Source organism: Kordiimonas gwangyangensis DSM 19435 = JCM 12864 (assembly GCF_000375545.1).
Classification (GTDB): Bacteria; Pseudomonadota; Alphaproteobacteria; order Sphingomonadales; family Kordiimonadaceae; genus Kordiimonas; species Kordiimonas gwangyangensis.
Genome location: NZ_AQXF01000002.1, coordinates 1 through 57,671, shown reverse-complemented (window position 1 = coordinate 57,671; position 57,671 = coordinate 1). Strand labels below are relative to the sequence as shown.

Genomic DNA, 57,671 nt, shown 5'->3' with positions numbered 1-57,671 from the left:
TATGTTTCAAAATGTTGATAGCCGTTGCGCGCAGTGTGCACCAGTGCGCCCGATTGATCAACCAGCCGTATGCCGGGTGTGTCTGAAATGCGGCCAATCGCTGTCACAGCCACACCAGCTTCCTTTGCCGCCGCGCTGATTTCATCAGCCTTGGCCGCGTCTGCAGTAAAGACAATCTCATAGTCATCGCCACCGGAATAAATGAGTGGCGCGAGGTCTGGCGATGTTTCGAGTGCAGCTTTTGCTGCATCAGAAAGCGGCAGCTTGGTTTCCTCGATATCCGCGCCCAGATGGGATGCGGTGCAGATATGGCCAAGGTCCGCAAGCAGACCGTCCGACACATCCGCTGACGCGGTAGCCAACTCTCGCAGCCTCGTACCGAGCGCCATACGCGCGGTCGGATAGCGGTAGCGCGTGACAAGCTCATCGCTCACATTGGTCTCGCCCAAAAGGCATTTGAGGCCCAAAGCCCCGTCCCCAAGAGTGCCTGACACATAGACGGTATCACCCGCCCGAGCGCCGTTGCGCCGCAGCATCTGCCCCGTAGGCACATCACCGATCGCGGTGATACTCACCGTCACATGGCTGGGGCTCGAGGTAGTGTCACCACCCGCGAGCGTGATACCGCTCTCATCCTGCGCACGCTTGAGACCTGCCGCAAAGGACGCAAGCCAGATTTCATCCACACCTTTCGGCAGGCTGAGGCCAAGGAAATAGTATCGCGGGTTCGCACCCTTGGCGGCTAGGTCCGACAGGTTCACCGCCAGTGCCTTGTAGGCAATGCTGTCCGCCGGGTCATCCTCGAGGAAATGCACGCCGCCCACGATCATATCCTTGGTGACGATCAGGCTTTTGCCTGCGCTTGGTGTCAGACAGGCAGCATCATCGGCGAGCCCAAGGCCCTCAGGCCCGGCAAGCGGCATGAAATATTTGGCAATGATGTCAAATTCGCCAGCCATATCGTCCCCGGAATTGGGCTGCGCGCACGCAGCCCGGGTGAGACAAAGGCCTGCTCAGCGGTTAGCGGACGGCCTTCGCCACTTTGTCGAGCACGCCGTTCACAAACGACGCTTCGGTGCGCTCATAAAACGCGTGGGCAATATCAACATATTCGTTGATGACCACAGCGGTCGGCACGTCAGGGCGTGCAGTCAGCTCATAGGCACCGGCACGCAGTATAGCACGAATAATCGATTCAAGCCGCTCCAGCGACCAATCTTTTGCGAGACACGGAATAATGGCCTCGTCAAACTCGGCGTGACGGCCCCATGCGCCGGCCACGATATCGGAGAAAAGCGCGGTGTCGGCTTCCACATACTGGTCGCCTTCAATCTCAGCCCCAAGGCGGTGACGCAGGTATTCCTCAATCACCATAGGAACCTTCGGCTCGTCCGACATTTCAAGCTGATAGAGCGCCTGAACAGCACCAAGGCGTGCCGCACTGCGCGGGCCACCAACCGGTTTCTTTTTACCGCGTTCAGCCATTATTTCACTCCAAACTTGGATTTGAGAGCGATCATGGCAAGCGCAGCCTCTGCCGCACCGCCGCCCTTGTTCTTGTCGGACCGGTTTGCCCGCGCCCATGCCTGCTTGTCGTCCTCAACGGTCAGAATGCCGTTGCCGATGGCAAGGTCATGGTGCAGCGCAAGGTCTTGCAGGCCACGCGCGCTTTCGTTGCACACGGTATCATAGTGGCTGGTCTCACCGCGGATCACGCAGCCAAGCGCCACATAACCGTCGTAGGACACTTGGCTACCAGTATGCGCGAATTTAACTGCGGCCGGGATTTCAAGCGCGCCCGGCACCGCAACACGGTCCCAGGTTGCGCCAGCGGCCTCGATAGCCTCGATAGCGCCGCGCGCTTGCTCGTCCGCGAGGTCTTCATAAAAGCGCGCTTCCACAATCAAAAGATGGGGCGATGCCATGTGCAAAAATCCTTGTCTCTAAAAAAGCCGCGTTACACTGCGGCCGGAATTGGGCGCTGTTCTACGACATCAAGGCCATATCCATCAAGCCCAACAATGTGGCTTGGCGTATTTGAATAGAGAACCATGTGGCGCACACCAATGTCGCGCAGGATTTGCGCACCAATGCCATATTCCTTGAGCGCGCTTTCCTTCTTGTCTACCGGTGCTTTTTCGCCGTCCAGAAGCTGGCTCGGCCGCATCGCGGTCATACCCGGGAAAAGGACCACAACACCCTGCCCCTCAGCTTCAATCGCATCCATCGCACGCTGGAGCTGGCCGGTGCGCGGGTGTTTGAGACCAAGGATATCCTCAAACGGGTTGAGGGAGTGCATGCGCACAGCCGTCGGCTTCTCGCCGTCGATATCGCCCAGCACCAGCGCCACAGTCTCGCGGCGGTCAGCAGTCGCGCGGTAGACGATCACCTTCCATTCCTTGCCGCTTGTACGCGGGAAGCTGGTCTCAGACACACGCTCCACAAGCGCATCGTGCTTGAGGCGGTAGGCGATGAGGTCACGGATGGTCGCGACCTTGAGGCCGTGTTCCTTCGCAAACTCAACAAGGTCCGGCAGGCGGGCCATGGTGCCGTCTTCGTTCATGATCTCACAGATCACAGCAGACGGGTTGAGGCCTGCAAGTCGGGAGATATCCACGGATGCTTCAGTATGGCCCGCGCGCACCAGTACGCCACCATCCTGCGCAATAAGCGGGAATACGTGGCCGGGGCTTGCGAGGTCTTCCTTGCCCTTCGACGCGTCAATTGCCACTGCAATAGTGCGCGCGCGGTCGGCGGCGGAAATACCTGTCGTGACACCCTGCTTCGCTTCAATCGATACCGTAAACGCTGTCTGGTGCCGCGCTTGGTTGTTGCTGCTCATCAGCGGCAGCTCAAGTGCCTCAACACGTTTGCGCGTCATTGGCAGGCAAATCAGGCCGCGGCCGTGGCGCGCCATGAAGTTGATCGCCTCGGGCGTTGCCATTTGCGCCGGGATGATAAGGTCACCCTCGTTTTCGCGGTCTTCGTCATCCACAAGGATATACATGCGACCGTTGCGCGCATCCTCGATCACGTCTTCAATGGGGGAGAGAAAATCTTTTGGCACAGCTTACGTCCTGTCCTGCAGGCGCGCGACATAACGCGCCAGTATATCAAATTCCACATTCACGCGGTCACCGCGCTTTGAATTCCGGAAGCTCGTCACCGCCTGCGTGTGCGGGATGAGGTTGATGGAAAAGCGTGTCACGTCGCCCTCGTCTGCCACGTCATTGACCGTGAGCGAGGCGCCATCGATGGCAACACTGCCCTTTTTGGCAACATGGGCACCCATGGCATGCGGCACGGCGATTTCCATCACGACAGATTCGCCAAGCTCGTCAAAGCGCACAATCTCGCCGACACAGTCCACATGGCCGGTCACGATATGGCCGCCAAGCTCGTCACCGACCTTCAGCGACCGCTCAAGATTGATCTCACTGCCGACTTTCCAGTCACCAAGGCTCGTCACCTTCAGGGTTTCCGCCGACACGTCAGCCTGGAACCAGCCATCACCCTTATCGACAACCGTGAGGCACACGCCCGAGCATGCGATGGACGCGCCGATATCCACCCGGCTCATATCATAGCGGGTTTCAATCCTGACGCTCAGGTCGAAGCTGCCTGTTGTTGCCGCGATACGGCCAACATCTGTCACAATTCCGGTAAACATGGGCCTGAGTTACTCCGGCTTATCAAAGGATGCAAGTATATCCGCGCCTAGGCGGCGAATTGACACGCACGTTACATGGGGCGCATGCCCAAGGGCGGCAAGCCCCAAATTTCCAAGCGCGGCTTTTCCGTCGCTGCCAATCAGCTTTGGTGCCATGAAATGCTCGACCCTGTCCGCAAGGCCTGCCTTGAGGAACGAAGCATGCACCTGCCCTCCACCTTCCACCAGCACACGGGTAAGCCCGCGAGCACCCAGCGCTTTAGCCAGCGCGTGCATGTCGTTCAGGTTCTCAAGGACGATGACTTCAACGCCGCAGCCCTCAAGTGCTGCTTTGCGTGTATCGTTGCCTTTCTCACAAAGCACAAGCGTCGGGATCTGTTTGGCGGTTGCCACCAGCTTGTGCTCGGGCGTCACTTTCAGGTGGCGGTCCAATAGGATCCGAACCGGTGAACGGCCTTCAAGCCCCATGAGACGGCAATCAAGCATCGGGTCATCCGCGAGAAGCGTGCCTGTGCCAATCAGTATGGCATCATGCTGCGCACGCAGCAGATGGCCATACGCGCGCGCTTCTGGTCCAGTAATCCACTTACTTTCCCCACTCGCCAGCGCGATGCGACCATCCATCGATGACGCCATTTTGAGCGTGAAAAGTGGTCGCCCTTCGCGCACTTTAAGGAAAAAGCCTGCGTTGATGCGGTCTGCTTCCGCCTGCAGCAACCCGGTAAGGACCTCAATGCCTGCACTGCGCAGCATATCGAACCCTCGGCCTGAAACTCGCTCATCCGGGTCGCCTGTCGCGCACACCACACGGCTGATACCTGCTTTGATGAGAGCGTCGGCGCAAGGGCCGGTCTGGCCGGTATGGGAACAAGGTTCAAGCGTAACATAAGCTGTGGCACCGCGTGCTGCCTCACCCGCCTCGGCCAGCGCCATCACTTCGGCATGCGGCCTGCCGCCGGGCTGTGTGTTGCCGCGGCCAACGGTGATGCCGTCACGCACGATCACGCAGCCAACCGCGGGGTTCGGCGCTACACGGCCAAGACCGCGCCGGGCAAGGCCGAGCGCGGTCTTCATGAACTTGATATCTACTGAGGTGGTTGCCACGGCTGGCTCCCCGCTCAAGGTTCCTCGTGGAAAACCTCGTCCTCTTCAGTGCCGGTCATCTTGCCGAGGAATTTTTCAAAGTCAGACGCTTCGCGGAAGTTCCGGTACACCGAGGCGTAGCGCACGTAGGCGACCTGATCGAGGCTCTCAAGCCCTTCCATCACGAGGCGGCCAATTTGTTCGCTCTCAATCTCATTCTCGCCCATGGATTCAAGGCGGCGCACAATACCGTTGATCATGCGCTCAACCCTGTCCGGGTCCACCGGGCGCTTCCTGAGCGCGATATCGAGGGAGCGTTCGAGCTTGTTACGCTCAAACGGCACCTTGCGGCCGGTTTTCTTCACCACGGTCAGTTCGCGCAGTTGCACACGCTCGAACGTGGTGAAACGGGCCCCGCATGCTGCGCAAAAACGCCGTCTGCGGATCGCGGACTTGTCGTCCGTCGGCCGTGAATCCTTAACCTGTGTGTCTTCGTTTTGACAAAACGGACAACGCATGGCGCCCCATACTCCCCCTGATCAGTTTCTTTTCGCATGGGCCCCAATCCCCTGAGGCCCATACGCTCTCGCAGTCAGCTTAGCCCAATTCAGCGTAAATGGGGAAGCGTTCACAAAGGTCTGCCACTTTTTTGCGGACAGACGCTTCTGCTGCGTCGTTATCGTCGGGGTTTGCGGCGAGGCCGTCAAGCACCTCTGTGATCATATCGGCGATTGCGATGAATTCTGCTTCGGCAAAACCGCGGGTCGTCCCTGCCGGTGTACCCAGACGGATACCGGAGGTGATGAACGGTTTCTCGGGGTCAAACGGCACGCCGTTTTTATTGCAGGTCATCTGCGCGCGCTCAAGCGCCTCGTCAGCCGCCTTACCGGTCAGCTTTTTGGGGCGCAGGTCAACAAGCACAACGTGCGTGTCGGTCCCGCCGGAGACGATGTCAAAACCGTTTTCCTTGAGGCGATCTGCGAGGACTTTCGCATTCTTTACCACTTGCGCGGCATATTCCGTGAACTCAGGACGCAGTGCTTCACCGAACGCAACCGCTTTCGCGGCAATCACGTGCATGAGCGGACCACCCTGCAGGCCCGGGAACACTGCCGAGTTGATCTTTTTCGCGATATCTTCACGGTTGGTGAGGATCATGCCGCCGCGCGGACCACGGAGGGTTTTGTGCGTCGTTGTGGTTACAACGTCTGCATGCTCGAGCGGGTTCGGGTGCTGGCCACCAGCCACGAGGCCAGCGAAGTGCGCCATATCAACCATCAGAAGCGCGCCAACACTATCCGCGATCTCACGGAAGCGTTTGAAATCGATCACGCGCGGGTAAGCGGAGCCACCAGCGATGATGATGGTCGGCTTGTGCTCAGCCGCCATTTCAGCAACCTGGTCATAGTCGATCAGCGCGTCTTCGCGGCGCACACCGTACTGTACAGCGTTGAACCATTTGCCCGAAAGCGCAGGCGCTGCACCGTGGGTCAGGTGGCCACCAGCATCAAGCGACATGCCCATGATGGTGTCGCCCGGCTTGGTGAGCGCGAGCATGACAGCGCCGTTTGCTTGCGCGCCGGAGTGCGGCTGCACGTTCACGAAACCCGCATTAAAGAGCTTTTTCGCGCGCTCGATCGCCAGATCTTCGGCGATGTCCACATGGTGGCAACCCTGATAGTACCGGCGACCGGAGTAACCTTCGGCATATTTGTTGGTAAGCACAGAACCCTGTGCTTCAAGCACAGCGCGGCTGACGATGTTTTCAGAAGCAATGAGTTCGATCTGGTCTTGCTGACGCTTCAGCTCGCCATCGAGGGAGGCAAGAAGTTCCGGATCGGTTTCAGAGAGATGACTGGTAAAAAAGCCTGCTTGGGTGAAAGTCATGATGGTGTTCCCTGAGCAAATAGGTGGGCATGAATACTAAAGTGCGTGGTGAACCAGTGCCTGATTACTCTCAAGCGCCGAGTTTGTCGACCCGCCTTTGGTGGCGTCCGCCCTCAAAAGGCGTGTTTAGGAAATTGTCCAGGCAATCCTTGGCGGTCTCGATACCGATAAGGCGCGCGCCAAGAGCCAGAACATTGGCATCATTGTGCTGGCGCGACAGACGTGCCGCGAGGCCGGTCTCCACAAGTGCTGCGCGAACCGCCGGGTTGCGGTTGGCCGCGATCGAGATACCGATGCCGGAGCCGCAAACGACAACGCCACGTTTAGCCTTGCCACCTGCAATTGCTTCCCCCATGGCCTTGCCATAATCCGGGTAATCAACAGAGTCAGGGCCATCACAACCGAGGTCAAGCACGTCAAATCCGCGCGACCTCAGGTCCTCCTTGATGCTTTCCTTGAGATCATAGCCTGCGTGGTCGCTGGCGATGGCAATAGTTTCTGCGCCCATGGTGAATGTTCCGCTCGCTGGGGGTTGGGGACATTGGCAATGTGCCGTGCCGAAAAAGCTGCGCCTGATTAGCACAGTTCCAAGTCGAACCCAAGCTTACAGTTTCAAGAAGGCCGAAACTGAACTAGCAAAACAAGAACATAATTAATTGTTAGTTAATCTTATTTATTAACGAATTATTAACAACTAAAATGTGGCACGATAACTATTTGCTGTTGAATTCCCACATGAAATGCTGCAATAAACGTCGCAGTTTAACTTCCCAGCGGAAAGTCGATTTCATGTCCGATAATAGACCGGAAACAAACGGCAACGACCTAATGCTCGGCCTCGCAGCCGAAATTGTAACGGCATATGTCGCCAACAACACGGTGGCATCCACTCAATTGCCGGAAGTTATTAAAACCGTTTATTCAACGCTGAACGCACTTGGAGCAAATGGTGCTGTTGTTGAAGAGTCGCTTAGCCCGGCTGTTCCAGTGAAAAAGTCCTTCACCGACGACTATATCATCTGCCTTGAAGACGGTAAGAAACTGAAAATGCTGAAGCGCTACCTGCGTACACGCTATGATATGAGCCCGGACGAATACCGCGATAAATGGGGCCTGCCCGCCGACTACCCTATGGTTGCGCCCTCATATGCTGCAAAACGCTCGGCATTCGCGAAAAAGATCGGCCTCGGCAAAAAGCGCTAAGCCGCTTCGCTCTCTAGCAATTCTTTTGGATTGAAAATCAGACTGTGAAACCGCGTCCCTTGGGTGCGGTTTTTTCGTCTTGTTTGGCCATGACGTATTTGAGCTTGCGCACAGCGATGGCTTCAAGCTCTTTTTGCGGCGCACGCGGGTCACCAACGATACTGACTTCAAAGCCAGTATCCTCGCACACGGCACAAACCTTCACCGAATTACCGATGGGAATAAACTCTATCAGGACTCGTCTGGGAACAGGCATTGTGCCCCCTTCCCTTTCCTAGCCAACCTTGCGCTTGAGGCTCATGCGCGACCACACGTCCGAGAGCGCCTCAACAAGACCGTCCATGACCTTGTCATCGTGGAACGGGCCCGGCGTGAAACGCAGACGCTCGGTGCCGCGCGGTACGGTCGGGTAATTGATCGGCTGAACATAGATGCCGTACTCGTTCAGAAGGAGGTCAGACACTTCCTTGCAGAGTACAGGATCACCCACAAATACCGGTACAATATGGCTTTCACTGTCCATGACCGGAATATTGGCAGCCCGCAGCCGAGCCTTGAGTTTGGCTGCGCGTTCCTGATGCGCTTCGCGTTCGCTATTGCTGCCCTTGAGGTGGCGAATGCTCGCGAGCGCGCCTGCCGCCAGCACGGGGCTGAGGGCTGTGGTGAAGATAAAGCCGGACGCGTAGCTGCGCACAACGTCAACGAGCGCTTTCGAGGAGGCGATATAACCGCCCATCACACCAAAGGCTTTGCCAAGCGTGCCTTCAATGATGGTCAGGCGGTGCGCAACATCGTCACGCTCCGACACGCCGCCGCCACGTTTGCCGTAAAGGCCAACCGCGTGCACTTCATCAAGGTAGGTCATGGCGCCGTATTTGTCGGCGAGGTCACAGATCGCAGCAATCGGCGCAATGTCACCATCCATGGAATAGACGGATTCAAACGCGATGATCTTTGGCGCTTTCGGGTCAGCAGCTTTCAGCAATTCCTCAAGGTGCACGAGATCATTGTGGCGGAAGATATGCTTTTGCGCGCCCGAATTGCGGATGCCCTGGATCATCGATGCATGGTTCATCGAGTCCGAGAAAATGATACAGCCCGGCAGCAGCTTCGCCACGGTCGACAGGGTCGCCTCGTTCGAGATGTAGCCGGATGTAAAGAGAAGTGCACTTTCCTTACCGTGAAGGTCAGCCAACTCCTGCTCAAGCAGTACGTGGTAGTGGTTGTTGCCCGCGATGTTGCGTGTGCCGCCTGCACCCGCGCCCGTTTCATCAAGCGCGGCGTGCATGGCTTCGAGCACCTTGGGGTGCTGGCCCATACCGAGATAATCGTTCGAGCACCAGACGGTGATGGCGCGGGCGTTGTCGCCGGCGTCATGCCTCAGAGCCCGTGGGAAGTTCCCACGCTCACGAGAGATATCTGCAAAAACCCTGTAGCGGCCTTCAGCCTTAACAGCTGCAATCGCATCGGCAAAAATCTTTTCGTAGTCCATCAGGCAATCCGTCTTCTGTGCAACACTCGGAGTCTACCGGTGCGAGCCTTGTAACGCAATCATCTAGCGCGCGTCCAGCGGTGAAAATGTCGCACACAGAAATCGATTCCGCCTATGACTTAAGTCAAGTGTGCCCGCTTTTAAAGACCGAAGTGCAGTTTGTCGGACCAGTAGCGCTCAAGGTTACGCAGATTTTTGCGCAGGTTCTTGAGTTCGTCGTGGCTTACGAGGTCGTCCTGCATAAGCTCTTCAAGGTGCTGCACATAAAGCTCGTCAATCATCTTCCTGATTTCATACCCCTGATCGGTTAAGGAAATCCGAACGGCGCGGCGATCATAGTCGGAGCGTTCGTGGCGCAGGTAACCCATCTCAACGAGCTTCTTCAGGTTATAGGAAACGTTTGAGCCTTGGTAATAACCACGGGTCTTGAGTTCACCTGCCGTCATCTCATGTTCACCAATGTTATGGAGAAGCAGGGCCTGCACAGGGTTCAGGTCATTGCGACCGATATGCTCAAGGTGGTTCTTGAGCACGTCGAGCAAGCGGCGGTGCAAGCGCTCCACCAGCGACAGTATGTCAAGAAACAGAAATTTTGGATCGTTAAAGTCGTAGCCGCTCATGTTCTTTCGCCTGATTTAAGTTAGATTTTCATCGAATCTTCGGGAAAACACTCTGCTCGTTACTGCTTAACGCAATGTTAATGATAAAATTAGAGCTAAATTTACACCATACGGCCTGATTTTTCTCGAAAAATTTCCAACGTCAGAGCGCATTGTCGCAGCCCGGATATCGAGAGGTGACAGCGCAGGCACAAGCCAATAAAGTAGCGGCGTAATTTTGAGCGGCCACGCCGCCCGTGTGAGACAGAAGGACCAGATATGTCAGCCAGTTTCCCGAACACCCGCCTCCGCCGCCCGCGCGCCCATGATTGGTCCCGCCGTATGGTGCGCGAAAATGCGGTCACCCCGAATGACCTGATCTGGCCGATCTTCATCCGTGACGGCAAGGGCGAGGTTGAAGCCGTGGCGTCCATGCCCGGCGTGAACCGCCTGTCGGTTGACAAGGCCGTGGAAGCGGCGAAGGAAGCCCGCGCACTCGGCATCCCTTGTATTGCCCTCTTCCCCAACACACCGGCCGGCCTGCGGGATGACCGCGGCGATGAAGCCCTGAACCCCGATAACCTCATCAACACCGCCATGCGCGCCATCAAGGATGCCGTGCCGGAAGTTGGCCTGCTCGCCGATGTCGCACTCGACCCCTACACGAGCCACGGGCAGGACGGGCTGGTGGAGGATGGCCGTATCCTCAATGATGAAACGGTTGGTGTATTGGTGCAGCAGGCTGTTGTGCAGGCTAAAGCGGGCGCGGATATCATCGCGCCCTCCGATATGATGGATGGCCGCATTGGCGCGATCCGCACAGAACTTGATAAAGCTGGCTTCGCGCATGTGCAGGTCATGGCCTACAGCGCCAAATATGCCTCCGGCTTTTATGGCCCGTTCCGCGACGCTGTGGGTTCAACCGGCGTGCTGAAGGGCAACAAAAAGACCTACCAGATGGACCCGGCAAACAGGCTTGAGGCCATTCGCGAGGTGGAGCTGGATATTCATGAAGGTGCAGATAGCGTGATGATCAAACCGGGCATGCCCTACCTTGATATCATCCGCGAGGTGAAAGACCGCTTTGGTGTGCCGACCTATGCCTATCAGGTGTCCGGCGAGTATGCGATGCTGACCGCTGCCGCACAAAACGGCTGGCTGGACCGTAACACGGTGATCATGGAAGCGCTTCTGTCGTTCAAACGCGCTGGCGCCGATGGTGTGCTCACCTACTTCGCACCCGAGGCCGCAAAACTGCTACAAGGCTAAAGCCTAATTCGTTGGCACCGCAGCACCTTCTGTGGCGCCGTCACCCTCTTCCGGCACCGGAAATTCCACCATCATATAGCCAAGATTGGTGCGGGCTGTAGCGACCTGCCAACGAACACCAAAACCGTCTGGCTCATAAAAGACAGGCAGGATGTCACTGCTGTTCGGGCGCGCACGGCAGGTGCGGCTGATGTCCCTCAACACACCGTCGCCAAAACCGCGGAAGCTTTGGTCTTTGAGAGAGGTGTCGTCGACCCACTCCAGCTCCGCATCCTCGCGGCACGTGGCGCGCAGGCCGATCCACATCTTTTCCTGCCGCATTTTCGGGAATTTCATGATGAGGAAATAGTGCGTCTCGATATCGCGCACGATGGCAAGGCGACCTTCACGGCCCTGATAGCGGTAGCCCTTCACCATGCGGCGTGCGTGCGCCCATGTGTGAGGTGGTTTGCCGACAAAGTCGAAAATCTGGTAATAGCTGCCGTTGGCCTCATTCAGATAAACATCACCAATCGGGCGCGCGATGGCCGTCCCGGTCTCATCAATCCCCTGGAACATCATCGTGAGCGCAACCATCATGCTTGCGAGAACCGACATAAAGCCTCCATCATCCAACTATGCTTACCAGCGTACCGTGGGAAGATTAAAAACGAAAGACCCTGTACGGAAGCTGAACGCGCGAAAATGCGTCACGCGTTCACTCCAATGTGACTTCAGTCGTCTTGTCGGTCTCTCGGTGGGCGCGCCAGTGACTTGACCACGCCGCGCAGGGTAAAGACTTCCTGCCGCGAGAAACCGGCGTTCTGGATCAGGTTCCTGAGAGTACGGCGCATGGTGGCGCGGCGATCTTCCGAACGGAAGAAACCGCGTTTATCCAGCTCGCCCTCCAAGTGCTCCATCAGGCCCAAAAGTTCGTCCTTCGATGCCGTGCCTTCCGGGTGCGAAGGTTGGTAGGCTGGTGTGCCATCCGCCAAGTGATGGAACTCATACGCCGTCAGGATCACCGCCTGTGCGAGGTTGAGGCTGCCAAAACCCGGATTGACCGGCACAGTCAGGATGGTATCCGCCAGCACCACATCATCATTGGTGAGGCCCGAGCGTTCGGGGCCAAAAAGGATACCTGTCGTCTGCCCCTTACCAATCACCGCATGCATCTGCTGCGCGGCTTCGCGCGGGGTAACCACCGGTTTCGGCATGTCGCGGTCACGCACAGTGGAGGCGTAAACGTGGCTAAGGTCAGCCACGGCTTCCTCGACCGTGTCGAACACACGCGCGTTCTCAAGCACGATGTCCGCGCCAGAGGCCGCGGGGCCCGCCGCCGGGTTAGGCCAGCCGTCACGTGGCGCCACGAGGCGCATGTCTGTGAGGCCGAAGTTCAGCATGGCACGCGCGGCCTTGCCGATATTTTCGCCAAGCTGCGGACGAACGAGGATGATGGCGGGCTGTTTGCTTTGCTCGCTCATCAGTCTGCCTTCCGCCATGTGGTCACGCCTGCGCTGTCCTCAAGCACAACGCCGAGGGCCGCAAGCTCGTCACGGATACGGTCAGAGGCGGCAAAATCCTTGTTCTTGCGCGCTTCAAGGCGCTCAGAGATCTTTGCTTCAATCTCAGCGACCGAGATGCCTTCGGGCGCATCACCCTGGAACCATGCCGTTGCGCCCATTTGTAAGAAGCCCATGAACTGGGCACCAGCCTTGAGTTTCGGGGCATCTTCCGGTGTCGCAAACGCATCAAGCGCCGCAATCGCCTTTGGCGTATTGAGGTCGTCCTTCAGCGCATCAACCACGCTTTCCGGAACGTCCGCTGATGCTACAACGCCGTCGGTCAGGCGGTACCAGCGGTCAAGCCGGCGCTTCTGCTCACGCATGCTCTCGATCGAGAAATCGACCGGCTGGCGGTAGTGCGCGGCCAAGAGGCTCATGCGGATGGCTTCGCCCGGATGTTCGGCAATCAGGTCATGCACGGTGTGGAAATTGCCCAAGGACTTGGACATTTTCTCACCGTCCACCGTCAGGTAGCCGTTGTGCATCCAGTAATTCACAAAGGTTTTGCCGTGGGTGCATTCGCTTTGCGCGATCTCATTCTCATGGTGCGGGAAGATCAGGTCCTGCCCGCCTGCGTGAATGTCGATCGTCTCACCGAGATGCTTCTCTATCATGCAGGAACATTCAAGGTGCCAGCCCGGGCGGCCCCGGCCCCAGGGGCTGCCCCAGCCCACCTGCTCTTCTGTAGAAGGCTTCCACAGCACAAAATCCGCCGGGTCCCGCTTGAAGGGCGCAACTTCGACCCGCGCACCCGCCACCAGTTCATCCCGGCTGTGGCGCGACAGGCGGCCATAGTTTTCCATCGACGGCACGTTGAACATCACATGGCCTTCCGCCGCATAGGCGTGGCCGCGTTCAATGAGCGTCTGCATCATGCGGATCATCTCGGGGATGTGTTCGGTTGCCTTCGGCTGGATTGTGGGCGTAAGTGCACCAAGCGTGCCCATATCCTCGACATAGACCTTGGCGTAGCGGTTGGAGATGGTCTTGATCGACACACCCTCTTCCGCAGCGCGGTTCATGATCTTGTCGTCAATGTCGGTGAAATTGCGCGCGTAGGTGACGTGTTCTTCGCCATAGGTCAGGCGCAGCAGGCGGAAGAGTGTATCGAACACCACCACCGGGCGCGCGTTACCGATATGCGCATAGTCCCACACGGTGGGACCACACACATACATGCGCACATTCTTCTCGTCTATCGGTACAAACTTCTGCTTTTCGCGCGCAATCGTGTTGTAGAGATAGATGTCACTCATGCGGCCCCCCATCAGGCTTTCTTGCCCTCAAGGCGCGCGATGACTTTCTCGCGGCCAATAAGTGGCAGAAGCGCGGCCATATCCGGGCCATGTTCCTGCCCCGTCAGCACCTGGCGGAGCGGCATGAAAAGCCCACGGCCCTTGACGCCCGTTGCTTCCTTGATCGCGTTTGTCCAAACGCCCCAGCTTTCGCTCGTCAGCTCGCCCTCCGGCAGCAGGTCGCGCACTTTGGCGATATGCGCTGCGTCCTCAATGATCGGCGTGACCGGGCCATTCACTATGGCCAGCCATTCCTTGATGTCGGAAAGTTTGGAGATGTTGGGCTGCACCGTGGTCCAGAAAGCCTCATCGATGCCGTCAAGCTTGTCCTTGATGGCGTCATAGGGCGTCATGTGCAGGATCTTGGCGTTCAGCATCTCAAGGTCAGCGGGGTCGAGCTTCGCGGTCGAACGGCCAAATTTGCCGAAGTCGAAACCGTCAATCAGCGGCTGCGGCGCAACAAAGGGTTCAATCGGCTCGGATGTGCCGACACGTGCGAGCAGGCTCACGATCGCCATCGGCTCGATCTTCGCGATATCGCGGTATTCCTCGATCGACATGGCGCCGTGGCGCTTCGACAGGCCTTCGCCGCCCTTGCCGGTCAGCAGTGCAAAGTGCGCCATCTCGGGCGCCTTGCCACCGAGGGCTTCAAAAATCTGCACCTGTACGGCCGAGTTCGTCACATGGTCTTCACCGCGCACGATGTGGGTGATGCCATAGTCAACATCGTCCACCACGCTCGGCAGCGTATAGAGGTAAGAACCATCTTCGCGGATCAGGATCGGGTCAGAAAGCGCCTCGAGGTCGATGGAGACATCACCGCGGATGAGATCAGTCCAGTCAACACGCGCCGGGGTCTCCAGCTTGAAGCGCCAGTGTGGTTGGCGGCCTTCAGCCTCGAACTTGGCTTTTTCTTCGTCCGTCAGCTTGAGCGCTGCGCGGTCATAAACCGGCGGCAGGCCACGACCCATCTGGATCTTGCGTTTCATATCCAGTTCTTCCGCGCTCTCGTAGCACGGGTAGAGGCGGCCTTCGGCTTTCAGCTTCTCGACCACTTCGTCGTAGCGCTTGAAGCGCTCGCTCTGGCGGAAGGTTTCATCCCACTCGAGGCCAAGCCATTTGAGGTCGCGCTTGATCGCTTCTTCGTTCTCGACCGTCGACCGCTCTCGGTCGGTGTCATCGATACGCAGAACAAAGGTGCCGCCCTGCTGCCGCGCAAACAGCCAGTTCACGAGGGCTGCGCGAATATTCCCCACATGCAGTTTGCCAGTGGGCGACGGGGCGAAACGAACCTTAACAGTCATGATTTTATCCAGTTAGCTTAGCTAAGTAATTACTATATATTGTGTTTTCGCGCACTGCGGAAACCATTTGTGATAGGATAGCGCCTATCACGGCCAAAATTCTTACGGGTGATCTTCACACCCGGCGCAGCCTGCCGACGCTTGTATTCGGCGATGTATAACAGGTGCTCGATGCGTGCAACATCGGAAAATTCATGCCCGCGCGCCACCACTTCAGCGACCGACATCTCTTCATCCACCAGGCAGCGCAGCATGTCATCCAGCTTGTCATAGGGCGGAAGGCTGTCTTCGTCCTTTTGCTCCTCGCGCAGTTCGGCGGTTGGCGGCTTGGTGATGATATTCTCGGGGATCACCTCGCCCGACGGGCCAGCTGCGCCCAAAGGCACATTCTCGTTCCGCCAGCGCGACAGCGCAAAGACATCCATCTTGTAAACATCCTTGAGCACATTATAGCCACCGCACATGTCACCGTAGAGCGTTGCATACCCAACCGACACTTCGGACTTGTTGCCCGTCGTCAGCACCATCGCGCCAAACTTGTTGGAGATGGACATGAGGATAAGCCCGCGCAGGCGCGACTGGATGTTTTCTTCCGTCGTGTCCGGCGTGGTGCCTTCAAAAATTGGCCCCAGCATCTCACCAAACGCGTCTACACCCGGCTTGATGGTGATGGTGTCATAGCGGCAGCCAAGCGCCTTGGCGCACTTCTCAGCGTCGCTCACGCTTTCGCCGGAGGTGTATTTGGACGGCATCATGATGCAGTGCACTTTATCCGCGCCCAGCACATCCACCGCCACCGCGGCCGAGAGCGCGCTGTCAATCCCGCCTGAAAGCCCCAGCACCACACCGGGGAAACGGTTTTTGGTGATATAGTCTTTCAGCCCCAGCATCATGGCCTGATACATGGTTTCCATGCGGTCCGGCTGGTAGCCCTGATATGTGGTTTCGCACACGAGGTGATCGCCCTCGCGGCGCCACACGGTCATCAGCTCCTGCTCGGCCCACGCATCCATCTGCACCGGCACGCTGCCGTCCGCCGCCATCACAAACGACGAGCCGTCGAACACCAGTTCATCCTGACCGCAAATCTCATTGCAGAAGACAAGCGGCAGGCCGGTTTCATCCACCCGGTTGCGGGCATGGACCTGCCTCTCTGGGTGCTTGTCGGCCTCAAACGGGCTACAGGTCGGCACGAGGATGATCTCGGCGCCCTGCTCCTTGAAGGCCTTGGCAACGGATGGGAACCACATGTCCTCGCAAATCAGCGCGCCAAGCTTGAAGCCGCGGAACTCGATAATCTCAGGCTTGGTGCCGGAGATGAACACACGTTTCTCATCGAACACGCCGTAGTTCGGCAGCTCCTGCTTATAGCGGATGGCTTTAATCGCGCCGCCTTCGAGGAGGAAAATCGCGTTATGGAGTGCTTTGCCCTCATACCAAGGCGCACCGATAATCAGCCCCGGTTTGCCCTCGCCCGCGGTGACACCCGCAAGTTCCTCCACCGCTTCCCTTGCCATACGCACAAAAAACGGTTTCAGCACCAGATCCTCAAGCGGATAGCCGGTCAGCGACAGCTCAGGCGTCAACACAAGGTCAGCGCCCGCGTCTGTTGCGCGGCCATACGCCGCACGGATACGCTCGGCGTTCGCCTCGATTGCCCCCACGGTCGCATTCAGCTGCGCGATATATATGGATAAAGTCTCGCTCATGCCGCGCTTTTACCCTCAAAGCCATGTGCCGACAAGATAAGAAAACAGAAAGGCCGCCATCCGGGCCAAGCCCGCCAACACGTCAGACACGTTCACATTCTCCTGACCCCACAACATTCCGATTGAGAAAGCCGGACGAGCTGTTAAAGCTCAGTTCCGGCTTTTTCATTTGAGGAATATATTCATGCCGGACCTTTCCACACTGCTGCTGTTTTCCGCTGCCTGTCTCGCGCTCACCGTCACGCCGGGGCCTGACATGCTGCTTATTGCGTCGCGTTCAGCCGCGCAGGGCCGCAAGGCGGGCTTCCTGACCTACGCAGGTATCGCAGCGGGCTGTTACTGCCACGCGCTTGCGGTAGCACTCGGCCTCGCGCAGCTTTTCACCCTGGTGCCCGTAGCGTACGATATCGTACGCTTCGCGGGGGCCGCTTACCTCATTTACCTCGCAGTACAGACCGTGCGCAGCGCGCCCCAGCCAGGCGGCACAGCAGCGCCTGCCGCCATGCGCAAACGGCGTGTGTTCCGCGACGGCTTCATCACCAATGTGCTCAACCCCAAGGTGGCGCTTTTCATGCTCGCCCTCTTCCCGCAGTTCCTGAATATCGAGGCCGGGGGCGTGTTCGCGCAGACCATGCTGCTTGTGACCATCCTTAACGTGATCGGGCTTTTTGTGAACGGCGTGGTGATTGTGGCGAGCGGTTATTTCCATCGCCGCTTCCGCAGTGAAGGCACCGGCGCCCGGTGGCCGAAATACCTGCTCGCAAGCGTGTTCGCGGGGCTTGCCCTCCGCCTCGCCACCGACACACGCGACTAATCCCTTGAAAGTCTTCAGTCCGGCAGCGGGATATGCCAGGTGCCGGACTGGATGTCGCCACCAAGCTCATTCACCACGATGCGGTCGATGAGCTTCACACCGCGTTCCGCCATCAGGGTGAAACTGTCCTCGCCCACACCGTCCGGCGTATGGTCCGGGAAAGCCCGCCTTGTGCGGCTGATCCAGTAAGCATCCGTGAGCGGGCCTTTGCCGAACGCTTCTTCAACGCCTTTGCGGCCAAGCATGAAACCGATCAGCCCACCCCATGTGGCCGTGGGGTTATCACTGTCCCACCCGGCGAGCGTCCCGATCTGGATCGTGCGCTTGAGGTCCCCCTCACCAAAAAACAGGCTGATGAGGCTGGCGGCAAAATTGATGCCTGCGTCAAATCCCTGTTTGTAGACATAACCGTCCGTGCCATGCGCCTGATAGCGGTTATACACCGCATCGCGCGTTTCTTCCCAATCATCGGCGCTCGCGGCGGCGAGGTAGGATGCCAGTACAAAGTCATACATGGCGGCAGGTGTGCTGCCATCCGGCAGTTCCATGCGTGCCTTCTCCGCCAGCCATTCGGTTTGTTCTTTCATGCTGAGCCCCGTATCCACGCGGGAAGCAAGCGCATGCATGGTGACATAAAAATGTGCGATGGCCGCCGCGTCGCCGTGCGCGCTCACGCTGATCGGCAGGTCGGCAAAGTGCCGCGCCACATCAGGGCGCGCAGGCGCAAACAGGCCAAAAATCTCGGTCGTCAGTTGCGCGTCAATCATGTCGGAGACCTCGTTATTCTCCGGCTTGCTGGTGTCGGGCGGCAGCATGCCTGCCTGCATCAGTTCATGCGCGCGCTCATTGGCGACCCAAAGGTAATTCTCGCGCTTGAAGGTGTTGGGCGACAGCGGCGCATCCGCGTTGGTGTAGATATGCGTCAGCCAGCCGTCGCGGATCTCTTCAGCTGTCAACAGGCCCCGGCCCGCCTTTTCCATCAGATACTGGTACATATATTCAATGTCCGTATCATCGTCCGAGCCCCAGGCACGGTCAGCGTCCGTCAGCAGGAAAAAGTCGATCGTGCCCGCATGGAAGGGGAACTTGCCCCAAATGGCGGGCTCAGCCTGTTTGCCCCAGTCGGCATCGGTGAAAAAGGGTGGCTCCACCCGCACCATCTCGGTCGTCAGCCCGGTCCAGTTCGCGATGGACTGGCCGAGCCAGAAACCGGCCAGCTTGTCAGCATACGCCTCGCGGGAGATAAAGAAGATATCGTCGTCCGCCATAACCGGCGCGCTGAGTGCGGTGCCAGTGAGCGCAGCCCCAAGGGCTAGTACCTGACACAGCAACCCAACCCGGACTTGCAATAACTCCATAGCTCTTCCTCTCACGAAAGCATCACAGATTATTTGACAGCGCTGTCATAAAACTATAATGACCGGCCCTCTTTTCGCAACCAAATCTGGTATGTGCGCGAGCGAGAGCCCAACAAATTTGGGATACAGTTCAGAGAGGCCTAGCTTTAACGGTAATTTTCTGGATCGATTGTAACGTCCACGTACATGGACTCTCGAAATTCGCCCCGGACAATATCGAAAGGACGGCGAACATTCGCCTTGCCTAAAATGAAATCCGTCTGCAACGGAGTATAATAGGTACAATCATCAAAGTAGTAGTGAGTGACCTGGCTATATCGGGTCTCACCCTTGTTGTGGTGCATGGACCCACCATGCAAGAGATTTGCGGCCCAAATCAGCGCAGTCCCCTTCTTGCAGGTCAGTAGTTCGCGCCGCCAGCCGAAGCTGGCGACCAGCCAAGCCCAATATTGCTCAAGTTCACAGTAAAGCTCATATGGGTGCTGCTGGGCTGAGGCCTTCATGCCAAGTTCAGCATAATCCACATATGAGTGATTCTGGGAGCCAGGATAATACTCGAGTGGTCCGTTGCTCTCGGTTATATCTTCAAGCGCAACCCAAACACCGCACATAAAATTTCGAGGAAAAGAGTTAAAATGCACCGCATCGCTATGGATATGTTGCTCGCTCCCGTGGCTGAAATTGAGAGTCTGGAAGGGGAATGCAACCCGTCCATATATCTTGGAGAGCAAGTCAAGCACCTTCTGGTTTGTAGCGATACGCTTAGCGGCGCTAGAGAGCCTGAAGCCATTTAACACCTTATTATGGGGAGGCTTGTATAGGCCCTCAAGGTCCGCAATTACCGCGGAAGCCAATTCATCCACCGTATCGTCCGGAAAATCCAATACGGCGTAACCATCACGCGCCAACGAGGTTGCTACCTCCGTTTCCAGCGGTGACCAGCCATTTTTGACGGCTATGGCTTCGACATCCCCCATCATAAAAAGCGGCATGTTACGATAAAAAATATCGTTTTTCATAAAACACTCTTCAGTATCCATAAATTACAAATAGCTAGCGCCTACCCCAAGGGCCACAGTCTGCATCGGCAGTACCTGCATAAAGTGCCGTCGGAATCACTACATTAAATCTGCTAAGTGCTTTTTCCCCCGCATGCAACCAAAATTAGAACAAGCTGCAACGGTTTGTCCCAAGGGTGTGGCGCGTGGCAAGAATTTTCGCCCTGTGGTTATTTATTCTTGAGTTGATGCAAGAGGATAGAGTTCCCGTCTGGGTCAAGGCACACCGCCATGCGGCATGCTGGGCTGTGGGTCATATCGCTCATGAACTCAACCCCGTTGGATTTGAGGTGCGCCAAGAGCGCGTCAAGGTCGTTCACTTCAAAGGCAATGGTGCCGCCCGCCGTGGCATGGGGTGTGTTCTCGGTGAAGTTCGCGATCGCGAAACAGCCGCCACCCGGCAGGTCATATTCGATCCACGCCATTTCCTTGCCGATCTTCTCGGTACCGTGGGTATCAAGGCCCAGAAGCCCTTCATAAAAGGCGCGGGCGCGCGGAACGTCGGTCACCGGGTACACGGTGAAGGCCACTTTTTCCAGCATGGCATATCCTCCCTTGATATATGTTGGGGGCATGCTGGCACATGTGGAGGTCAGGTCAATAATAACAATGGGTTAGTAATTGCGTGCGCTACCTTGCGGGTCGCGGTTTCCATTCCCTCAGGCTTCGCCCTTGCGTTCGCGTTTGCTTTGGTACATCAGCCGGTCGGCATTCTCAACGAGGGTCTCCACGCAACTGCCATCGTCAGGGAACACCGCAGCACCGATGGAAACACCAAGCGGCAGCTCCTGCCCCTCGAACCGGAAAGGCTGTTCAATGACCTCCGCGAGGCGGCTGGCGTGCCGCTCCGTACAGTCGCGCGCCTGCACATCATTCAGAATGACGCCGAACTCGTCGCCGCCCAGCCTTGCGGTCGTGTCTGACTGGCGGGAAACCTGTTTGATGCGCGTAGCGGTCTCGCGGATGGCGGCATCCCCTGCCCGGTGGCCGCAGGCGTCGTTGATGGGTTTGAGGCCGTCCAGATCAAGGATCAACACGCCAACCTTGCTCTCCCGCCGTTTGCTGAGCGCCACACCCTGCCGCAGCCGGTCATAAAACAGCGCACGGTTGGCAAGCCCGGTCAGCGCATCATGGGTCGCGCGGTGATAAAGGTCGTTGTTTTCAAGCCGGGCGGACTGCGACACACTGGCTGCAATCAGTTCGGCCATCAGGCCAAGCACCGTGGCATCGCGGCGTGCGAAGGCATCCACCTGTTCCGACATGACCTTGAGCACACCGACAGGCGAGCCCCGGTGCACCAGCGGCACGACGACCATGGAGCGCAGGCCCACCTTGCGGCAGGCATCACGGTCGACCCGGTTATCAGTCTCACTGTCAGTGCAGGTCAGTACCTCACCGGTCTCCACACTCATGCCGGACATGCTGGTCGCGCGGTCCAGACGGAGCCCAAGCTGATGCGACGCCATACCGGCAACAGCGCGGTAAACCATCTGGTCATCCTCGGCGAGTTCGAGCACCGCGCCACCCGCGCGGGTCATCGCCTGCGCCTGTTCGGTGACAAAGTCCATCACCGCGCTCAGGTCATAGCCCAGCGACGCAATTTCGGACTGCACCTTGATGATGCTCATCAATGTATCGGGATCCAGCGATTGCCCCATCGCACGATCAATCATGACGAACCGCCCCCAGTTCTCGAGAAACTCGTTAGCCTTCAAGGATAGCCGAGAGTGCAGCGATGCTCCATATAGAGCATAACGATAGTATTTTCGTGCTTGGGTGGTTTACGGGCGGGCTGGTTAGGAGCCTGAGGCGGCTTGGAAATAGCGATCCATGGCGCCGAGGATGGTTTTATTCCGCGCGTCAAAACGCGATGTGTCTATTATCAAGTCAACGTCGTCGCGCCATGCATCCAATACACTCCCCCATTCCTCCACTTTGCTCCAGATAGAGCGGGAGCTGCGGGTTGTTTTGTGCGGTTTACGATTTTTGAAGGTCACCAAAATGAAATGACCGCCCGTGTATTCCCTACCCCGGTATCTCGCAATCCCTGTCCATGGGTGAAATTCGTGATCCCAATGCAGACCATCAGCATCTAACATCAACTTCGAACGTTTCGCGTCACGAACAAGAATGGTGACACACACCCAACCCAAAAAAATTGCACCCGGCAACAGGATAAACGGGATGTTTCCTTTATCGGCAAACTCGCTCTCGCTGGCTAGAAAGCATATCAGCGAAAATACGCCGATTACCAAAGCCAACGCGAACGAACGCCATCGCGACACCTTAAACACTGTCATACCAGCCAATTCCCCAATCAAGCTGGCAAAATAGTAGGTTGGCACCGTACTCATGGCTACAAAAAAGGCGACCGAAGGGCCGCCTTTTTGACTGGTATCTGGTGTCGCTTACGCGGCCGCGGTCTCGCTCATGGCGAGGCGTTCTTCCTTGAGCGCTTCGGCGAGCTGGAAGGCAAGCTCGATCGACTGGCTTGCATTCAGGCGCGGGTCGCAGTGGGTGTGGTAGCGGCTTGAAAGCCCCTCTTCCGTGATCGCCACGGCGCCGCCGATGCACTCGGTCACATTCTGGCCTGTCAGTTCAAGGTGAATGCCGCCCGCGTAGGTGCCCTCGGCCCGGTGGCAGGCGAATACCTGTTTCACTTCCTTCAGCACCCGGTCGAACGGGCGGGTTTTAAGGCCGCTTGCGGACGTTTGTGTGTTGCCGTGCATCGGGTCGCACGACCATACCACCTTGCGGCCTTCAGCCTTGATGGCACGCAAGAGGCGCGGCAAGTGTTCTTCCACCTTGTCAGCACCAAAGCGGGTGATGAGCGTGAGGCGGCCAGCCTCGTTTTTGGGGTTCAGCTTGTCGATGAGCTTGAGGAGGCCGTCAACTTCCGTCGTCGGGCCAACCTTGGCGGCGACGGGGTTGCCGATGCCGCTCAGGAACTCAAGGTGCGCGCCGTCAAGCTGGCGGGTACGGTCGCCAACCCACAGGAGGTGGGCGGAGGTGTCGTACCAGTCACCAGACGTGCTGTCGACGCGGGTGAGCGACTGCTCGTAGCCCAGAAGCAGCGCTTCGTGGCTGGTGAAGAAATCCGTGCCTTGCAGTTGATGAACGCTGTCTGGGTCGATGCCACACGCCTGCATGAACGAAAGCGCTTCGCCGATACGGTCCGCCAGTTCCTGGTATTTCTCGCCCGCGCCGCTTTTGGCCACGAAATCGAGATTCCAGCGGTGCACGGACATCAGGTTGGCATAGCCACCCTGCGCAAAGGCACGCAACAGGTTCAGGGTCGCGGCGGACTGGCTGTAGGCCCTGAGCATACGCGCGGGGTCCGGGATACGGCTCGCCTCGTCAAAGTTGGGGCCGTTGATGATATCACCGCGGTAGCTTGGCAGCTCAACACCGTCCACCGTCTCGGTGTCCGAAGAACGGGGCTTGGCGAACTGGCCGGCGAGGCGACCAACCTTCACAACCGGGCACGATGCCGCAAACGTCAGCACCACAGCCATCTGCAGCAGCACACGGAAAGTGTCGCGGATGTTGTTGGGGTGAAACTCGGCAAAGCTTTCGGCGCAGTCACCACCCTGCAGCAGGAACGCGCGACCCTCGGCCACTTCCGCCAGCTGAGCTTTCAGGTTGCGGGCCTCGCCCGCAAAAACCAGTGGCGGATAGCTTGCAAGCTCATGCTCAACACGCGCAAGCGCGTCTTTGTCAGGATAGTCGGGGACCTGTACAATAGGCCGCGATTTCCAGCTGTCTGGCCGCCAGTCACTCATCACTTTACCTCAACATTTGCCCGTCTCATTTTGGGCTGTCACCACAAACGCGATCAAAAGTTTCAAAAGAAACTCTTTTCACGCACAATTCTTACCTTATAGACCACGACATTTTATTTCAATCAAGCGCTTTTGCGCCCGGAAACCCTCAGTCGTGGCGATTTGCCGCGTTATAGCAGGCAAGATTAACACTTGCGCACGCCCATTTCTAATCTATAGCTACAGGCACTCTATTTTAGCGCTGAAACAGTGTGGGTTTTGTGACGGCGTACCGGTGTGAATATGGGGTCTGGAAACAGCCAATTGAGGCGACCGAACATCGTGCGCACCATCCGCACAGGTTCCGCACATATCCCGCACACTTTCCGCACAGATTGTGCCCAAATCCCGCACAAATCATGCACAGCGTGCAAGGCGCGGCAGTCGCCGCTTTTGAGACGAGAAGTATAGCATATTATGGCCCGTTTTACAGTCAGCAAAATCCTTTTCGATCTGGACGGCACTCTTGTTGACAGCGCCTTCGACCTTCATGCCGCCACGAACCATGTGCTGACCCATGTGGGGCGGGAAACCGTGACGATAGAACAGGTTAGGCATATGGTCGGCTTCGGCGCCAAACGCCTGATCGAGCTCGGGCTTGAGGCCACCGGCGGTCGCGATGATTATGATGCCGCTGACTTGCTGCCGGTATTCCTCGACTATTACCGCGCCCATATTGCCGACGGCACCGTGGTGTTCAGTGGCGGTGTTGAAATGCTCAAAGCCTTGAAAGCAAAAGGCTTTTCGCTGGCGGTCTGCACCAACAAGCCCATTGCACTCACCCACCCGCTCTTGCAAGCGCTTGATATCGCTCAGTTTTTTGATGCGGTAACCGGCGGTGACAGCTTCGCGTTCAAGAAACCAGACCCCCGCCACCTGACGGCAACCGCAGCTCTCCTGCCCGGCGACGGCCCGTTCCTGATGGTCGGTGACAGCATCAATGACATCGCCGCCGCCCAAAGTGCCGGCGCGCCCTCAGTCGCTGTTGATTTTGGTTATACAGATATCCCACCGGCGGAGCTTGGCGCGGACGTGCTGATCAGTGCGCTTGACCAACTTCCTTCGCTTGTCGCTTACGCCTGAATGTCTTTATAATCAGATGCTTGGCTAGCATCCCTAAAGGCATGCGCAAATAGTGGCTGCGCAGGTACAACAGGAATCCGGCAAGCGGTTTTAGCGCCCCGCCCCGTACCCAAAGCCGGACGGTCTGCCTTAAGCTCCAGCTCATGCCCATGACCCCCATGGAGCGCAGAACGGCATGTGCTTTCGGCTCACCAAAATAATGGCTGACAGCCCACAAAGCCCCAGCCACGGGCCTCAACGCATTCACCTCCGCCGCGCGCGCCACAAGCCCCGCTTCCTCATCCGCGCTCAGGTCATCGAACAAATAATAAAGTTCCATGAAGCTGCGCGCTGGGGTCTCAAACGCGCCATCCGCAAAGATGTGAATGGCGGAGTGGATGAAACGGTCCGTGGCATCAAACGTACGCAAACTATTGTTTTCAATAGGTTTAGCGCGGGCAGCCATCAGCTCATGCCGGGGCTGCAGGCGTGCGGTGCGCGGTAAAAGCCGGTGGTGCACATCAATCAGGGTCCGGCGTTTTTTATGCCGCATGGGCGGCAACTCGTGCATCCACTGGCGGTAATAGTCCTGGTCATAATCGCTTGCGGTTGCCGCTTCGCCCTGCCAGCCCGCCTTCTTGAGAAGCGTCTCCACCTCAGCAAGCTCTTGTTCTTCCACCAGAATATCAATATCGCTGACCCTGCGCCCCTGCCCGGCCCTGAGGCCCAGCGCCATATATGCCGCGCCTTTGAGGAGGATCGGCTGCACGCCGCTGCCCAGAAGTGCGCGGCTGATGCGTTCGGCTTCAAACGTTAGCATGCGCTGGTCATGCGCGGTGCGGATGCGGGCATTCTCAAGGATATCCGCCAGTTTTCCGCTGGCCTCGCCCTTGTGTGCTGCCGCCACTTGCCCAAGGATATGCCCACGGCCAGCCCAGTATAGGAACGCTGACAGCGTTTTCCCGTCCTTCGGCAGCGGCCTGAGGCCCACAGCAATCTGCATGAATGCCTTCATCATGGCGCGGCCTCTGCGAACAATTCTTCCACCAGCGCAACGCTGTCTGCCGTATTGCCATAGCTGATCTCAAAGCACTTGAGACCCTGCATCATCGTCATGGTGCTATCGAACGCAGCGCCTGCAACGACCTGATAGTTGGGTGACCCGGCAATGAGGCGCATAGCGGCGTCCGCTGGCTCGACGGCTCTCTTCTCCGGCTTTTCATCCTTATCATATTTCGGGAAAATCAATAGCTTAGGGACAGTTTCTTCATGCATAAGATTAATATCTGATGCGCGCGCCCGGCGGTAGGCAATGGTGCCTTTTGGCGTGCCCTCAAGCACCGTGCTCATCGCGTCCTGCCCCGCCATTTGCCGCACCACATCCACCGACGCGTTCTTGAGCGATACCGGCCGTGGGTATGGCATCAGCGCATTCCTGTCCCGCCGCAGCACAGCAAACTCGTCCGATAACAGCCGGTAGCCCGCCTCCATCATCGCGGCTGTCAGGGTACTTTTGCCACCGCCCGAGTGGGCGGCAATCATCACCGCATTGCCATCCTTCGCCACAACGCCCGCGTGGAACATGATGAAACGGAAACACTGAAGCGCGGCAGACAGGTTCATGCCCATCTCAAGCGCAAGCGGCCCCATATGGTCCGGAAGCGGCAGCGTGGGGAAATGAAAGCCTGGGTCAGGCAGCACCTGCCGCCTGATGAAGCGCCGCAGCAGGTTGGGCGCTCCCACATTGAGGTAATAGTCCGCAAGCTCACCCCCACCAATGGAAACCGGGCAGTCGCTATAAATATCAAGGAAATAGTCAACGACTGAGCGGTTGCTGGTCTTGAGCGCGGTGACAAAGGGTCCGAGATGCAGGCGCATCTCACCGCTCTTGAGTGCCCGGACCGCCTCCCCGCGCGATAGAGTACCTAGCGCCGCGGTCATTCATCAGCTCCTTGTGGCAACACGAGCCCCGCATCGTCCAGTTCCTGAAATATGCGCTTCACAACGCCTGAGGGGCATTCTTCGCGGCTAAGCCCCATGAGGCCGGGAAAGTCTTCGACAAGCGCAGCGACCGTGCGCGGCGTTTCCATGAAATATTCGAGCATCGCCACAGACACCGCATTAAAAACATGAGTATCGCCCGAGCGCTTGCAGTAGAGGTAGGTTACCTCTCCCATTTCCTGGATAGAAAAATGGCTTCGGTCTGCAAACCAAAGCCACTCACGTTCATCTCTATCGGGCATAAGGGCCTTGCCGCCGCTTTTACACGGTCTCCAGATACATCAGGATCGAATGCAGGCAGGAAATACCGGGGAACCCGCCGTCGTTACCGTAATAATCCAGATATTTGGAGCCAAGTACAAGATAAAGACCTTCGGCACCGGAAATTTGCCAGTTACCGTTCTGGTTCATATAGTTCAGTGGCGTGATCGTGGTGTTGGCTGTGATCTGGTAATAGTTGTAGCCGCAATCGGTCCAGGGATTACCATTGCCGTTACCATTGCCGTCATCATCGTCCCAATCGTCGTCGTCCCAACCGCCGTTTCCGCCGTGGTTCCGATCGTTTCCGTTACCACCGTAGCTATGACCACGGTTACCGGGCTCGCCGCTTTGGCCGTCTTCTTCAAACCATGGCGTTTCACGCGGCGGATCAGCCGGGCAGCTGTCCTGATCATTGTTATCACCGGTCTCATCGTAGAGATCGTTACCCCATCCACAGTCATTGCCATTGCTGCTGCCCGAGTTGCTCGAGCAAGCATCGGGGATAAAGTCGTCTGGCGCTGTGCCTGACGGGAAGACAAAATCAGCATTATCCTTGAATGACTGAATGTCCGATGTCTTGAGTTTGCCGGCACCATTTTGCTGTATGGTGCTTTCGCCGACCCAAACACGGCCTTCATGGTCCACAAGGATGTTGACGGCGGAGGTGAGAATGAACTCACAATCAAGCGCGGAGTGAATGGTCTGGTTGGCCGACGCTTTGAGCGTCAGGATCATGGGCATACCAGCGGCACCCATTTTCAGAAGCTGCCGACGACGCTCCAGAAAGTCTTTGCCCTGCCTACTCTTGTCTTGCACTTGTTAAGGCCTCCAGTACCTAATTCAACGCGACCCCAGTGCCTATTATCAGGTTTGCGCCGTTAAATATAGCTTAACAACGCACCATAGGGATCGTCTAGAAACATTTTAGTGTAAATTTGACGAAATGAAAGGAAATGCTGGAAAAATGCACGGAAACAAATCTGTCACAAATTTGCAATGCTTGTAATTTAAAGGGTGTGGGTTGTTAATCCATGCTCGGCATGCTGTAAGAAAGCGGCCTTGCGATCACCCCGAGAAACTGGTCGGCACATGCGTGAACCTTTTAAAGAATATCAGGGCCTATTGAATGAGAGATCGACGGCGGCAGCTGTCATCTTCACCCTCGCCCTTATGTGGTCTGTCGGACAGGTTACTTTCATCGGCTCGCTTTTTGTAGGCGCGGTTGCCGGTGCGTTCCTGTTGCAGCTGGAGATCAAACGTCGCATGGAGCGGCTTGAGAACCGCCGCTCAGCGATCCGGGAGAAACGCAAGTCCAAGTCAGGTAGCTCGGTGCTTCTGGGCGCCAATGCGCTGGACCGCCTGCCCTCACCGCTCCTGCTTGTGGATGGTGACAAAAAGATCGCCTTTGCCAATGAATCCGCGCGCGAGCTTCTCGGCAGCGATATAGTTGGCAATGATGCCTTCCTCTATCTGCGCCAATCTAACTTTGTCGCCGCGCTCGATAACATCATCAGCGGCAAATATGGCGACTTTGGTGTTATTCGTTACACCACCAGCAAGGACCGCAGCTTCGATGTGACCGTTGCACCGGTGCTTGCCGGCAAAATGAACGACGGCGTTCGTGCGATCGTCTATTTTTATGAAGTTACAAGTTTGTTACGGACTGAGCGCATGCGGGCTGATTTTGTGGCAAATGCGAGCCACGAACTGCGGACACCACTGACGTCTGTTCTCGGGTTTATTGAAACATTACGCGGTCCCGCAGTCGGCGATATGGACGCACACGCCCGATTCCTCGGCATTATGCAGACGGAAGCCGAGCGCATGGTGCGCCTGATTGATGACCTGCTTTCGCTCTCGCGCATTGAGATGACACGCTATATGGCGCCAAATGCCACAGCGGATGTGAACAAGCTGGTGATGAGTGTCATCAACACCCTCAAGGCTGTCGCCGCCGAACGTGGCATTGAACTGAAATATGTTCAAACGGACGGCGTTCAGGACGTGGTGGCGGACAGTGACCAGATTACGCAGGTTCTGCTGAATCTGCTGACCAACGCCGCCAAATATGCCGACCCGAATACCACCGTGACCGTAACCGCGGAACTTGGCCGCACCGGCAAGCATGTGATTCTCTCGATTTCGGACGAAGGACCGGGCATCGCGCAGGAACACCTGGCGCGACTGACAGAACGCTTCTACCGCGTCGATACAGCACGGTCCCGCAAGATGGGCGGCACCGGCCTTGGCCTCGCAATTGTCAAGCATATCCTGCTTCGCCACAACAGCCCGCTCGACATCAAGAGCCAGCTGGGCACCGGCACGACCTTCAGCTTCAAGCTGCCAATTCCGCAAAAAAAATCGCAGGAAACCTAGTGTCATTTTCCTGTAACATAACGCGCGTAGGGCTACGCGTGCTGGCATAAAACCGCAACATTTCGCAGTTAGAGTTGCAGCCAGGGTAAATGGAAAGAATGCGTCACTTTCAAGTGGCCTGGAGACTATGTCATGAAAAAATTCGCCATCGCGGCTGCCGTTGCAGGTGCTGCACTTATCGCAACCTCGGGCGCTCAAGCCCAGTCGCGTGACCAGATCCGGATCGTTGGTTCCTCGACCGTCTTCCCCTTCTCCACAGCAGTGGCTGAAGAATTCGGTCGTTCGTCGAGCTTCAAGACCCCGATCGTCGAATCGACCGGTTCCGGCGGCGGCCTGAAACTCTTCTGCTCCGGCATCGGTACCAACCACCCAGACATCACCAATGCTTCGCGTCGTATCAAGAAATCCGAAGTCGAGCTTTGCGCGCAGAACGGCGTAACCGGCATCGTTGAAGTCAAGATCGGTTACGACGGCATCGTGCTCGCTGCTGACAAAAGCGCACCTGACATGCAGCTTACGCTCCGCGACCTCTACCTCGCGCTTGCAGCCAAAGTACCGGCACCGGGCACCGAAGGTGGCGCAGGCAACATGATCGACAACCCGAACAAGACCTGGGCTGACGTCAATCCTGAGCTGCCGAATCGCCCGATCATCGTTCTCGGCCCACCGCCGACCTCCGGCACACGCGACGCCTTCAACGAACTCGCGATCGAAGTTGGCTGTGAGACTTTCTCTGGCATGAAAGCCCTCGCGAAAAGCGACAAGAACCTGCACAAGGTACTGTGCCGTGGCCTTCGTGAAGACAGCGCTTTTGTTGAAGCTGGCGAGAACGACAACCTGATCGTTCAAAAGCTTCAAGCAAACCACGAAGCTGTTGGCGTGTTCGGTTTCAGCTTCCTTGACCAGAATGCTGATGCAATCAAGGCGTTCCCGGTAGCCGCTGAAGGTGGTGAGCCGATGGAGCCGACCTTCGAAGCCATCTCTGACGGTTCCTACCCGATCTCCCGTTCGCTTTACTTCTATGTGAAAAAAGCGCACATCGACGTGGTACCGGGTATCCGTGAATATCTCGCTGAGTTCACCAGCGACAAGGCCTGGGGCGACTTCGGTTACCTCGCTGACCGTGGCCTGATCCCGCTTGGTGAAGAAGAGCGCGTGAAATTCCACGACGACGCTACAAAGCTGAACAACCTGTCGCTCGACTAAGGTTGATCCTATAAAAGACGCGGGTGGGCTGCCGATTGCCCACCCGCTTCTTGCACAAATAGTATATGAGTAAGGGGCAAGGGGGCTTCCCCTCAACGACACTCCGGAAGGCAAATTGGGATGACGAGTGCCGCGATTTTTCTAACCTTGGTTCTCTTGGCGTTTATCGCCTTCGTGACAGTACGTCAGCGCTCGCTTGCGTCTGTCTCGGGGGATACGTCGAAGCTGCACAGCCTGCCGCGTCACTATGGCTATTATGCCGCGGTTTGTGCACTCATCCCTGGTCTTTTGATCTTCTTTGTCTGGGTGATTACCGGCAAGAATATCATCGAAGGCCTTGTCATCTCCGGGCTACCTGATGGCCTCAGCGCCCAGTATCAGGAACAGGCTTCGCTTGTGCTGAACCGTATCCGCCTCGCGGTTGAAAACCCGGCTTCGAGCGAAAAGCACCCTGATATCCTCGCCGCTGCCCAGCAGTTCCATGCGCTTTATGTGCGCGGCATCTGGGCCACCTTCGTGCTTGCGGTTGCAAGCGGTGTGGGCGGCCTTGTGTTCGCGAACTACAAGACCAACCCCGATTTCCGTGCCCGCAACTCGTTTGAGCGCGTACTGACGATCCTCCTGATCCTCAGCTCCGTGATCGCGATTATCACGACCGTGGGCATCGTCGCCTCCCTGCTGTTTGAGAGCCTTCGCTTCTTCCAGCAAGTATCGGTCGTCGACTTTGTCTTTGGCCTGCACTGGAGTCCGCAAACGGCCCTGCGCGCCGACCAGGTTGCCTCGGCTGGCGCATTCGGTGCGGTACCGCTTTTCACCGGCACCTTGCTGATCAGCCTTCTCGCCATGATGGTGGCGGGCCCGATCGGCCTTATGTCGGCCGTCTACCTTACGCAGTATGCCAGCGCCCGCACCCGCAAGATCGCGAAGCCGGTGCTTGAAGTGCTCGCTGGCGTGCCTACCGTGGTGTACGGCTTCTTTGCCGCCCTCACCGTGGCACCTTTCTTCCGCGACCTCGGTGAAGCGATCGGCGTTGAAATTGCGAGCGAAAGTGCGCTGGCTGCAGGTTTTGTCATGGGTATCATGATCATTCCGTTTGTGTCCTCGCTGTCTGATGACGCAATCACAGCAGTGCCAAAGTCACTCAAGGACGGCTCATTGGCGCTTGGTGCCACCCGGTCCGAGACAATCACCAACGTGATCCTGCCGGCGGCCCTGCCCGGCATTGTGGGTGCTTTCCTCCTCGCGATCAGCCGCGCAGTGGGTGAGACCATGATCGTGGTGATGGCCGCTGGCATGCAGCCGAACCTTACGGCCAACCCGTTTGAGGCTGTGACGACCGTAACCGTACAAATTGTTGCCCTACTCACCGGTGACCAGGAGTTCGACAGCGCCAAAACCCTTTCGGCCTTTGCACTTGGGCTTGCGCTCTTCCTTTCCACCATGGTGCTTAACGTTTTCGCGCTGCGCATCGTGCGCAAATACCGCGAAGTGTATGATTGATAAGGCAGGTTCCGATGTCCAATACCCGCGATTTTGAACCGACGGACTGGAAGTCGCCCGAAATGCAGGCGCGCACGCGCAAGCGCTATCGGCGTGACCGCACCTTCCGGGCCATGGGTTTCTCGGCTGTTATTCTTGCCGGCCTCTTCCTTGTGCTGCTCATTGGCCGCATCTTCCAGGACGGCGCCATGGGTTTCATGCAAACGAGCATCGACCTTGATGTGACCTTCAGCGAGGAACTGCTTGGTGACCCACGTGCGATGGATGCCGAAGCCTTCGAGGAACAAGTACGCCAGGCCAATATGTCCCGCCTGCTCGATGCTGCGCTCACCGCCCAGTTCCCGGAGGTGACAAGCCGCCGCGACCGCCGTGCGCTCATTCGCATCATCAGTGGTGGTGCGCGTGAACAGCTTCGCAACATGGTGCTGGAGACGCCTGCGATTGTGGGCACCACCAAAACCGTGCGCCTGCTGGCAGCGGACGATATTGACCAGCTGCGCAAAGGCAAGATTGACGCGAACGAGCCTGAGGCCAACCGCAAGGTGAAGGACCAGGAACTCGGCTGGTACAACAAGCTTGTGGAAGAAGACCGCGTATCGCTCAACTTCCATACCCGCTTCTTCACCAGTGGCGACAGCCGCGACCCTGAGCTTGCGGGTATCTGGGGTGCGACCGTAGGTTCTGCGATCACCCTGGTGGTGACGCTCTTGATCGCCTTCCCAGTCGGTGTGTTGACCGCGATCTATCTTGAAGAGTTTGCACCGCAAAACCGGCTGACAGACATCATCGAGATCAACATCAACAACCTCGCGGCTGTGCCGTCCATTGTGTTTGGTCTCTTGGGTCTTGCCGTGTTCCTTGGTGTCATGCACCTGCCGCGCTCGGCTCCGCTTGTCGGCGGTCTCACGCTGGCCTTGATGACGCTTCCGACGATCATTATCGCCGCGCGCGCCTCAATCAAGGCGGTCCCGCCCTCAATCCGTGATGCGGCGCGTGGCCTTGGTGCCTCACCGATGCAGGTGGTGTTCCACCATGTGGTACCGCTTGCTATGCCCGGTATCCTGACCGGCACCATCATCGGTATGGCGCAAGCGCTGGGTGAAACCGCGCCCCTGCTGATGATCGGCATGGTGGCCTTTATCGTTGATATTCCGGGCGGCTTCACCGATGCTGCTACCGCACTGCCGGTGCAGATTTTCCTCTGGGCCGACAGCCCGGAACGCGCCTTTGTCGAGAAAACGTCAGCGGCCATCATGGTCCTGTTGACCTTCCTCATCGCAATGAACGGGCTGGCCATCTGGCTACGTCAGAAATTTGAACGGCAGTGGTAAAATGCTTGATATGTCTACAAAAGTGGATCCCATGACTGAAATTCGCACGCCGAAGATGGCAGCCAAGGACGTGAACGTCTTTTACGGTGACAACCATGCCGTAAAAGGCATCTCGCTTGACCTCTACCGCGACGAAGTGACCGCGCTTATCGGCCCGTCGGGCTGTGGCAAGTCAACCTTCCTGCGCTGCCTTAACCGCATGAACGACACGGTCGCAACGTGCCGGGTTGAAGGCAATATCACGCTCGATGGCGACGATATCTACGACCCCAAGATCGACGTGGTGCAACTGCGCGCACGGGTGGGCATGGTGTTCCAGAAACCGAACCCCTTCCCCAAGTCGATCTATGACAATATCGCCTATGGCCCGCGCATTCACGGCCTTGCCCGTGAACGTGCCGACCTTGATGAGATTGTTGCGACCTCGCTTGAGAAAGCGGGTCTCTGGAACGAGGTGAAGGACCGCCTTGATAGCCCGGGCACCGCGCTTTCCGGCGGGCAGCAACAACGCCTCTGTATCGCGCGCGCCATCGCCGTAAACCCGGAAGTGATCCTGATGGATGAGCCCTGCTCCGCCCTCGACCCCATCGCGACCGCAAAGGTAGAAGCGCTCATTGATGAGCTCAAGGGCCGCTATGCTATCATCATCGTGACGCACAGCATGCAGCAGGCCGCCCGCATTTCCCAGAAAACGGCCTTCTTCCATATGGGTGACCTCGTGGAACACGGCGACACGACCCAGATTTTCACCGCGCCGAAAGAAGAACGCACGCGGGATTATATCACTGGCCGCTTTGGTTAGGACGATAAGACATGAACGACCATATTGTAAAAGCCTACGACAACGAGCTTAAAGACCTCCGCAGCATTGTAAGCCGCATGGGCGGCCTTGCCGAAGAGCAGCTCGTTGCCGCGATGAAAGCCCTCAAGGAACTTGATGCAGACGGCGCATGGCATGTGCGTTCGAGCGACCGTGCCCTCGACCAGCTTGAGCTCGAGGCCGAGCGTGCAGCGATTGTTGTGTTCGCGCGCCGCGCGCCGGTTGCGGATGACCTCCGTGAAGTGGTTGCCGCCCTCAAGATGACCGGCATCATCGAACGCATCGGCGACTACGCCAAAAACATTGCCAAGCGCACCCTGGCCGTGCATGAGGCCGCGCCTGTTGTCATGCCGCTTCTTCTCGAGCAGATGGCAGACGAAGCGCGCCGCATGATCCAGGATGTTATGGACGCCTATGTTCACCGCGATGCCGACAGTGCGATGGAGGTGTGGGAGCGCGATGAAGCGCTTGATAACCTTCATAACGCTGCCTACCGGCAAATTCTCGCGCGCATGATGGAAAATCCAAACCAGATCGGTGCGCTCACTCACTTCCTGATGATCGCGAAAAACCTGGAACGCATCGGCGACCAGGCCACAAATATCGCAGAACAGGTTTATTACACGATCACCGGCATCATGCTTGAAGACGCACGCCGGCCCAAACGGGACTTCACAAGCACTGAGCTTGTTGAAGAGTGATCAGGTTCCCACGACTGGAGGCAGTTAAGTGAAGACCCGTGTTTTACTGATTGAAGACGACGAAAGCATCACCGAACTGGTGCGCTACAACCTTGAACGCTCCGACTATTCGGTGGAAGCTGTCGCGGACGGCGAAGAAGGCCTTTACCGCGCCACGCAGGAAACGCCGGATATCATCCTCCTTGACTGGATGCTGCCGAACCTTTCCGGGCTTGAGATTTGCCGCCAACTGCGCCGCAACAACGAGACTGCCAATGTGCCGATCATCATGCTCACCGCCCGCGCGGACGAGCCTGACCGTATCCGTGGCCTTGAGACCGGCGCTGACGATTATATCGTGAAGCCCTTCTCGCCGAAGGAACTGATTGCCCGCATCCAAGCGGTTCTGCGCCGCGTGCGCCCTGCCCTTGCAGGACAACAGCTACGCTTTGAGGACATCACGCTGGATAACGTGTCCCACCGTGTAACACGCGGCGAGAAGCTCGTGCACCTCGGGCCGACCGAATACCGCCTGCTGCGCCACTTCATGGAAAACCCCGGCCGCGTTTTCTCGCGCGAGCAACTGCTCGATAGCGTTTGGGGCCATGACGTCTATGTGGAGCCGCGCACCGTGGACGTGCATATCCGCCGCCTGCGCAAAGCCATGAGCTTCGACGACACAACGGATTATATCCGCACCGTGCGGTCGGCCGGTTACGCGCTCGACAGCCGCGGCTAGGCGTTACGCGGCAGTCAGCTTGAGCTGATCAATGCTGCGATCAAGCATCAGAAGGGACCACAGCGTTGTCTGGTGGTCCCTTTTTTCGTTCATATGCTCGTCAATCATCTGCAAGAGCGCCTTGCGGCTGAAAAGGCCGGTGTCCAGAAGGCGCTCTGAAGACGCAAGCTTCTGCACTTCGCCCGCAAGCTCGTTGCGCAGCCAATCCGCAGCCGGGATATCGAAACCCTTTTTGGGCCGGTCGATAATGCTATCGGGCAGGAAACCACGCACGGCGTCCTTGAACACCGCCTTGCCCACGCCATCCCGGATACGGGTTTCGGGGTCGAGACGCAGGCCCCATTCGACAAACTTGTGGTCAAGGATCGGCACACGCACTTCAAGGCCGTGCGCCATGCTTGCCCGGTCAACCTTGGTCAGGATGTCACCGGGTAAATAAGTTTTGAAGTCAAGATACTGGATAACCGACAGCGGATGCGCGCCAGCCACTTCGCTTGCGAGTTTGCAGAAGCGTTCCTGCGGGTGATAACCCGCAAGGCGGCTGCGCATCTTCTGGCTATACATACGGTAGCGAGTACTGTCCGGGCTTTTGCTGACGGTCTGGAAATAGGCTTCCGCTGATGAGCGCGCGAGCGCCTCAAACGTTGATTTGGCGCGCAGGAAACGCGGCGCGCGGTCAAGCTTGGGGTAAACGGCCGCAAGGGCTGCAAACACCGGGCGCCTGATACCAAGCGGGATACGGCTCCTGAGCTGTTCCTCCAGCATATGGAAGCGGTGACGGCGGTAGCCTGCGAACAGTTCATCACCACCATCGCCCGAGAGTGCCACCTTCACCTTCTCACGCGCAAGCGCACACACGCGGTAGGTTGGCAGTGCAGATATATCGGCGAACGGTTCGTCATACACACCGGCCATAACGTCAAGCAGGCTGCCATCCCGTGCCGAGACAAGGCGCATACGGTGGTGGGTGCTGAAATGGTCCGACACCAGCTCCGCATGCCCGCTTTCATCGAACATGGGATCATCCGACCCGATGGAACAGGTCTCAATCGGCTCAGGGTTATTACGCGCCATCAGGCCGACAATGGTGCTGCTATCGAGGCCACCTGACAGGAACGCGCCCAAGGGCACATCAGCCACCATGCGCAGCTTGACCGCCTCCTCAAGCCGCTCCAACAGCTCTTCCGGATGTTCTTCACCCACGGCGGGAGTGACTACATCAAGCCGCCAGTAGGGCTGCTGCCGCTGCTGGCCGGTATTCTTGTTGACCGTTAGGGTATAGCCGGGTGAGAGCTGCTCTACCCCATCAAGGATGCATTTGGGGTCAGGCACGTAACCGAGCGCGAGGTAATCCTCAAGCGCGTCAAGGCGCATCTTGCGGCTGATGCCCGGATAGACCATCAAGGCCTTCAGCTCTGAGCCGAAGATGAAACTGCCGTCGCCAAGGTTCGCGAAATAGAGCGGCTTGATACCAAGGCGGTCTCGCGCGAGGAACAGTTCGCCTTTACGGGTATCCCAGATAGCGAAGGCAAACATGCCGCGCAGGCGCGTCACGCAGTCCTGCCCCCATTCGAGGTAGGACGCCAGCAGCACCTCGGTATCGCAATTGGTCTTGAAGCCGTGACCGAGGCTTTCAAGTTCGCGCCTGAGCTGCTGGAAATTATAGATTTCACCGTTGTAGACGATCACCACGCGCTCGTCGGGGCTGTACATGGGCTGATGCCCGCCTGCGACATCGATGATTGACAGGCGGCGATGCCCAAGCCCCACACCTGCGCCGACAAAAAAGCCATCGGCATCGGGGCCACGGTGCGCAATGGCATCCGTCATCTGGCGCAATACGGATTGGTCAACACTACCACCGCTTGTGACCATTAACCCCGCTATTCCGCACATACAGTTTCACCCTTCGCTGCCGTCAGTTCGCTCCATAGAAAACGTTCTGGCGGGAAAGTCGACAGAAATTTTCGCAAGGATGCCCGGGAGCTCTCAATCTCTTCATTCATGTCACTGACAAGTACCAAGGCCGCTGCGACAGGACTTTCTCCAGACAAGCGTGCCAGTCCGAGCTTCATCTTTGCGTCCCGGCCACTGTCCGCAAAAGTTCCGCCAACATAGTGGGTGCGCCAAAGTAGTGCACGCTCTTCACCTCGCCAGATGATCATCTCTTCAAAATGAATACCGTCCACTTCCTGGTCAGAAACGACGGCTCCGGAAAGTACAAACCAGCCTTCACCGAGGCCACGGTATATAGGCTGCACGACACGGTGGTTTTGCCGGTCAGGGGCAAACAGGCCAGCCACGACACTGAAACGTTCGGCGCCATGTCTGTACATAAAGCTTTTGTCCGCATCGGCTCCTTCAAAGCCATAGGCAAGCTGTGCATGTGTAGAAGGGAGAAGTCGGTAACCGCACCCCTCACATAGCGGTGCGGCTTCTTCTTCTACTGAACATTGCTGCTGTTTTGGCAGCGGTGCATGCATCCAAATGGCAGCAAGCGCGGGCAGAATGATAAGGCTGTGCCAAATACGAGCGGAAGCGACCGGCGGCTGAGGCTCAGGCCGCACCGGCAATTCGTCATGTTTGTCCGAAAAGCGGTAAGCGATAGCGATGAGGATAAAAAGCACGATGCTGAGAAACACCCAGCCGTAAACAACATGGTCGATGCTTTTGGCAAAATCCTGATCCGTCGCCTCCGCGATCAGAAGCGTGGTATAAACGCGAATTATGTTGGCAAAAACAGGCACCAAAACAGATGCCAGAAGCATGGCCGCCCGGCGCCACCAGCTTTCGAACGCCAGATAACACAGCAAAATACCGGTAACCGCACTCGTGAACAGGAACTTTAACCCGGCACAAGCTTCTGCAATTTCATACAGCCCGTTCGAGAGCTGGATAAGCTCGCCATCTGCTTGGAAGCTGACCCCTGTCGCCGAGAGTAGAGAAACTACCATCTCCGCCGTGATCCGCTGCAACGGTATGACAAGCCCGCCCCCAAAGGGAATAACAAGAAACAAAAATGCGAGCGGGAAAAAGTTTCGCTTCGTTGCCTGCCAGCCAAAACAGGCAAGAAACACTGCCTGAACCCCCAATAACAATGCAAGATGCTGCACAATGGCAGCTTCCATCGCACGGCCCATCATCCAAAGGACCGTTATGGGGACAAGCGCCGCAGCGCCCCACACGGAGGGCGCGCCCATACGCTGGTCATCTTCAAAATTACGCCAGACCAGCCATGCTGATGCAAATGGCACAATAAGGGCATGTGAATAGGTATCCACGTTCCACACAACATCAAACAGGTGTTGAACTGTCGGCCACCAAGCCACAATCAGAACGGCAGCCATCAGACAAAACAGGCCGCTACGTTTTTGAACTTCTGTCACACCTGCCCCCTATGGCCTTGAACTGCAACAAGTATCTCGTCCAACCGCTTCAGGCACGTCGGCCAGCTATGTTCGCGCTCGATAAAGGCACGCGCCGCACTCCCCATCGTGTTCCGCGCGCCTTCATGCTGCATAAGATGCAGAATTGTCTCGGCGAAGGCACGCGGGTCTGATTGAACGGCAAGGTCAGTACCAACTGCAGCTGGAATACCCTCCTGCGCGGCCGGTGTCGCCACCACGGGCTTTGCCATGGCCATGCCCTCCAACACTTTATTTTGGATCCCCCGCGCTGTCTGTAAGGGCGCAACCACAACACTGGCTTTGGCAATTTCCGCCGCCATATCATCCACATAGCCAAGCACCGACACACTGCTTGGCTGCGCCAACGCATCCACTTCCGCTGTACGTGGGCCACCGGCAATGACAAACTCAGCCATCGGCGCTTTGGCTTTCACGAGCGGCCAAACATGCCGCACAAACCAGATTGCGGCTTCCGCATTGGGCGCATAATCCATCGCGCCCGTGAAAATCACTTTCTGGGTGATAGCCAGCGCGGCATCATATTTCGCGGGGTCAAAGCGCTTCAGGTCGACACCGTTGCAGACTGCGTGCACGCTGGCCGCCACATCTGAAGTGACGCCCGCGCGGAACAGCTCGGCCTCCGCTTCACTTACAAACAGCGTGGCGGCGGAACTGGCAGCTACCATACGCTCATATGCTGCGAGCAATTTGCCTTCCCTCTGATAGAGCCAACTGAGGGGCCAGCGTGCGCTCATCCCGTAGGACGCCCATTTTGCGCTATCCACGTCGACAAAGTCGGTCACGACCGGACACGGCGGTGCGCCACGTTTGAAAACCAGTGGTGCGACAGCGGCGGAGAAAAGAACAATTGCGTCCAGGTCCCCATGCGCCATTAGTTCATTGCAGTAGCGACCAAGTTTTCCCATAGGATACGCCGCCAAGGTAAGCGGCTGCCCTGTCAGCAGGCCTAACGGTGCCCGCATCTTCTGTTGTCGTTTTGCGACAAACTCAAAGGCCATGCTTTTAACTATGGAGCCGAGAAAAACGGTATGCTGAAGGTCGCGCGGATCATCGACATAATAACCCAGATGCACCTCGTGCTGTGCACTGAGATGCTCAAGCATATGCCACGAGCGTATCTTGTCCCCCTTGTTGGGCGGATAGGGAATTCGATGCGCGAGGAACAGGATACGGGCCATGACTTTATCCCAGATGCCGGGCAAGCATGGGGCCGAGCAGGTTTGCCACTCCGAGCGGTAGCCTCTTCCAGACCTTTACCATCAACGCAAATTTGGCGTTCTGCGGCGAAAGGTCGGGCATAGCTGCACCGTTGGCCAAGCGGAACTCATATTCAAGCGGCGTCGGCTCAAAGCCCCAGTTCTTCTTGAAAGAATATGGCCCGCTGCCAACCTTGCTACGGCCGAAATCAAACGCCTTTATGCCGCGCTCCCGCGCCCAGAGCATCAATTGATAATACATATAATCATGGGCGCCATATGCGCGGGCATCTACAGTGCCACCGGCATAATAGGGCAGCACCGTCTTACCGTCATGAAAGCTGAAAAGGCTGGCAACAGCTTTGCCGTCCGGCGCATATATGACCTGAAGCACGTGGTTTTCCGGGAATGCTTCTGCAAGCGCCTTGAACAGCGAAAACGGGAACACCGGCGTGCCAAGACTGTGCACACTGCGGGCGTAGAGGTCGTAGACCAACCGCAAGGATGGCGACCAGTCACAGCGCAGGTCCCGCTCAAGCGTCTTGCGCACCACGGCACGCTGCTTACGCGGGATCGACAACAACACCTCGTCCCCCGTGCCTGTGGGAATATCGCGAATGAAGGTGGCGGCTTTTGCACCACCAGAGTGCCAGCCGGCTTGACCGCTATGCGCAGGCGCGACCGTCCGACATTCGAGCACACCAATACCGTTCTCGGTAGCGACGCTCCACGCGGCATCATCAAGCGCGGCTTGCGCTTCGGCGTCCGAGACCAGACTGCCGCCATAGACACAGAACATGTTCGATATCAGTGCCTTGCCGAACAGAGTGCTTTTCCTCAGCGTCAGTGGCATTACACCGCGAATGCCCGATGCGTCCTCAGCAACAAGGTAGGGTGCGCGGTGCCCTGCCCCGTCTTCAACTGCAGGCTTCCAGCCTGCACGGTGACAAAAGGTGCCATTCGGGTGCGCAGCCACATAGGCGTCCCACGCGTCCATGCGGTCAGGTGCAAGTTCTGAAACAGTGAGAGCCGTCATCTAGGCCTCAAGGCCAGCGTAGGCCGGCTTTACGATACAATCATGAAGTGGTGCCCACTGGCTGGTGCCGCATAGTGCAGACAGTTTGCCGGGCAAAGCTTTTTGGCCAGTGTAATGCCTGAAGCGGGAAAGCCACGGTGCTTCGCCTATATAGGGCTGGCCTGGGTCGATCTCCCACGGGTGCATATAAAAAATCGCTGGCACGCCGGATTGTTCCCGGCCTTTCTGGAACAGATATTTGCCCAGCATGTAGGGCAGCAGCCGAAAATAACCGCCGCCTGAGGCGGGTAGCGCGCGACCAAACAGGTTACACACCGTCATTGGCACCTCAAGGATGCGCCCCTCGCCCACCGGCCAGAACGGTTTGCGCGGCGCGTCCGGCATACCGTAATGATCGGTCTTGAGCGGATACAGGCTGGACGAGTAGGAAAAACCCGCCTCTGCCAGCACATCATATGCCCACCATATATCGGCTGTCAGTGAAAAGCTTGGTGCGCGGTAGCCCCGTACGCTTGCGCCAGATGCATCCTCGATCAGTGCCTTCGCACGGTGCACATCCTGCCGGAATTCGTCTTTGGTGAAGCGGAAAATGCGCTCATGCGCCATGCCATGGCAGGCAAGTTCATGTCCTTGTTTGTGGATCGCGGATATCAGGAGCGGATGGCGCTCAGCCACCCAACCAAGGCAAAAGAAGGTGCCCTTTACCTTGGCGTCATCGAGAAGGGCGAGAATGGCATGGCATTGATGCTCGACACGGCTTTCAAGGCCGCTCCAGTCACCGCGACCCAAGGTGTTCTCAAACGCACCAACCTGATACCATTCCTCAACGTCGACGGAAAAGACATTGACGTCAGGAAACGACGTTGCCGCCGAGACGGGCCGCGCATTGGAGAGCAGATGGGCGCCGTTACTTGTCATCCTTGGCGCCGCCGCCTGCGAGATTTGCCATGAGATCGGTTAGCCGCCTCAAGGTTTCATCCTGATTTTTCATCATGGACTCAAGCTGATTGAGCCTGTTCTCCATTGCGGAGACATCTTTACCGCGCTGCTGTGCATCAAGCGGCAAGGTGGCGTCATTCTGCCGGTTCACTGGTGCGGGCCGTGGCGGTAGCGCGGACGATGTCGCGGTCACCTGCCGTGTGTCGCTGGCCATATCGGAGACAACCGCCTCGATGGTTTCCCCGTCAATGGTGTGTATTTCTTCAAGTGAACCATACAGCAGCACCCGCGAACACAGTGTATTCAGGCGGCGCGGCACGCCGGCGCTGTGACGGTAAATGGCCTCAACTGCATCAGCCGTGAAACAGGGATCATTGTCCCAGCCCACAAGGCTCAGGCGGTGTTCGATATAGCCTGCAAGCTCTTCCTCTTCCATAGGCTCAAGGTGATGCGTCGCGATCACACGCTGGCGCAGCTGCTCAAGCTCAGGTGCCGAGAAAATGCGCTCGCGAAACTCGGGCTGACCCACGAGGAAACTTTGGATCAGCGCCTTGTCACCTTCCTGAAAGTTCGAGAGCATGCGCATCTCTTCAAGCGCGGCGTTCGACAGGTTCTGGGCCTCATCGACGACAAGAAGGGCACGGCGACCCATGCGGAACTGTTCACGCAGGAATTTCTCAAGCCGCGCCAGAAGCTGGCCCTTGTCGTCGGCTTGCGCATCAAGGCCAAAAGCGGCGACAACGCTGCGCAGAAGGTCTTCTGCACTCAGCTGCGTGCTCACGATCATGGCGGCGATATATTCGTTGCGGTCAAGCGTCTCAAACAGGTGACGCACAAGTGTCGTTTTACCAGTTCCCACGTCCCCGGTAATGATGATGAAACCTTCCCCTTGGTTCATCCCGTACGTCAGGTAGGCCATCGCCTTTTTATGCGTCCGCGAGCTGAAATAAAAGCGCGGGTCAGGCGTGAGCTGGAACGGCCGTCCTTGTAAATTGTAAAAACTTTCGTACATGCTGCCCCTAAAAAGTACCTCTTAAATGCACTGTAACTGCGTTTTCCATAAGGTCCAGCCCTTCAGAGTTCGAAAGTCGCTGCGTATGGTCAAGCGACACGGTGAACTTGAAATAGCGGGACAACCTTTCGTTCCACTGCAAATTCCCTACAATGTAGTTATCTACCCGACTATCATCCCCAAATCTACTGTGGCGATAGGAAAAAGTGCCATTGAGCGTGGTGTTACGGTCAACGCGGTGTTTGAACCCGGTGGACGCTCCCCATGTGGAGTTTGTTCCCGTGTCATCATCGTATGTCCGCCACTCCAGGTTTCCGCTCAGGTAAATCTGTGTGCGTTTTTTGCGCAGGGTGAACACACCCGTCGCATTTTGGCGGCGGAAATCCACGTCGCTCAAGGTAAAGCGTGGGTCCCGTTCATCGACCGGCAGGTTCTGGGTGTCGGTGATGCCCTGCTCCTCGTTGAACTGCCAGGTCTGCAAATTGTCGTTGAGAACGATGGAGTCCGCTGAAAGTGTATCGGTATAGCTACCGGCAAAATCGAAGCGCGTGGTAAACAGATACTGCATCCGCGCACTCCAGGTCTTCCGGTTGCCGACTTCGCCGTGGCGCACCGTCAGGTCAAGCTTGCGTCCTGGTGTCCAGCGAAAGCCCGCCTCCCAGCCGAAACCGTCCTCATTCAGTACCGCGCGCTGAAAATTATTCCTGCTATGCGAAACCTCGCCAACAATCTGGAAGTGCCGATTGAACTTGTACCAAACCTCACCACCAACCTGGTCGTTGCGGTAATCATTTACATTGAGGCTGCGGTAGACGGTGCTGGACCGTCCGAAAAGCCGCCACTCCAGGTTGTTGAAACGATAACCCGAACCAATAGATGCCTGTATCTCGTGGGTCTGGCTGTCCGAGAAGTTGACTGTGAGTGTCTCGTCGTCAAGGTTGTCAGCGCTTGAAAGGGTCAACCCGTAGCGATAGTTAATCCGCCAATCCGCAAATTCCCGCATGCCGCCCTTGAGAAGGGCGCTGCCGGTATAGTTTTGCACCAGACGGCGGTTGTCGCTCCTGTTCGCCTCGTTGTGGGAGATGCTGTCGCTTTGGCTGAGGAATACCTGCCGCAGGCTTGCGCGGGTGTTGACCGACAGGTGGTTTTTGATAATTTCCGCGTCCAGCACGCCGAACATGCTGTGACGGAGGTCAGTACCGCCGTCATTCAGGAAGTAATAATAGTCTGCTGCATAGTCGAGCGCGCCTTTGAGCTTGCGCCCTTCAATGCGTGTATTGAAACCCGCTGACGCGTTGAGGACAAAGCCGCTTTCCTTGTTCTCACCCTTGGCATCAAGGTTGATGTTGTCAGACCACGTAACCTTGGTTTCGCCGCGCGGGTCCACCCACACATGCTGTGCAAAGGCAGCCGACGCAAAGCAAGTATTCGCGACGGTCACCAGCAAGATGTTTCTGAAAATTTTGCCCCTGATCTGCCCCACAGATACGTTCCTAACGTCCCCCGTAACCGTAGTAGGACGCAAATTTCTTGTTGCTGCCGCTATATCGGGTCTTGTTAAGAATGAGATTGATATTCTCGCAGGCGCTGATCATGCTCAGGCTTTCCTTGATCTGCGGTTCGGTCGTCTTCTCGGCTTCAATCACGAACACGGTTTGACCCATGTAAAGCGCAAGCACCGACGCCGCCGAACTGGCGAGTACAGGTGGCGAGTCAAAAATCACGATACGGTCGGGGTACCGTGTACCGATCTCCCGAGCCATCTTCTCCATGCGCTCACTGGCGAGAAGCTCTGTCGTCAGGTTATGCTGGCGGCCTGCAGGCAACAGCACAAGGTTCGGGATGCTTGTCCGGATCAAGCAGCTGGCGAGGTCGATATCATCATCCGCCACAACATCCATCAGGCCACGCCCACCACTCACACCAAGACGGTTCAGAACTTCCGGTTTCGAGAAGTCTGCATCCACGAGAAGGACGGTCACATCCTGTTCGGTCGCAATCGAAAGCGCCAGGTTGATCGCGCAGAAGGTTTTGCCCTCGCCCGGGTTAGAGCTGGTCACCAGAATAACGTTGCCATTGGGTATCTTTTTGTCGCCTTTGGCGAAGGCATTCAAAAGGATCGTCCGCTTGATAATCCGGAATTCCTCGGACATCAGGTTTGGCGGCATATCTGGGGTGATATAGCCAGCTTCACGCAGCGATACGAGGTCAATTTCCTCTGGCGGCCGCTTCGGTGCCTCAGGTGCCTTATTACCGATACCTGTATCAGAAAGGGGTTTTGGCACCGCGCGCCCGGCCTCAGACTGCGACGCAAGGCCGCCGCCGCTGCGAGGTTGCCCAATACCTGATTTCGCGGCTGCTTTTTCAAACGCGCTTTCTTTGGGCGCTGGTTTGCTCGCCACATCATCCGGATTGGCCGGCTCCCGGCGCGGGGCGCCCGGTTGACCGATGCCCCTGAAAGCTTTCTCAACTGGTTTTTCTTCTACCTTCGGGTTCAGCGAGGACGGATCAGGGCGTGCTTCGCGCGGCGCAGACGGATCACCAATGCCGACAGCTTTGGAGCGGCCAGTCTTGGCAGCAGCGCGCTCGACCAAAGAGCCGCCGCCTTCGCCTTCCTTCTTTTTTTTCTGTTCCGCGCGTTCAATCAAATCCATCTGGAAACCCTACTCTTCACACCTACGTGGTGGACATGCCACCAAAAATATCGAAAGCAAGAAACACGGTATAGATAACCAGCAGCATTGCTGTGCCGCCTGCAAAAGACAGGAGCTCGACACTGCGTTGACGGTTTTCCTGTTCCGACAGGGTGCGTGTTACGTTGCCGAGCACCGGCATATCAAACTGGCTACGCAGTTGCTCCACTGTGATTACCACAGGCCGGAGTTGTGACAGCACAAGCGCCACACCGATGCCGGCAAAAATACCGCCAACCAGCACCGCTGTGAAGAAGAGCAGCCTGTTAGGACCACTGGGGCGCTGCGGCGTGATCGGTTCCTCTACCACGCGAAGCGAAACCGCCTCGTCCGTTGCTTCCACATCTGCGGCAAGATCGAGCGACTGTTTCTGCTCAACCAATTCTTTATACTGGCGCTGAATGGTTTTGTAGTCACGGTTCAGCCGGCTTGCCTCAGCTTCAATTTCGGGCACCCGCTTGGCCTTTTCTTCCATTTCGGCCACAAGGTTACGCTGTTCGCCCTCACGCTGCTTCAGTGTTTCGAGCGATGTCTTGGTCTCAATGATCTGCAGCATCAACTGCTCATAGAGCCGGTTGGGCGTTTCCGTCGTGAGATTGGAGTTGCGGCCCGCGTCAGCTGATGAAGCAAGCTCCTCGGCCAATGCGTCCTGCTTGTCTTTCAGCTCCGCCTGAAGAGCTTCGATCTGACGGGTCACATTCACCACATCCGGGTGACGGTCCTTCAGCCCCAAGGTTTTAAGGGCGTCATATTTTTTCTGCAGGTCGGCAATGCGTTCTTCGAGCGGGTCACTCGCACCGCCGCCACCGCCCGAGCGCGAGGAACGCGCCTCACGGATCGTTGGCGGTACGTTTTTGATCTGCGCTTCAAGGGTTTGCAAGGTGACCTGCGCCTCAGACAAGGTGCTCCGCGTCCTGCGAAGGTCATTCTTGGCAACATCAAGCCGCGACAGGAAACTGCCCTGCCCGCCCAGATATTCGATATTGTCTTGCTGGAATTTGGCAAAGCGGGTCTCGGCATCGCTCAGGAGCTTACCGTATTCCTGAATGCGCTGGTCGATAAACTCGATCGCGCTTTCTGACTTCTGAGCCCCGACCTCGGTGTTGCGCTCAAGGAAGAACGACAACAGATTGGCAACCACACGGCGCGCCACTTCGGCACGCTGCCGGTCGCTCAGGCGGTCATCATCAATTTCGTACTGGATACGATACATGCCCTCTTCGAGCGAGACGATACGAATATCCCGCTGCAATTGACCAACAAGCGAGTCCAGTTCCTTATCGTCTTTTGCGAGCCGATCGAGGTAGTCGGAGCGACGGATAATTTTCTCAAGGTTGGGACGGGTAACCAGCGTGCGGCGAACGATGTCTACCTTACGGCTAAGATCAACGTTCACACCCATTTGCTTGGCGATGACCGGCAGGATCGTCTGTGTATCCACAAATACCTGTGCCGAAGCTTCGTATCTGTAGGGCATGGTTGACACAAGCGCCCAACCAAGAAGGCTTACGAGCCATGCCGTAAACAGCATGTACCACCGCTTACGCCAGATACCGTAAGCGATGGTTTTGATCTGCTGAAATACGTCGTGCAATCCGCTTTGCACAGCCATTATCTCTCTCCGCTGTCAGCCAATACTGGCAACCAGCCAGTAATACTACAGAATGCTTTCCGGAATTATTAACACGTCGCCCGGAAGAATCTTCACATTCTTTGAAATATCGCCGTCCTTGATCAGCGATTCAATCTTGAGCAGATACTCTTTCTGCTCACCATCCTCAAACCGAATGAGGGAGGCGCGGTCACCCGCTGCAAATTCGGTCAGCCCCCCCACTTGGATCATCACATCCAGCAAGGTCATATTCGCGCGGTATGGCAGTGCCTGCGGGCTGGTGGCCTCACCAACAACACGTACCTGCTGCGAAAACGGACCAAAAAATGACTGCAACATCACCGTGACGATAGGCTGCTGAATGTAGACATTCAGTTGCTCTTCAATATCACGCGACAACTGGCTTGGCGTCTTGCCAGTCGCAGGCAAATCCTCTGCGAGTGGGATTGAAACACGACCATCGGGCCGAACTGTCACGTTCGTCGACAGTTCAGGGTTCCGCCAAACGTGGATATAGAGCCCGTCTCCCGGACCGATCACATAGTTTGGCCCGGGCCCCTCATCAGGCGGAACAAAAGGTGCTGGTGGCAGTTCTTCGCTTGGCCCGCAAGCGGTTAGCCCGCCAAACACAACGAGGGCACAAATGGCCCTGATCCCGTTCTTCACAATTGCTCTCACTGACAGGTTTCCTTTAAACCTTTGAAAATTAAGCTGAAAGACTTCAACCCGTATTATGCTACACTATGCCAATCGAGCTGTATTCAAATCAAGTAATTTTACACGTTTTAACACTTACTCGATTATTTTTCCTTTTTCAGCGCTTCTCCTTGCCCGATTTGGTCTTGTCTTCAGTAAAAAATGCTTCCTGATCATCATTTCTGAGCGCCCAGAAAATGACAAAGGCGTTCAACAGGCAAAACAGCAAAAAGTATATGGATTCCAACGCCCACGCTCCGTTCGTACGACACTGTGGTCAACTATTCCATGTTAGTATATCACGAAAAACACACCTGTTCAGGTCAAGCGTGACCAGATGCTGCATTTTTGAATATTTGTTCCTGCCCCAGTGATATTTCTTTCCAGTCAAAACCCTCTGCATAGGCTCTGGTCTGCATCCGGTCCGTGTCGCGAGTGAATATTTTATGGACCGCCGCGGCATATGCAGCCGGGTCGTCGCCCTCCACCAGTTCACCAGCCTCGGGCACGACAACAAGGTCTAGTGCCCCGGCAACCGCGCGAGAAACGACAGGCGTTCCGCACGCCATCGCCTCAAGAAGCACGTTCGCCCAGCCCTCCCGCTCGGACGGCAGGATAAGAACATCCGCCGCGGAGAGGAAACCCGGCATATCCTTGCTTGAAAGTTTACCCTCAAAGATCACACGGTCGGCCACGCCAAGCTGTTTGGCTTGCTCAAGGAGCTCTGTGTGCAAGGGGCCCTCGCCCGCGACAACCAGCGCTGTATCTTCTGGAAGGTGGGCCATAGCCGAAATCGCGATATCCACGCGCTTGCGCTGAACCAACCAGCCCGCAAACGCGACAATCTTGTTCGCACCGCCCCACTTCGCCCGGAATTCCTCACGGCGCTGAGGTCGGAAATGACCCGCGTCAACACCATTGCGAAGGGTGGTGACGCGGTCTTCCGGCACCCCCATGGCAATCAGGTCTGTGCGCAGCGAATTGCTCACTGTTATCACATGCGCTGCCTGCGACGCCGCATCAACAATCATCCGCCCCGGCACTTGCTGCTGACCGATTTCGGTCACGTCGCTGCCGCGGGCTGTCATCACAAAGGGAATATCGAAGAAGCGCGCCAGTTTCGCCGCTGCCACACCGTCTGGATAAAGGTAATGGGCGTCAATGACATCACAACTGCCTCCGTCCTTCAGCAATCGACGGAGCGCACGTTTACCGGCGCGGTAGAGCGTGAAGGGGGTCAGCCACATGCCAACCTTGGGGATAACGAGATAGCGCGGATGCATAACCGGAATGCCGTGCCGCACTTCAACCGCGGGCACCCGCGCGAAAGCGCCGTAGCGCCCCCACCGCTTGCCCTTGAACGGGAACCACGGCACGGGCGCAATAACAACAGCCCTGCTCCCGGTATCGGCCAAGAAATGCCGCAGGCGGTTCTCAACAAAAATGCCAAAAACCGGATCCACCTCATTCGGAAAGAGGCTGGAAAACAGAACGATATCAAGGCCTTGATCAGCCATTCACCAGCCTACTCCAGCAATTCGATCTGCCGGCGGGCATCCAGTGCTTCCTCAAAGTCCGGGTCGAGCTTGACAGCCTGGCGCAAGGTCTCAAGCGCATCCATGCGTCTTCCTTGCGCGAGATAGGTCATGCCAAGGTGATACCGGTAAAGCGCATTCGACGGCGCCCGGCGTGATGCTTTGCCAATTGCGGTCTCGGCCGCGTTCAAATCCCTTTTGGCCTGCAACATGACCCAGCCATAGATATCAAGCACAAAGGGATCGTCCGGTTGGATCAGGTATGCACGCTCCGCTAGAAGCACGCTTTTGCGGTTCCCAAGGCGCAAATAAGCCCTTGCGAGCCGCGCCACGATATGGGCATCGGCCACGCCGGCGCGCAGCACCATTTCATATTGCTCTGTTGCGGCAGCCGGCAGGCCAGCATCCTCCAGAAGCCCACCAAGCTTCATGCGCGCCGCGCGGTCAGTTGGTGTATTTTTGAGATAGTCTTCCAGCGTCTGGATCGCTGTTTGCCCCTTGCCCTGACTTTCATAGGCTGTTGCGAGGCCAACTGCGAGGTCCGACGACGCGCCAGAGCGCATCGCAACCTTATAAGCCTCGATTGCCTCATCGGTACGCCCCATAGCAACGAGCGTGTCACCAACAACGGAGGCCCGCACGTCTGCTGGTCTCTTTGAGGGGTCGAGCGTTGGCAAAATTCTCGTTGCGTCAGCATATTTGCGCGAGATCGCGTCGATAGCAAAGAGGTACCAATCAACCATTCGGGCGTCAGCCGCGTTTGTCCCCGCCGCCTCTGCACGTTCAAATGAAATGCGGGCGCCGGTGGCAAGCCCCATCGCGAGCAGTGCACGACCATGCATAAGGTGTGCGCTACCATCATTGGGGTTGAAAGCCACATAGCGAGACAGCGGCCTGACCGCCAGCTGCGCCTGGTCGAGATCCAGCAGAAGCAGGCCGAGATCCTTGAGGAGTTCCGGACGGTCCGCCGCAAGAACGGCAGCTTCCCGGGCCTGCTCAATCGCGTTGCTGGTGCGGCCCGCCTGCGCAAGCGCCTTGGCATAGTCCGTTTCCATCTCAGGCGAGCCCGGCATGACGCGAATAGCTTCCTCAAAATAGGTCAGTGCCTCTTCACCTTTACCCTGCAAAAGCAGCACACGACCGAGTGCCGCTTTGGCGCGCGCGTCAGTTGGTTGAGAGGACAGTAAACGCTTGAGGGTCTTCTCACCGTCGGCATAAAGGCCAAGGCGCATTTCGGCCAAACCCTTGTTGCGGATGGCTGTGTAGTAATCAGGGTTGCGCTTGATGGCTTCCGCAAAGCTCGCGCGCGCCTTTTCATATTGACCCTGCGAATATTCGATACTGCCGCGCATGTTGTAGCCAAGTGCACGTTGCGGCAGCGCTTTCAGAATTTTGGAGACCGTCATCATGGCCCCCTCCACGTCGCCGGAACGGAGCTGTATATTCCCCAGAATGCCAAGCTCGCGTACATCCACTTCTTCGGATTGCGGCTGGGTGAGAATTGCGTCAATCGCAGAAGAGGAATCGCCGGTCACGTAGCGGGAGAGCGCAAGCTTGCTCGTAAGGCCATCAATCACCTCGTCCGGTGATTGTTTCTCCTGGTCGGCCAGGCGTTCATATAGTTCGTGCCCGCGCTCCACTTCGCCAGCGGCCATCGCTGCGGCAGCTGCCATCGCCAGCACGCTACGCTCAGGCGCGGGAACATCAAGAAGTGGACGCAGGACGTCATAGGCCGCGGATGACTGCGACAGGCGCATATAGGTACCAGCAAGCACCATGCGCACGGTCTGGCTTTGCGGGCTGAACCTCAGCACTTGTTTGAGCAGACTTTCGGCCGTGGAATACTGCCCAAGTTGGTAGGCAACGAGACCCCTGATATAGATAGCAGGCAGATAGCTGTCCGAGATATTCCGTGCGCGGTTAAGGAGGCTGTTCGCCTCTTCGAAATTGCCGCGGCTCGCTTGAATAACACCCGAGAGATAAAGCGCCATCGGGTAGCTTGGTGCCACCGCATAGACGGCATCCAGATATTTTTCAGCTTCCTCCAGTGCACCCTCGTCAATCCGGATCGACGCCAGTTCAATATTGGCGAGAATATTGCCAGGGAACAGCCTGCGCGCTTCAAGGAAATGCTGCTGCGCTTCATCGGGCCTGCCCATATACCGCGCGACCAGCCCCCAAGTGTAGGCGACCATGGTGCTATTGGGGCCGAGTTCCGCCGCCTTTTTGATCAGCTCTTCCGCTTTTGGTACGTTTCCGCTGCGCAGTTCAAGGCGCGCAAGCCCGAGGTAGGGAAGAAACTGCTCCGGCGCACGTTCCCGCGCACGCTCATAACTCGACCGTGCCTCTTTCAGGTTGCGCAGGGCGAAATGGGCATCCCCCGCCACGATGAAAGCATCAACCTGGTCTTCTGCCGGCAAGGTCACACCGCGAATGGAGGTCAGCGCATCAGCATATTTGCCCTGCAACAGCAGGGATTTGGCAAAAAGCGTCGCGGTGCCCGCATAATCCGCGCCCAGCCTACGCGCGCGCTCTATCGCGGTTTCTGCCGCGATGCCCGCCCCTGTTTCCAGATAAGCGCGGGCCAGCAGCAGGTAAAGCTGGCTATCGGCTTCCGAGCTATCCTGCAATTCCTGCAGGCGTTTGATGGCATCGTCATACCGACGCTCGGCAAACATCTCGCGCACGGTGCCGTATTTATCCTGCGCATGCGCCACAGGTGTCAGGAAACTGCAAGCAAGCAACGCGGCAGCAAAAACACTCCGCAGTCGCGGTGTCTGCCTTTGATGAAACCTGCTGCTTGTACCAGCCATATCAACGTGCCCCACTTGGAAAAAGAATAACCCTCATGGTTTGCAGGATAATCAGCAAATCCAGAAAGAGAGAATAATTTTTGATGTAATAAAGGTCGTATTCCAGCTTCCGCCGCGCGTCTTCAACCGACGCACCGTAAGGATACTGGATCTGCGCCCAGCCCGTAATACCCGGCTTCACGCAGTGGCGCTCACGGTAAAACGGCACCTCCGCCGACAGCTGGTCGACAAAAAAAGGACGCTCGGGGCGCGGACCAACAAAGCTCATGCTGCCGCTCAGAACGTTGATCACCTGTGGGATTTCATCAAGCCGAGTTTTCCTGAGGAAAGCGCCGACCGGCGTCACACGAGGGTCGTTCTTCTGTGCCCACTGCGGTGCACCCATCGCCTCAGCGTCCTGCCGCATGCTGCGGAATTTCAACAGCTTGAAGGTCTGGCCATGCATGCCCACGCGCTCCTGCCGGTAAAACACAGGCCCACGGCTGGTGACTTTCACAAGAACCGCGACCACAAGCATCACCGGTAAGGTAATCAACAGGAGCAGCATGCTGACAGCAATATCCAGCAACCGCTTCGCAATACGTTCAATGCCGGTACCACCACGGAACCCATCGGAGAAGATGATCCATTCCGAGCGCACCGATGTCAGCTCCACATAGCCGCGTACCTGCTCATAGAAAGAAAGCCGATCCTTGATCTCGATGCCCGCAAGCTTGCAGGCAATAAGCGGTTCAAGTGGCAGCGAGGTTGCTTCATCTTCATTGGCGAGGATGATCATCTCGATATCGCGTTCCATGGCAAATTTATCGAGGGTCTCTATATCATCGAGGATGATGGCATGCGTAAGCGGCTTCGTTTCCCCCGGCAGCATCACGATATCGACGATATTCAGCCCTGCTTCACGGGCCTGCGCCGTATATTGCTGCAGTTCCGCAGCCAGCTTGCCAGCACCAAGCACCAGCACGCGGCGCCCGATCAGGCTGTTGCTGCCAAAAAGCTGGAACAGGCCATGGCTTATGAAAAGCACCACCGCAGAAATCAGGAGCGACAGCACAAGGATGGAACGCCACAGAGGCAACATGGGCAGGAAATAGAGCACTGCAGACAGGAACATGCCCGCGGCCACCAAGCTTACCGCGAGCCGAATGACAAAAATGCGAAAATCCTGAATGGCATCAGCATGATAAGCACCAATGCCGAGCATGGCACTGACGCACGACAGCGGCACCAGAAGCTTCGCGATCCACGCTTCAAACCCTGCAGCAAGCGTCCATGGAAGGCCCACGTATGCATAGCGCGCGAATTCAGCCACGATCACACAACTGAACACCAAAGCGATATCCGCCAAGGCCAGTGTAAGTTTCACAGGTGAAACATAGTGACGAAAAATCCGGACCATCTGCCCTAGGCGCCCCTTACATGCTAGACCCTTCCCCCGTGCGCCACAGTATGCGCTTGGGGAACATTGTTCAAGTCATTGTATATAAAGCAGCTTGGGCTTCTGGCGGGCGATGCGGCCCTTCGTCAGGCCATATCCGGCATTTGCGGAACGAGGCAGCTCGCCTCAAATAGCGTCAAAGCTACAGGAACTGCGCATCCTGGGCCCACACCAACAGCATGGGACACAATTGGCGTGTAGCCGAGAGCGACCGAAATTTTTTCAAATTCGGCATCATCAGGCGCGGCGATTTTCACATGATCACAAGCGCCCGGCATCACGGCATCAAGCACAACCATCGCCGCAAGCGCCGCATATCCCTCCGCCAGCACCGGCAAGCGGCGGCTGCGAGCGGCGATCAGTGCGCCGATACTGCCCGCGATTTCACGCCCGCCATAAAGACGGAGCGCCTCCAGCGGATTGTCGGCACAGGAAATTACACCTTCGCCGTCCTCACCGACCGACACATCACCGCGGATTGCCTTGATGACGCGGCGGGCGTGACGCTCGAGCCCCGGCGCGAGTGCAGCGATACCAAGCACGTCACCGCCAGACGCGGCCGCTTCCATGCCGAAGGCCACAGCCGCCATGCAGTCCGCCTCAGCCCAGTCCGCACTCACGTCGTGCGGCAGGCTCGGCGCCATTTCAAGCGCGCGCAGGCCGATGCCTTTGTCGACGCACAAGAGATTTACTGGCGCCCTGCCCTTTGCCGTGGCAGCGATGTAGGCCAGCACGCCCTCGGCATTGCCGCCATCCTTATAGGATGACGCCAGCAAACAGATATGCACGTCCTTCAGCTGTGGCGCGGCCTTCGCCTGCCAGGAGGCAAGCCACGCACCAATGTCGGTGAGCCCGCACGCGCCAATATGCTGCGCCTTGGTGGCGGCATCCATATATTTACGCGCAGCGCAGTCGTCGGCTGCTGGCAGTTGTGCAATGATCGTGCGAAGGTCCTCGAAGGGATGGCCAGTTAACATCTTATTTATACCGTGGGTCTATGATAGGTCATGCAGGTGCGACGCGGTTTTGCGAAGCCTCGGCAGCTATACTGCAGCTTCCCTCGGCACGCCAAACAAAAAGAGTATTTGCACTCTGTACACAAAGGTCTAAAATGTATAGAATTCAAGACAAATTATACCCAGAAGGCCAAGGGTAACTGAATGTTCAAGAGCAATAGATCGCTGGTCATTTCAACACTGTTGACGGGCACTGCCGTGGCAACCGGCACCCTTTTATATGGTGTGTACCAGCAGGACGAGGAGCTCAGCATCCTCGACGACACACTGCCGCCTGTTGTCGGCAACGGCGTTTTGCCGCCGCCTGCCACTTATGTGATGACCACGCCGCCACCGGTTGAAATTCCCGGCATCCGGCGTCTCAAGATCATTCGCCCTGCCCTTGCAAACCCGGCAGTTGAAGGTTCTGCTGCTGGCGCACCAGCGAGCGAGGTGACCGCCCAACAGGCCGCTGACTTTTACCTGACCGGCACCCGGAGTGCGGATCTCATCCGCTCGCCCGTTGAAGCCCGGATCGAGACATTCCCGACCGTCACGCTTGAGGAAGCCGTCGAAGGTGCCCTCGCGGTTGACGAATGGGGTTTCCAGGTTGTTCAAAGTTACCTGAACCAGGCCATGGGCGACGATGAAGCGCTCAAGGCACGGATGGAATCGCTCCTCACCAAGATTGAGGAAGCGGCGGGTGACTATGACCTCGCCACCATTTCCGATGCTGCAAACCTGATCATTGAAGCGGGTGCCCGTACACACTGGACCGCCTTCATGGCGCCGTTTGTACTGGACGAAAACTTCAAGCTGACCGAAGGCGCAATGGGGTGGGACCTTGGCCCATCAACGCGCGAGCCATACGACAAATTCACTCGTGTTGCGGCCGACAACAAGATGCTTGTTGGTGAAGGCATGGAAGATGAAGGCTCCGATGGTGGCCCTTCGATCCTGTCGAACGGCGTGCGTAACGTGGAATCCTTCGTTGCCTCCAATATTCCGAATGGCCGTTACCGCGTGGTAATCCTCACGGCACCGCGGCCAAACGGTCGCTCCCCACTCTATCCATTCGGGGTGGACGTGAAGCGGAACGGCGGCAACGTGAACGTGGTCGACACCCGCGCGACCGACGACCTTGTGCCGGTCATGAAGCTTTCGAGCTCAGGCCCCGGCCGCCTGTCTGACGCACCAGCCGAGAAGAAAGCTGCCGAGAGTGACGATGCCGCAAGCAACGATACGCTCTATGATTTTGAGCTGACCGCCACAGCGGGCGGCCTGCTGACCACCAGTAGCAGCAGGGATATTCCCGCAGCGAACCAGCAACTGCCACTTGGTGGCGGCGTGCTCGCGGGCTTTGCGTCGTCCATCTTCAGTGTGGCGGGGCCTAAATCGCTTGATGATTTTGCGCCGTTCATGCAGGCCGATGGTGGTGGCGGTGCCGGTGCAAACAGCGGCTACATGCTCGTGACCCGCGCTGAAGTGGTTGATGGCACGCTTCGTATCAGTTTCCGCCAGCTTGGTGGGCAGGATACCTACGTGACCGCGGTCATCATCTATCCTGAGCCGGACAACGACATCGAAGAAGAACTGGCCGAAGAGATGGCCGACTTCATCGAACGTATCGCGCCCGCTGCGGGCCGCAATATCTCGGTCGAGAGCGTGCTCGAGATCCAGACACCGATCATCGACCCCGTTGCTGTGTTTGCCGACAATTCCAACGGCTTGCCGACACGCGAAGGCCAATCAGCGACGCCAACACCGCCGACAAGCTCGCCGGAGCCGGAACCTGAGCCAGATCCTGAGCCGCAGCCACAGCCGCAGCCGGAACCTGAGGAGCCAACCCCGGTCCCGACACCTGATGACCTGACGCCGGATCCTACACCTCCGCCGACAACATCGCCGCCAACCACATCTCCGCCGACGACATCACCACCAACGACGTCGCCGCCAACTACATCTCCGCCGACGACATCACCACCAACGACGTCGCCGCCAACTACATCTCCACCGACGACGTCGCCACCAACGACGTCGCCGCCAACCACATCTCCACCGACGACGTCGCCACCAACGACTTCGCCGCCAACTACATCTCCGCCGACGACGTCGCCACCAACGACTTCGCCGCCGACCACACCTGCGCCTACTCCGCCGCCAACTACGCCGGAGCCGCCGCCGCCATCGACGCCG

The 57,671-nt window shown here is 57.4% G+C and carries 53 protein-coding genes (1 of these 53 running past the window's edge); 12 read left to right on the top strand and 41 right to left on the bottom strand.

What is annotated here, in order from left to right; translation table 11 throughout:
• From thiL to rpiB, 9 genes are all read right to left on the bottom strand, one after another.
• A protein-coding gene (thiL, locus tag B150_RS0105160; RefSeq protein ID WP_020398830.1) for a thiamine-phosphate kinase crosses the window boundary here: on the bottom strand, positions 1 to 959 show its 5' portion. It extends 1 nt beyond the left edge of the window; 959 of the gene's 960 nt are visible here — the first part of the coding sequence; the start codon lies at positions 957 to 959; its stop codon straddles the left edge of the window (only 2 of its three bases are visible, at positions 1 to 2).
• A gap of 61 nt (positions 960 to 1,020) precedes the next feature.
• On the bottom strand, positions 1,021 to 1,485 hold the full coding sequence (gene nusB / locus B150_RS0105155; RefSeq protein ID WP_020398829.1) for a transcription antitermination factor NusB: 465 nt from the start codon (positions 1,483 to 1,485) through the stop codon (positions 1,021 to 1,023).
• Entirely contained in the window at positions 1,485 to 1,925 is a 441-nt protein-coding gene (locus B150_RS0105150) for a 6,7-dimethyl-8-ribityllumazine synthase (RefSeq protein WP_020398828.1), read from the bottom strand. The genes nusB and B150_RS0105150 overlap by 1 nt, the downstream gene beginning before the upstream one ends.
• Before the next feature lie 32 nt (positions 1,926 to 1,957).
• On the bottom strand, positions 1,958 to 3,067 hold the full coding sequence (gene ribB / locus B150_RS0105145) for a 3,4-dihydroxy-2-butanone-4-phosphate synthase (RefSeq protein WP_020398827.1): 1,110 nt from the start codon (positions 3,065 to 3,067) through the stop codon (positions 1,958 to 1,960).
• Between the two features lie 3 nt (positions 3,068 to 3,070).
• Positions 3,071 to 3,670: a riboflavin synthase gene (locus B150_RS0105140; protein ID WP_020398826.1), complete on the bottom strand. Its 600-nt coding sequence runs from the start codon at positions 3,668 to 3,670 to the stop codon at positions 3,071 to 3,073.
• A 9-nt stretch (positions 3,671 to 3,679) separates the two neighbouring features.
• On the bottom strand, positions 3,680 to 4,774 hold the full coding sequence (gene ribD, locus B150_RS0105135) for a bifunctional diaminohydroxyphosphoribosylaminopyrimidine deaminase/5-amino-6-(5-phosphoribosylamino)uracil reductase RibD (RefSeq protein ID WP_020398825.1): 1,095 nt from the start codon (positions 4,772 to 4,774) through the stop codon (positions 3,680 to 3,682).
• A 14-nt stretch (positions 4,775 to 4,788) separates the two neighbouring features.
• Positions 4,789 to 5,271, bottom strand: a complete 483-nt coding sequence (nrdR, locus tag B150_RS0105130; RefSeq protein WP_020398824.1) for a transcriptional regulator NrdR — start codon at positions 5,269 to 5,271, stop codon at positions 4,789 to 4,791.
• A 79-nt stretch (positions 5,272 to 5,350) separates the two neighbouring features.
• Positions 5,351 to 6,640: a serine hydroxymethyltransferase gene (gene glyA, locus B150_RS0105125; RefSeq protein WP_020398823.1), complete on the bottom strand. Its 1,290-nt coding sequence runs from the start codon at positions 6,638 to 6,640 to the stop codon at positions 5,351 to 5,353.
• Between the two features lie 70 nt (positions 6,641 to 6,710).
• The gene (gene rpiB, locus B150_RS0105120; RefSeq protein WP_020398822.1) at positions 6,711 to 7,148 is read right to left on the bottom strand and encodes a ribose 5-phosphate isomerase B; all 438 of its coding nucleotides are present in this window, start codon (positions 7,146 to 7,148) and stop codon (positions 6,711 to 6,713) included.
• Between the two features lie 281 nt (positions 7,149 to 7,429).
• On the opposite strand from rpiB, the gene B150_RS0105115 reads away from it, so the two are divergent.
• The gene (locus tag B150_RS0105115) at positions 7,430 to 7,843 is read left to right on the top strand and encodes a Ros/MucR family transcriptional regulator (RefSeq protein WP_025896130.1); all 414 of its coding nucleotides are present in this window, start codon (positions 7,430 to 7,432) and stop codon (positions 7,841 to 7,843) included.
• A gap of 37 nt (positions 7,844 to 7,880) precedes the next feature.
• On the opposite strand, the gene B150_RS23195 is transcribed toward B150_RS0105115, so the two are convergent.
• The 3 genes from B150_RS23195 to B150_RS0105100 all read right to left on the bottom strand — a co-directional run bounded on the left by B150_RS23195 (position 7,881) and on the right by B150_RS0105100 (position 9,955).
• On the bottom strand, positions 7,881 to 8,099 hold the full coding sequence (locus B150_RS23195; protein ID WP_155859952.1) for a DUF6898 family protein: 219 nt from the start codon (positions 8,097 to 8,099) through the stop codon (positions 7,881 to 7,883).
• Between the two features lie 18 nt (positions 8,100 to 8,117).
• A complete protein-coding gene (gene hemA / locus B150_RS0105105) occupies positions 8,118 to 9,335 on the bottom strand; it encodes a 5-aminolevulinate synthase (RefSeq protein ID WP_020398819.1) in 1,218 nt (405 codons plus the stop codon).
• Between the two features lie 140 nt (positions 9,336 to 9,475).
• Positions 9,476 to 9,955: a MarR family winged helix-turn-helix transcriptional regulator gene (locus tag B150_RS0105100; RefSeq protein WP_020398818.1), complete on the bottom strand. Its 480-nt coding sequence runs from the start codon at positions 9,953 to 9,955 to the stop codon at positions 9,476 to 9,478.
• Between the two features lie 258 nt (positions 9,956 to 10,213).
• On the opposite strand from B150_RS0105100, the gene hemB reads away from it, so the two are divergent.
• A complete protein-coding gene (hemB, locus tag B150_RS0105095; RefSeq protein ID WP_020398817.1) occupies positions 10,214 to 11,203 on the top strand; it encodes a porphobilinogen synthase in 990 nt (329 codons plus the stop codon).
• Between the two features lie 3 nt (positions 11,204 to 11,206).
• On the opposite strand, the gene B150_RS0105090 is transcribed toward hemB, so the two are convergent.
• The 5 genes from B150_RS0105090 to B150_RS0105070 all read right to left on the bottom strand — a co-directional run bounded on the left by B150_RS0105090 (position 11,207) and on the right by B150_RS0105070 (position 17,055).
• Positions 11,207 to 11,800 (bottom strand): C-type lectin domain-containing protein, encoded by a 594-nt coding sequence (locus B150_RS0105090; protein ID WP_020398816.1) that lies wholly within the window; start codon positions 11,798 to 11,800, stop codon positions 11,207 to 11,209.
• Positions 11,801 to 11,916: 116 nt separating this feature from the next.
• The gene (locus B150_RS0105085; protein ID WP_020398815.1) at positions 11,917 to 12,684 is read right to left on the bottom strand and encodes an RNA methyltransferase; all 768 of its coding nucleotides are present in this window, start codon (positions 12,682 to 12,684) and stop codon (positions 11,917 to 11,919) included.
• Positions 12,666 to 14,003: a cysteine--tRNA ligase gene (gene cysS / locus B150_RS0105080; protein WP_155859951.1), complete on the bottom strand. Its 1,338-nt coding sequence runs from the start codon at positions 14,001 to 14,003 to the stop codon at positions 12,666 to 12,668. The genes B150_RS0105085 and cysS overlap by 19 nt, the downstream gene beginning before the upstream one ends.
• Before the next feature lie 11 nt (positions 14,004 to 14,014).
• Positions 14,015 to 15,346: a glutamate--tRNA ligase gene (gene gltX / locus B150_RS0105075; protein ID WP_020398813.1), complete on the bottom strand. Its 1,332-nt coding sequence runs from the start codon at positions 15,344 to 15,346 to the stop codon at positions 14,015 to 14,017.
• Between the two features lie 32 nt (positions 15,347 to 15,378).
• Complete coding sequence (locus tag B150_RS0105070) at positions 15,379 to 17,055, bottom strand: NAD+ synthase (protein WP_020398812.1); 1,677 nt, start codon at positions 17,053 to 17,055, stop codon at positions 15,379 to 15,381.
• A 184-nt stretch (positions 17,056 to 17,239) separates the two neighbouring features.
• On the opposite strand from B150_RS0105070, the gene B150_RS0105065 reads away from it, so the two are divergent.
• Positions 17,240 to 17,869: a LysE family translocator gene (locus B150_RS0105065; protein ID WP_020398811.1), complete on the top strand. Its 630-nt coding sequence runs from the start codon at positions 17,240 to 17,242 to the stop codon at positions 17,867 to 17,869.
• A gap of 14 nt (positions 17,870 to 17,883) precedes the next feature.
• On the opposite strand, the gene B150_RS0105060 is transcribed toward B150_RS0105065, so the two are convergent.
• The 6 genes from B150_RS0105060 to B150_RS0105035 form a co-directional block, all read right to left on the bottom strand.
• Complete coding sequence (locus B150_RS0105060) at positions 17,884 to 19,227, bottom strand: ADP-ribosylglycohydrolase family protein (protein WP_155859950.1); 1,344 nt, start codon at positions 19,225 to 19,227, stop codon at positions 17,884 to 17,886.
• A 146-nt stretch (positions 19,228 to 19,373) separates the two neighbouring features.
• Positions 19,374 to 20,246 (bottom strand): phytanoyl-CoA dioxygenase family protein, encoded by an 873-nt coding sequence (locus B150_RS19835; protein WP_020398809.1) that lies wholly within the window; start codon positions 20,244 to 20,246, stop codon positions 19,374 to 19,376.
• Positions 20,247 to 20,455: 209 nt separating this feature from the next.
• On the bottom strand, positions 20,456 to 20,827 hold the full coding sequence (locus B150_RS0105050; protein WP_020398808.1) for a VOC family protein: 372 nt from the start codon (positions 20,825 to 20,827) through the stop codon (positions 20,456 to 20,458).
• 117 nt (positions 20,828 to 20,944) lie between these two features.
• Positions 20,945 to 21,958: a sensor domain-containing diguanylate cyclase gene (locus tag B150_RS0105045; RefSeq protein WP_020398807.1), complete on the bottom strand. Its 1,014-nt coding sequence runs from the start codon at positions 21,956 to 21,958 to the stop codon at positions 20,945 to 20,947.
• A 123-nt stretch (positions 21,959 to 22,081) separates the two neighbouring features.
• Positions 22,082 to 22,585, bottom strand: a complete 504-nt coding sequence (locus B150_RS0105040; protein ID WP_155859949.1) for a hypothetical protein — start codon at positions 22,583 to 22,585, stop codon at positions 22,082 to 22,084.
• A 108-nt stretch (positions 22,586 to 22,693) separates the two neighbouring features.
• Entirely contained in the window at positions 22,694 to 24,067 is a 1,374-nt protein-coding gene (locus B150_RS0105035) for a class II 3-deoxy-7-phosphoheptulonate synthase (protein ID WP_020398805.1), read from the bottom strand.
• Between the two features lie 456 nt (positions 24,068 to 24,523).
• On the opposite strand from B150_RS0105035, the gene gph reads away from it, so the two are divergent.
• A complete protein-coding gene (gene gph / locus B150_RS0105030) occupies positions 24,524 to 25,189 on the top strand; it encodes a phosphoglycolate phosphatase (RefSeq protein ID WP_020398804.1) in 666 nt (221 codons plus the stop codon).
• Here gph and B150_RS22170 read toward each other — a convergent pair.
• The 4 genes from B150_RS22170 to B150_RS0105010 are packed head-to-tail and all read right to left on the bottom strand — an operon-like array spanning position 25,146 to position 28,246.
• Positions 25,146 to 26,186: a nucleotidyltransferase domain-containing protein gene (locus tag B150_RS22170; protein ID WP_020398803.1), complete on the bottom strand. Its 1,041-nt coding sequence runs from the start codon at positions 26,184 to 26,186 to the stop codon at positions 25,146 to 25,148. The genes gph and B150_RS22170 overlap by 44 nt on opposite strands.
• Positions 26,183 to 27,109 (bottom strand): HprK-related kinase A, encoded by a 927-nt coding sequence (locus tag B150_RS19825; RefSeq protein WP_020398802.1) that lies wholly within the window; start codon positions 27,107 to 27,109, stop codon positions 26,183 to 26,185. The genes B150_RS22170 and B150_RS19825 overlap by 4 nt, the downstream gene beginning before the upstream one ends.
• Positions 27,106 to 27,411 carry a hypothetical protein gene (locus B150_RS0105015; protein WP_155859948.1) on the bottom strand — a complete coding sequence of 102 codons (306 nt, stop codon included), beginning with the start codon at positions 27,409 to 27,411 and terminating at the stop codon, positions 27,106 to 27,108. The genes B150_RS19825 and B150_RS0105015 overlap by 4 nt, the downstream gene beginning before the upstream one ends.
• Before the next feature lie 19 nt (positions 27,412 to 27,430).
• The gene (locus B150_RS0105010; protein ID WP_155859947.1) at positions 27,431 to 28,246 is read right to left on the bottom strand and encodes a hypothetical protein; all 816 of its coding nucleotides are present in this window, start codon (positions 28,244 to 28,246) and stop codon (positions 27,431 to 27,433) included.
• Positions 28,247 to 28,519: 273 nt separating this feature from the next.
• Between B150_RS0105010 and B150_RS19820 the strand changes: the two genes are divergently transcribed.
• The 7 genes from B150_RS19820 (at position 28,520) to phoB (ending at position 36,082) form a co-directional block, all read left to right on the top strand.
• Positions 28,520 to 29,806, top strand: a complete 1,287-nt coding sequence (locus B150_RS19820) for a sensor histidine kinase (RefSeq protein ID WP_020398799.1) — start codon at positions 28,520 to 28,522, stop codon at positions 29,804 to 29,806.
• 132 nt (positions 29,807 to 29,938) lie between these two features.
• Complete coding sequence (locus tag B150_RS0105000; protein ID WP_020398798.1) at positions 29,939 to 31,012, top strand: substrate-binding domain-containing protein; 1,074 nt, start codon at positions 29,939 to 29,941, stop codon at positions 31,010 to 31,012.
• A 120-nt stretch (positions 31,013 to 31,132) separates the two neighbouring features.
• Complete coding sequence (gene pstC / locus B150_RS0104995) at positions 31,133 to 32,512, top strand: phosphate ABC transporter permease subunit PstC (protein WP_020398797.1); 1,380 nt, start codon at positions 31,133 to 31,135, stop codon at positions 32,510 to 32,512.
• 14 nt (positions 32,513 to 32,526) lie between these two features.
• On the top strand, positions 32,527 to 33,843 hold the full coding sequence (pstA, locus tag B150_RS0104990) for a phosphate ABC transporter permease PstA (protein WP_020398796.1): 1,317 nt from the start codon (positions 32,527 to 32,529) through the stop codon (positions 33,841 to 33,843).
• 31 nt (positions 33,844 to 33,874) lie between these two features.
• The gene (gene pstB, locus B150_RS0104985; protein WP_202899325.1) at positions 33,875 to 34,645 is read left to right on the top strand and encodes a phosphate ABC transporter ATP-binding protein PstB; all 771 of its coding nucleotides are present in this window, start codon (positions 33,875 to 33,877) and stop codon (positions 34,643 to 34,645) included.
• Between the two features lie 11 nt (positions 34,646 to 34,656).
• The gene (phoU, locus tag B150_RS0104980; RefSeq protein ID WP_020398794.1) at positions 34,657 to 35,364 is read left to right on the top strand and encodes a phosphate signaling complex protein PhoU; all 708 of its coding nucleotides are present in this window, start codon (positions 34,657 to 34,659) and stop codon (positions 35,362 to 35,364) included.
• Positions 35,365 to 35,392: 28 nt separating this feature from the next.
• The gene (gene phoB, locus B150_RS0104975; RefSeq protein ID WP_020398793.1) at positions 35,393 to 36,082 is read left to right on the top strand and encodes a phosphate regulon transcriptional regulator PhoB; all 690 of its coding nucleotides are present in this window, start codon (positions 35,393 to 35,395) and stop codon (positions 36,080 to 36,082) included.
• A gap of 3 nt (positions 36,083 to 36,085) precedes the next feature.
• Here the strand turns inward: phoB and B150_RS0104970 are convergent, their stop codons facing one another.
• From B150_RS0104970 to B150_RS0104900, 14 genes are all read right to left on the bottom strand, one after another.
• Entirely contained in the window at positions 36,086 to 37,978 is a 1,893-nt protein-coding gene (locus B150_RS0104970; protein ID WP_026168210.1) for an XrtA/PEP-CTERM system amidotransferase, read from the bottom strand.
• Positions 37,966 to 39,468 (bottom strand): exosortase A, encoded by a 1,503-nt coding sequence (gene xrtA / locus B150_RS0104965; RefSeq protein ID WP_020398791.1) that lies wholly within the window; start codon positions 39,466 to 39,468, stop codon positions 37,966 to 37,968. Before xrtA ends, B150_RS0104970 begins: the two co-directional genes overlap by 13 nt.
• Entirely contained in the window at positions 39,465 to 40,688 is a 1,224-nt protein-coding gene (locus tag B150_RS0104960; protein WP_025896112.1) for a TIGR03087 family PEP-CTERM/XrtA system glycosyltransferase, read from the bottom strand. Before B150_RS0104960 ends, xrtA begins: the two co-directional genes overlap by 4 nt.
• A 4-nt stretch (positions 40,689 to 40,692) precedes the next feature.
• Positions 40,693 to 41,742 carry a FemAB family XrtA/PEP-CTERM system-associated protein gene (locus B150_RS0104955; protein WP_020398789.1) on the bottom strand — a complete coding sequence of 350 codons (1,050 nt, stop codon included), beginning with the start codon at positions 41,740 to 41,742 and terminating at the stop codon, positions 40,693 to 40,695.
• Positions 41,743 to 42,660, bottom strand: coding sequence for an XrtA system polysaccharide deacetylase (locus tag B150_RS0104950; RefSeq protein ID WP_020398788.1), 918 nt, complete (start codon positions 42,658 to 42,660; stop codon positions 41,743 to 41,745). It abuts the gene before it with no gap.
• Positions 42,650 to 43,693: an XrtA/PEP-CTERM system-associated ATPase gene (locus B150_RS0104945; RefSeq protein ID WP_020398787.1), complete on the bottom strand. Its 1,044-nt coding sequence runs from the start codon at positions 43,691 to 43,693 to the stop codon at positions 42,650 to 42,652. The genes B150_RS0104950 and B150_RS0104945 overlap by 11 nt, the downstream gene beginning before the upstream one ends.
• Before the next feature lie 7 nt (positions 43,694 to 43,700).
• Positions 43,701 to 45,176 carry a TIGR03016 family PEP-CTERM system-associated outer membrane protein gene (locus B150_RS0104940; protein ID WP_020398786.1) on the bottom strand — a complete coding sequence of 492 codons (1,476 nt, stop codon included), beginning with the start codon at positions 45,174 to 45,176 and terminating at the stop codon, positions 43,701 to 43,703.
• Between the two features lie 10 nt (positions 45,177 to 45,186).
• On the bottom strand, positions 45,187 to 46,347 hold the full coding sequence (locus tag B150_RS23380) for an XrtA-associated tyrosine autokinase (protein WP_020398785.1): 1,161 nt from the start codon (positions 46,345 to 46,347) through the stop codon (positions 45,187 to 45,189).
• 22 nt (positions 46,348 to 46,369) lie between these two features.
• Positions 46,370 to 47,998, bottom strand: coding sequence for an XrtA system polysaccharide chain length determinant (locus B150_RS0104930; RefSeq protein WP_020398784.1), 1,629 nt, complete (start codon positions 47,996 to 47,998; stop codon positions 46,370 to 46,372).
• 45 nt (positions 47,999 to 48,043) lie between these two features.
• On the bottom strand, positions 48,044 to 48,676 hold the full coding sequence (locus B150_RS0104925) for an XrtA/PEP-CTERM system exopolysaccharide export protein (protein ID WP_025896107.1): 633 nt from the start codon (positions 48,674 to 48,676) through the stop codon (positions 48,044 to 48,046).
• 341 nt (positions 48,677 to 49,017) lie between these two features.
• Entirely contained in the window at positions 49,018 to 50,211 is a 1,194-nt protein-coding gene (locus tag B150_RS0104915; protein WP_020398781.1) for a glycosyltransferase, read from the bottom strand.
• Positions 50,212 to 50,219: 8 nt separating this feature from the next.
• Positions 50,220 to 53,042, bottom strand: a complete 2,823-nt coding sequence (gene prsT / locus B150_RS0104910) for an XrtA/PEP-CTERM system TPR-repeat protein PrsT (RefSeq protein ID WP_081611330.1) — start codon at positions 53,040 to 53,042, stop codon at positions 50,220 to 50,222.
• A gap of 1 nt (position 53,043) precedes the next feature.
• Positions 53,044 to 54,441 (bottom strand): TIGR03013 family XrtA/PEP-CTERM system glycosyltransferase, encoded by a 1,398-nt coding sequence (locus B150_RS0104905; RefSeq protein WP_020398779.1) that lies wholly within the window; start codon positions 54,439 to 54,441, stop codon positions 53,044 to 53,046.
• Between the two features lie 125 nt (positions 54,442 to 54,566).
• Entirely contained in the window at positions 54,567 to 55,457 is an 891-nt protein-coding gene (locus tag B150_RS0104900) for a nicotinate-nucleotide--dimethylbenzimidazole phosphoribosyltransferase (RefSeq protein ID WP_020398778.1), read from the bottom strand.
• 183 nt (positions 55,458 to 55,640) lie between these two features.
• On the opposite strand from B150_RS0104900, the gene B150_RS23375 reads away from it, so the two are divergent.
• The coding region (locus B150_RS23375; RefSeq protein WP_040565231.1) for a hypothetical protein at positions 55,641 to 57,671 on the top strand (2,031 nt) is incomplete at its 3' end.

Coding starts and splice junctions, on each gene's coding strand:
- B150_RS0104905 (WP_020398779.1), bottom strand. CDS start 54,441: ATGGTCCGGATTTTTCGTCACTATGTTTCACCTGTGAAACTTACACTG.
- prsT (WP_081611330.1), bottom strand. CDS start 53,042: ATGGCTGGTACAAGCAGCAGGTTTCATCAAAGGCAGACACCGCGACTG.
- pstA (WP_020398796.1), top strand. CDS start 32,527: ATGTCCAATACCCGCGATTTTGAACCGACGGACTGGAAGTCGCCCGAA.
- B150_RS0104945 (WP_020398787.1), bottom strand. CDS start 43,693: ATGTACGAAAGTTTTTACAATTTACAAGGACGGCCGTTCCAGCTCACG.
- B150_RS0105115 (WP_025896130.1), top strand. CDS start 7,430: ATGTCCGATAATAGACCGGAAACAAACGGCAACGACCTAATGCTCGGC.
- B150_RS19835 (WP_020398809.1), bottom strand. CDS start 20,246: ATGAAAAACGATATTTTTTATCGTAACATGCCGCTTTTTATGATGGGG.
- glyA (WP_020398823.1), bottom strand. CDS start 6,640: ATGACTTTCACCCAAGCAGGCTTTTTTACCAGTCATCTCTCTGAAACC.
- B150_RS0105100 (WP_020398818.1), bottom strand. CDS start 9,955: ATGAGCGGCTACGACTTTAACGATCCAAAATTTCTGTTTCTTGACATA.
- B150_RS19820 (WP_020398799.1), top strand. CDS start 28,520: ATGCGTGAACCTTTTAAAGAATATCAGGGCCTATTGAATGAGAGATCG.
- nrdR (WP_020398824.1), bottom strand. CDS start 5,271: ATGCGTTGTCCGTTTTGTCAAAACGAAGACACACAGGTTAAGGATTCA.
- nusB (WP_020398829.1), bottom strand. CDS start 1,485: ATGGCTGAACGCGGTAAAAAGAAACCGGTTGGTGGCCCGCGCAGTGCG.
- hemA (WP_020398819.1), bottom strand. CDS start 9,335: ATGGACTACGAAAAGATTTTTGCCGATGCGATTGCAGCTGTTAAGGCT.
- B150_RS0104915 (WP_020398781.1), bottom strand. CDS start 50,211: ATGGCTGATCAAGGCCTTGATATCGTTCTGTTTTCCAGCCTCTTTCCG.
- gph (WP_020398804.1), top strand. CDS start 24,524: ATGGCCCGTTTTACAGTCAGCAAAATCCTTTTCGATCTGGACGGCACT.
- B150_RS0105070 (WP_020398812.1), bottom strand. CDS start 17,055: ATGAGCGAGACTTTATCCATATATATCGCGCAGCTGAATGCGACCGTG.
- B150_RS0104950 (WP_020398788.1), bottom strand. CDS start 42,660: ATGACAAGTAACGGCGCCCATCTGCTCTCCAATGCGCGGCCCGTCTCG.
- pstC (WP_020398797.1), top strand. CDS start 31,133: ATGACGAGTGCCGCGATTTTTCTAACCTTGGTTCTCTTGGCGTTTATC.
- B150_RS0104960 (WP_025896112.1), bottom strand. CDS start 40,688: ATGGCCCGTATCCTGTTCCTCGCGCATCGAATTCCCTATCCGCCCAAC.
- B150_RS0105090 (WP_020398816.1), bottom strand. CDS start 11,800: ATGTCGGTTCTCGCAAGCATGATGGTTGCGCTCACGATGATGTTCCAG.
- B150_RS0105140 (WP_020398826.1), bottom strand. CDS start 3,670: ATGTTTACCGGAATTGTGACAGATGTTGGCCGTATCGCGGCAACAACA.
- B150_RS0105065 (WP_020398811.1), top strand. CDS start 17,240: ATGCCGGACCTTTCCACACTGCTGCTGTTTTCCGCTGCCTGTCTCGCG.
- B150_RS0104970 (WP_026168210.1), bottom strand. CDS start 37,978: ATGTGCGGAATAGCGGGGTTAATGGTCACAAGCGGTGGTAGTGTTGAC.
- B150_RS0104930 (WP_020398784.1), bottom strand. CDS start 47,998: ATGGCTGTGCAAAGCGGATTGCACGACGTATTTCAGCAGATCAAAACC.
- B150_RS0105000 (WP_020398798.1), top strand. CDS start 29,939: ATGAAAAAATTCGCCATCGCGGCTGCCGTTGCAGGTGCTGCACTTATC.
- B150_RS0105015 (WP_155859948.1), bottom strand. CDS start 27,411: ATGCCCGATAGAGATGAACGTGAGTGGCTTTGGTTTGCAGACCGAAGC.
- B150_RS19825 (WP_020398802.1), bottom strand. CDS start 27,109: ATGACCGCGGCGCTAGGTACTCTATCGCGCGGGGAGGCGGTCCGGGCA.
- gltX (WP_020398813.1), bottom strand. CDS start 15,346: ATGACTGTTAAGGTTCGTTTCGCCCCGTCGCCCACTGGCAAACTGCAT.
- B150_RS0105035 (WP_020398805.1), bottom strand. CDS start 24,067: ATGAGTGACTGGCGGCCAGACAGCTGGAAATCGCGGCCTATTGTACAG.
- pstB (WP_202899325.1), top strand. CDS start 33,875: ATGACTGAAATTCGCACGCCGAAGATGGCAGCCAAGGACGTGAACGTC.
- B150_RS0104900 (WP_020398778.1), bottom strand. CDS start 55,457: ATGTTAACTGGCCATCCCTTCGAGGACCTTCGCACGATCATTGCACAA.
- B150_RS0105150 (WP_020398828.1), bottom strand. CDS start 1,925: ATGGCATCGCCCCATCTTTTGATTGTGGAAGCGCGCTTTTATGAAGAC.
- B150_RS22170 (WP_020398803.1), bottom strand. CDS start 26,186: ATGATGAAGGCATTCATGCAGATTGCTGTGGGCCTCAGGCCGCTGCCG.
- B150_RS0105060 (WP_155859950.1), bottom strand. CDS start 19,227: ATGGAGTTATTGCAAGTCCGGGTTGGGTTGCTGTGTCAGGTACTAGCC.
- hemB (WP_020398817.1), top strand. CDS start 10,214: ATGTCAGCCAGTTTCCCGAACACCCGCCTCCGCCGCCCGCGCGCCCAT.
- B150_RS23195 (WP_155859952.1), bottom strand. CDS start 8,099: ATGCCTGTTCCCAGACGAGTCCTGATAGAGTTTATTCCCATCGGTAAT.
- B150_RS0105085 (WP_020398815.1), bottom strand. CDS start 12,684: ATGGCGGAAGGCAGACTGATGAGCGAGCAAAGCAAACAGCCCGCCATC.
- rpiB (WP_020398822.1), bottom strand. CDS start 7,148: ATGGGCGCAGAAACTATTGCCATCGCCAGCGACCACGCAGGCTATGAT.
- B150_RS0105050 (WP_020398808.1), bottom strand. CDS start 20,827: ATGCTGGAAAAAGTGGCCTTCACCGTGTACCCGGTGACCGACGTTCCG.
- cysS (WP_155859951.1), bottom strand. CDS start 14,003: ATGAGTGACATCTATCTCTACAACACGATTGCGCGCGAAAAGCAGAAG.
- B150_RS0105045 (WP_020398807.1), bottom strand. CDS start 21,958: ATGATTGATCGTGCGATGGGGCAATCGCTGGATCCCGATACATTGATG.
- B150_RS23380 (WP_020398785.1), bottom strand. CDS start 46,347: ATGGATTTGATTGAACGCGCGGAACAGAAAAAAAAGAAGGAAGGCGAA.
- B150_RS0104955 (WP_020398789.1), bottom strand. CDS start 41,742: ATGACGGCTCTCACTGTTTCAGAACTTGCACCTGACCGCATGGACGCG.
- phoU (WP_020398794.1), top strand. CDS start 34,657: ATGAACGACCATATTGTAAAAGCCTACGACAACGAGCTTAAAGACCTC.
- B150_RS0105040 (WP_155859949.1), bottom strand. CDS start 22,585: ATGACAGTGTTTAAGGTGTCGCGATGGCGTTCGTTCGCGTTGGCTTTG.